The sequence below is a fragment of the Brevibacillus sp. LEMMJ03 genome, assembly GCF_007197875.1.
Classification (GTDB): domain Bacteria; phylum Bacillota; class Bacilli; order Brevibacillales; family Brevibacillaceae; genus Brevibacillus; species Brevibacillus thermoruber.
Window position 1 is genome coordinate 57,672 of record NZ_VKJN01000008.1, and the last position, 55,325, is coordinate 112,996.

Annotated in this window: 61 protein-coding genes; 17 read left to right on the plus strand and 44 right to left on the minus strand. The window is 58.9% G+C overall.

The window, feature by feature from the left end; genetic code table 11:
• The first annotated feature begins 297 nt into the window (after nt 1-297).
• The 3 genes from thiC to FOI68_RS11815 all read left to right on the plus strand — a co-directional run bounded on the left by thiC (nt 298) and on the right by FOI68_RS11815 (nt 3,430).
• Complete coding sequence (gene thiC, locus FOI68_RS11810) at nt 298-2,079, plus strand: phosphomethylpyrimidine synthase ThiC (protein ID WP_143863298.1); 1,782 nt, start codon at nt 298-300, stop codon at nt 2,077-2,079.
• Nucleotides 2,080-2,130: 51 nt separating this feature from the next.
• On the plus strand, nt 2,131-2,301 hold the full coding sequence (locus FOI68_RS23450) for a hypothetical protein (protein WP_162836737.1): 171 nt from the start codon (nt 2,131-2,133) through the stop codon (nt 2,299-2,301).
• A 178-nt stretch (nt 2,302-2,479) separates the two neighbouring features.
• Nucleotides 2,480-3,430 carry an ATP-dependent DNA ligase gene (locus tag FOI68_RS11815; protein WP_143863299.1) on the plus strand — a complete coding sequence of 317 codons (951 nt, stop codon included), beginning with the start codon at nt 2,480-2,482 and terminating at the stop codon, nt 3,428-3,430.
• Nucleotides 3,431-3,437: 7 nt separating this feature from the next.
• On the opposite strand, the gene FOI68_RS11820 is transcribed toward FOI68_RS11815, so the two are convergent.
• From FOI68_RS11820 to FOI68_RS11835, 4 genes are read right to left on the minus strand one after another with little or no spacing between them, the layout of a single operon-like run.
• Nucleotides 3,438-4,796, minus strand: coding sequence for a GerAB/ArcD/ProY family transporter (locus FOI68_RS11820; protein ID WP_143863300.1), 1,359 nt, complete (start codon nt 4,794-4,796; stop codon nt 3,438-3,440).
• Between the two features lie 12 nt (nt 4,797-4,808).
• Entirely contained in the window at nt 4,809-5,045 is a 237-nt protein-coding gene (locus FOI68_RS11825) for a hypothetical protein (RefSeq protein WP_143863301.1), read from the minus strand.
• Nucleotides 5,038-6,201 (minus strand): Ger(x)C family spore germination protein, encoded by a 1,164-nt coding sequence (locus FOI68_RS11830; protein ID WP_143863302.1) that lies wholly within the window; start codon nt 6,199-6,201, stop codon nt 5,038-5,040. The genes FOI68_RS11825 and FOI68_RS11830 overlap by 8 nt, the downstream gene beginning before the upstream one ends.
• Before the next feature lie 4 nt (nt 6,202-6,205).
• Nucleotides 6,206-7,825, minus strand: a complete 1,620-nt coding sequence (locus FOI68_RS11835; protein WP_143863303.1) for a spore germination protein — start codon at nt 7,823-7,825, stop codon at nt 6,206-6,208.
• A gap of 159 nt (nt 7,826-7,984) precedes the next feature.
• On the opposite strand from FOI68_RS11835, the gene ligD reads away from it, so the two are divergent.
• Both ligD and lgt read left to right on the plus strand, forming a co-directional pair.
• A complete protein-coding gene (gene ligD, locus FOI68_RS11840) occupies nt 7,985-8,890 on the plus strand; it encodes a non-homologous end-joining DNA ligase (protein ID WP_044899072.1) in 906 nt (301 codons plus the stop codon).
• 134 nt (nt 8,891-9,024) lie between these two features.
• Nucleotides 9,025-9,825 carry a prolipoprotein diacylglyceryl transferase gene (gene lgt / locus FOI68_RS11845; protein ID WP_044899071.1) on the plus strand — a complete coding sequence of 267 codons (801 nt, stop codon included), beginning with the start codon at nt 9,025-9,027 and terminating at the stop codon, nt 9,823-9,825.
• A 268-nt stretch (nt 9,826-10,093) separates the two neighbouring features.
• Here lgt and FOI68_RS11850 read toward each other — a convergent pair whose 3' ends face one another.
• From FOI68_RS11850 to FOI68_RS11905, 12 genes are all read right to left on the minus strand, one after another.
• The gene (locus tag FOI68_RS11850) at nt 10,094-10,879 is read right to left on the minus strand and encodes a 2-keto-4-pentenoate hydratase (protein ID WP_044899070.1); all 786 of its coding nucleotides are present in this window, start codon (nt 10,877-10,879) and stop codon (nt 10,094-10,096) included.
• A gap of 13 nt (nt 10,880-10,892) precedes the next feature.
• Nucleotides 10,893-11,921 carry a 4-hydroxy-2-oxovalerate aldolase gene (dmpG, locus tag FOI68_RS11855; protein WP_143863304.1) on the minus strand — a complete coding sequence of 343 codons (1,029 nt, stop codon included), beginning with the start codon at nt 11,919-11,921 and terminating at the stop codon, nt 10,893-10,895.
• A 22-nt stretch (nt 11,922-11,943) separates the two neighbouring features.
• Nucleotides 11,944-12,831 (minus strand): acetaldehyde dehydrogenase (acetylating), encoded by an 888-nt coding sequence (locus FOI68_RS11860; RefSeq protein WP_029100137.1) that lies wholly within the window; start codon nt 12,829-12,831, stop codon nt 11,944-11,946.
• The gene (locus FOI68_RS11865; protein ID WP_143863305.1) at nt 12,824-13,609 is read right to left on the minus strand and encodes a 2-keto-4-pentenoate hydratase; all 786 of its coding nucleotides are present in this window, start codon (nt 13,607-13,609) and stop codon (nt 12,824-12,826) included. Before FOI68_RS11865 ends, FOI68_RS11860 begins: the two co-directional genes overlap by 8 nt.
• 27 nt (nt 13,610-13,636) lie before the next feature.
• On the minus strand, nt 13,637-15,106 hold the full coding sequence (locus FOI68_RS11870; protein ID WP_143863306.1) for an aldehyde dehydrogenase: 1,470 nt from the start codon (nt 15,104-15,106) through the stop codon (nt 13,637-13,639).
• A gap of 11 nt (nt 15,107-15,117) precedes the next feature.
• Nucleotides 15,118-15,579, minus strand: a complete 462-nt coding sequence (locus FOI68_RS11875; protein ID WP_044899066.1) for a RidA family protein — start codon at nt 15,577-15,579, stop codon at nt 15,118-15,120.
• A 2-nt stretch (nt 15,580-15,581) separates the two neighbouring features.
• Nucleotides 15,582-16,592, minus strand: coding sequence for an amidohydrolase family protein (locus tag FOI68_RS11880; RefSeq protein ID WP_143863307.1), 1,011 nt, complete (start codon nt 16,590-16,592; stop codon nt 15,582-15,584).
• Nucleotides 16,577-17,122 carry a 3-hydroxyanthranilate 3,4-dioxygenase gene (locus FOI68_RS11885; RefSeq protein ID WP_143863308.1) on the minus strand — a complete coding sequence of 182 codons (546 nt, stop codon included), beginning with the start codon at nt 17,120-17,122 and terminating at the stop codon, nt 16,577-16,579. Before FOI68_RS11885 ends, FOI68_RS11880 begins: the two co-directional genes overlap by 16 nt.
• Entirely contained in the window at nt 17,119-17,328 is a 210-nt protein-coding gene (locus FOI68_RS11890; protein ID WP_044899063.1) for a tautomerase family protein, read from the minus strand. Before FOI68_RS11890 ends, FOI68_RS11885 begins: the two co-directional genes overlap by 4 nt.
• Nucleotides 17,315-17,872, minus strand: coding sequence for an NADPH-dependent FMN reductase (locus FOI68_RS11895; RefSeq protein ID WP_143863309.1), 558 nt, complete (start codon nt 17,870-17,872; stop codon nt 17,315-17,317). The genes FOI68_RS11890 and FOI68_RS11895 overlap by 14 nt, the downstream gene beginning before the upstream one ends.
• Before the next feature lie 37 nt (nt 17,873-17,909).
• Nucleotides 17,910-19,388, minus strand: coding sequence for a 4-hydroxyphenylacetate 3-hydroxylase family protein (locus tag FOI68_RS11900; protein ID WP_143863310.1), 1,479 nt, complete (start codon nt 19,386-19,388; stop codon nt 17,910-17,912).
• 167 nt (nt 19,389-19,555) lie between these two features.
• Nucleotides 19,556-20,878, minus strand: coding sequence for an MFS transporter (locus tag FOI68_RS11905; protein WP_143863383.1), 1,323 nt, complete (start codon nt 20,876-20,878; stop codon nt 19,556-19,558).
• A gap of 287 nt (nt 20,879-21,165) precedes the next feature.
• Between FOI68_RS11905 and FOI68_RS11910 the strand changes: the two genes are divergently transcribed.
• From FOI68_RS11910 to FOI68_RS11925, 4 genes are all read left to right on the plus strand, one after another.
• The gene (locus tag FOI68_RS11910) at nt 21,166-21,996 is read left to right on the plus strand and encodes a methyl-accepting chemotaxis protein (protein WP_255433448.1); all 831 of its coding nucleotides are present in this window, start codon (nt 21,166-21,168) and stop codon (nt 21,994-21,996) included.
• 45 nt (nt 21,997-22,041) lie between these two features.
• Entirely contained in the window at nt 22,042-22,689 is a 648-nt protein-coding gene (locus FOI68_RS11915) for a Crp/Fnr family transcriptional regulator (RefSeq protein WP_065066734.1), read from the plus strand.
• A 65-nt stretch (nt 22,690-22,754) separates the two neighbouring features.
• Nucleotides 22,755-23,408: a Crp/Fnr family transcriptional regulator gene (locus FOI68_RS11920; protein WP_143863312.1), complete on the plus strand. Its 654-nt coding sequence runs from the start codon at nt 22,755-22,757 to the stop codon at nt 23,406-23,408.
• 151 nt (nt 23,409-23,559) lie between these two features.
• Nucleotides 23,560-23,799, plus strand: a complete 240-nt coding sequence (locus FOI68_RS11925) for a hypothetical protein (RefSeq protein ID WP_035294884.1) — start codon at nt 23,560-23,562, stop codon at nt 23,797-23,799.
• A gap of 69 nt (nt 23,800-23,868) precedes the next feature.
• On the opposite strand, the gene FOI68_RS11930 is transcribed toward FOI68_RS11925, so the two are convergent.
• The 6 genes from FOI68_RS11930 to FOI68_RS11950 all read right to left on the minus strand — a co-directional run bounded on the left by FOI68_RS11930 (nt 23,869) and on the right by FOI68_RS11950 (nt 27,297).
• Entirely contained in the window at nt 23,869-24,888 is a 1,020-nt protein-coding gene (locus FOI68_RS11930) for an inorganic phosphate transporter (protein ID WP_143863313.1), read from the minus strand.
• Nucleotides 24,881-25,498 (minus strand): DUF47 domain-containing protein, encoded by a 618-nt coding sequence (locus tag FOI68_RS11935; RefSeq protein WP_044899057.1) that lies wholly within the window; start codon nt 25,496-25,498, stop codon nt 24,881-24,883. Before FOI68_RS11935 ends, FOI68_RS11930 begins: the two co-directional genes overlap by 8 nt.
• 202 nt (nt 25,499-25,700) lie before the next feature.
• Entirely contained in the window at nt 25,701-26,345 is a 645-nt protein-coding gene (locus FOI68_RS11940; protein ID WP_044899056.1) for a GGDEF domain-containing protein, read from the minus strand.
• Nucleotides 26,346-26,491: 146 nt separating this feature from the next.
• Nucleotides 26,492-26,677, minus strand: a complete 186-nt coding sequence (locus FOI68_RS23455) for a hypothetical protein (RefSeq protein WP_185973933.1) — start codon at nt 26,675-26,677, stop codon at nt 26,492-26,494.
• Nucleotides 26,671-26,793, minus strand: coding sequence for a hypothetical protein (locus FOI68_RS23960; protein ID WP_255433449.1), 123 nt, complete (start codon nt 26,791-26,793; stop codon nt 26,671-26,673). Before FOI68_RS23960 ends, FOI68_RS23455 begins: the two co-directional genes overlap by 7 nt.
• Before the next feature lie 72 nt (nt 26,794-26,865).
• Entirely contained in the window at nt 26,866-27,297 is a 432-nt protein-coding gene (locus FOI68_RS11950; RefSeq protein WP_143863316.1) for a MarR family winged helix-turn-helix transcriptional regulator, read from the minus strand.
• A gap of 178 nt (nt 27,298-27,475) precedes the next feature.
• On the opposite strand from FOI68_RS11950, the gene FOI68_RS11955 reads away from it, so the two are divergent.
• On the plus strand, nt 27,476-28,729 hold the full coding sequence (locus FOI68_RS11955; RefSeq protein WP_035294891.1) for an MDR family MFS transporter: 1,254 nt from the start codon (nt 27,476-27,478) through the stop codon (nt 28,727-28,729).
• 48 nt (nt 28,730-28,777) lie between these two features.
• Here the strand turns inward: FOI68_RS11955 and FOI68_RS11960 are convergent, their stop codons facing one another.
• Complete coding sequence (locus tag FOI68_RS11960; RefSeq protein ID WP_143863317.1) at nt 28,778-29,017, minus strand: hypothetical protein; 240 nt, start codon at nt 29,015-29,017, stop codon at nt 28,778-28,780.
• A 143-nt stretch (nt 29,018-29,160) separates the two neighbouring features.
• Between FOI68_RS11960 and FOI68_RS11965 the strand changes: the two genes are divergently transcribed.
• Complete coding sequence (locus FOI68_RS11965; protein WP_143863318.1) at nt 29,161-30,225, plus strand: type III polyketide synthase; 1,065 nt, start codon at nt 29,161-29,163, stop codon at nt 30,223-30,225.
• Between the two features lie 6 nt (nt 30,226-30,231).
• A complete protein-coding gene (locus tag FOI68_RS11970) occupies nt 30,232-30,741 on the plus strand; it encodes an isoprenylcysteine carboxyl methyltransferase family protein (protein WP_044899051.1) in 510 nt (169 codons plus the stop codon).
• A gap of 178 nt (nt 30,742-30,919) precedes the next feature.
• Here FOI68_RS11970 and FOI68_RS11975 read toward each other — a convergent pair whose 3' ends face one another.
• From FOI68_RS11975 to FOI68_RS11985, 3 genes are all read right to left on the minus strand, one after another.
• Entirely contained in the window at nt 30,920-31,093 is a 174-nt protein-coding gene (locus FOI68_RS11975) for a YozQ family protein (protein WP_081904112.1), read from the minus strand.
• Nucleotides 31,094-31,227: 134 nt separating this feature from the next.
• On the minus strand, nt 31,228-31,755 hold the full coding sequence (locus FOI68_RS11980) for a hypothetical protein (protein WP_143863319.1): 528 nt from the start codon (nt 31,753-31,755) through the stop codon (nt 31,228-31,230).
• A gap of 81 nt (nt 31,756-31,836) precedes the next feature.
• On the minus strand, nt 31,837-32,259 hold the full coding sequence (locus FOI68_RS11985; RefSeq protein WP_176703240.1) for a MarR family winged helix-turn-helix transcriptional regulator: 423 nt from the start codon (nt 32,257-32,259) through the stop codon (nt 31,837-31,839).
• Between the two features lie 389 nt (nt 32,260-32,648).
• Between FOI68_RS11985 and lepB the strand changes: the two genes are divergently transcribed.
• Together lepB and FOI68_RS11995 are read left to right on the plus strand one after the other, a co-directional pair.
• On the plus strand, nt 32,649-33,209 hold the full coding sequence (lepB, locus tag FOI68_RS11990; RefSeq protein ID WP_029100113.1) for a signal peptidase I: 561 nt from the start codon (nt 32,649-32,651) through the stop codon (nt 33,207-33,209).
• 145 nt (nt 33,210-33,354) lie between these two features.
• Entirely contained in the window at nt 33,355-33,690 is a 336-nt protein-coding gene (locus tag FOI68_RS11995) for a hypothetical protein (protein ID WP_035294898.1), read from the plus strand.
• Nucleotides 33,691-33,861: 171 nt separating this feature from the next.
• On the opposite strand, the gene FOI68_RS12000 is transcribed toward FOI68_RS11995, so the two are convergent.
• The 8 genes from FOI68_RS12000 to FOI68_RS12035 form a co-directional block, all read right to left on the minus strand.
• A complete protein-coding gene (locus FOI68_RS12000; RefSeq protein ID WP_143863320.1) occupies nt 33,862-34,854 on the minus strand; it encodes a hypothetical protein in 993 nt (330 codons plus the stop codon).
• Entirely contained in the window at nt 34,845-35,429 is a 585-nt protein-coding gene (locus FOI68_RS12005) for an RNA polymerase sigma factor (protein ID WP_255433450.1), read from the minus strand. The genes FOI68_RS12000 and FOI68_RS12005 overlap by 10 nt, the downstream gene beginning before the upstream one ends.
• A 167-nt stretch (nt 35,430-35,596) precedes the next feature.
• Complete coding sequence (locus FOI68_RS23965; protein ID WP_255433451.1) at nt 35,597-36,655, minus strand: M15 family metallopeptidase; 1,059 nt, start codon at nt 36,653-36,655, stop codon at nt 35,597-35,599.
• A 251-nt stretch (nt 36,656-36,906) separates the two neighbouring features.
• Entirely contained in the window at nt 36,907-37,089 is a 183-nt protein-coding gene (locus FOI68_RS12015) for a hypothetical protein (RefSeq protein ID WP_029100109.1), read from the minus strand.
• Between the two features lie 152 nt (nt 37,090-37,241).
• Entirely contained in the window at nt 37,242-39,272 is a 2,031-nt protein-coding gene (gene ggt, locus FOI68_RS12020; RefSeq protein ID WP_143863321.1) for a gamma-glutamyltransferase, read from the minus strand.
• Between the two features lie 205 nt (nt 39,273-39,477).
• Nucleotides 39,478-40,557: a phosphodiester glycosidase family protein gene (locus FOI68_RS12025; protein WP_035289948.1), complete on the minus strand. Its 1,080-nt coding sequence runs from the start codon at nt 40,555-40,557 to the stop codon at nt 39,478-39,480.
• Nucleotides 40,538-41,053 carry a coiled-coil domain-containing protein gene (locus tag FOI68_RS12030; RefSeq protein ID WP_035294907.1) on the minus strand — a complete coding sequence of 172 codons (516 nt, stop codon included), beginning with the start codon at nt 41,051-41,053 and terminating at the stop codon, nt 40,538-40,540. Before FOI68_RS12030 ends, FOI68_RS12025 begins: the two co-directional genes overlap by 20 nt.
• Before the next feature lie 105 nt (nt 41,054-41,158).
• A complete protein-coding gene (locus tag FOI68_RS12035) occupies nt 41,159-41,980 on the minus strand; it encodes an RDD family protein (RefSeq protein ID WP_035294909.1) in 822 nt (273 codons plus the stop codon).
• Nucleotides 41,981-42,060: 80 nt separating this feature from the next.
• Between FOI68_RS12035 and FOI68_RS12040 the strand changes: the two genes are divergently transcribed.
• The gene (locus FOI68_RS12040; RefSeq protein ID WP_143863322.1) at nt 42,061-43,041 is read left to right on the plus strand and encodes a stage II sporulation protein M; all 981 of its coding nucleotides are present in this window, start codon (nt 42,061-42,063) and stop codon (nt 43,039-43,041) included.
• Here FOI68_RS12040 and FOI68_RS12045 read toward each other — a convergent pair.
• The 5 genes from FOI68_RS12045 to FOI68_RS12065 are packed head-to-tail and all read right to left on the minus strand — an operon-like array spanning nt 43,008 to nt 47,997.
• Complete coding sequence (locus FOI68_RS12045) at nt 43,008-44,378, minus strand: DUF58 domain-containing protein (protein WP_044899046.1); 1,371 nt, start codon at nt 44,376-44,378, stop codon at nt 43,008-43,010. The genes FOI68_RS12040 and FOI68_RS12045 overlap by 34 nt on opposite strands.
• Nucleotides 44,329-45,249: an AAA family ATPase gene (locus tag FOI68_RS12050; RefSeq protein ID WP_065066750.1), complete on the minus strand. Its 921-nt coding sequence runs from the start codon at nt 45,247-45,249 to the stop codon at nt 44,329-44,331. The genes FOI68_RS12045 and FOI68_RS12050 overlap by 50 nt, the downstream gene beginning before the upstream one ends.
• A gap of 7 nt (nt 45,250-45,256) precedes the next feature.
• A complete protein-coding gene (locus tag FOI68_RS12055; protein ID WP_029100101.1) occupies nt 45,257-46,390 on the minus strand; it encodes a DUF4350 domain-containing protein in 1,134 nt (377 codons plus the stop codon).
• On the minus strand, nt 46,374-47,009 hold the full coding sequence (locus FOI68_RS12060) for a DUF4129 domain-containing protein (RefSeq protein WP_065066769.1): 636 nt from the start codon (nt 47,007-47,009) through the stop codon (nt 46,374-46,376). Before FOI68_RS12060 ends, FOI68_RS12055 begins: the two co-directional genes overlap by 17 nt.
• A complete protein-coding gene (locus FOI68_RS12065; RefSeq protein ID WP_035295581.1) occupies nt 47,002-47,997 on the minus strand; it encodes a DUF7847 domain-containing protein in 996 nt (331 codons plus the stop codon). The genes FOI68_RS12060 and FOI68_RS12065 overlap by 8 nt, the downstream gene beginning before the upstream one ends.
• Before the next feature lie 589 nt (nt 47,998-48,586).
• Between FOI68_RS12065 and FOI68_RS12070 the strand changes: the two genes are divergently transcribed.
• Nucleotides 48,587-48,982: a hypothetical protein gene (locus FOI68_RS12070; protein ID WP_143863323.1), complete on the plus strand. Its 396-nt coding sequence runs from the start codon at nt 48,587-48,589 to the stop codon at nt 48,980-48,982.
• A gap of 441 nt (nt 48,983-49,423) precedes the next feature.
• Here FOI68_RS12070 and FOI68_RS12075 read toward each other — a convergent pair whose 3' ends face one another.
• From FOI68_RS12075 to FOI68_RS23970, 5 genes are all read right to left on the minus strand, one after another.
• Entirely contained in the window at nt 49,424-50,563 is a 1,140-nt protein-coding gene (locus tag FOI68_RS12075) for a glycosyltransferase family 4 protein (protein WP_143863324.1), read from the minus strand.
• Between the two features lie 102 nt (nt 50,564-50,665).
• On the minus strand, nt 50,666-52,666 hold the full coding sequence (locus tag FOI68_RS12080; RefSeq protein WP_143863325.1) for a CotS family spore coat protein: 2,001 nt from the start codon (nt 52,664-52,666) through the stop codon (nt 50,666-50,668).
• A gap of 198 nt (nt 52,667-52,864) precedes the next feature.
• On the minus strand, nt 52,865-53,428 hold the full coding sequence (locus FOI68_RS23460) for a hypothetical protein (protein ID WP_185973934.1): 564 nt from the start codon (nt 53,426-53,428) through the stop codon (nt 52,865-52,867).
• Nucleotides 53,429-53,637: 209 nt separating this feature from the next.
• The gene (locus tag FOI68_RS12090) at nt 53,638-54,582 is read right to left on the minus strand and encodes an NAD-dependent epimerase/dehydratase family protein (RefSeq protein ID WP_143863326.1); all 945 of its coding nucleotides are present in this window, start codon (nt 54,580-54,582) and stop codon (nt 53,638-53,640) included.
• Nucleotides 54,583-54,748: 166 nt separating this feature from the next.
• A complete protein-coding gene (locus tag FOI68_RS23970; RefSeq protein WP_255433452.1) occupies nt 54,749-54,880 on the minus strand; it encodes a hypothetical protein in 132 nt (43 codons plus the stop codon).
• 108 nt (nt 54,881-54,988) lie between these two features.
• Here FOI68_RS23970 and FOI68_RS12095 point away from each other — a divergent pair, with 108 nt between their 5' ends.
• Nucleotides 54,989-55,186 (plus strand): hypothetical protein, encoded by a 198-nt coding sequence (locus tag FOI68_RS12095; protein WP_029100093.1) that lies wholly within the window; start codon nt 54,989-54,991, stop codon nt 55,184-55,186.
• The last annotated feature ends 139 nt before the right edge of the window (nt 55,187-55,325 follow it).

A 55,325-nucleotide genomic window follows, 5' to 3' on the forward strand; every position in this document is an offset into this window, starting at 1 on the left:
CGGAATATTATGAAAGTGGTAAGCTGGTTCCGTACAACATTACACACATGCACGGGAGCTTGGGGAACCAGGCTGAGAGGATGGCTGATCCGCCGTCGACCGTTGAACCTGAACTGGGTAATGCCAGCGGAGGAATGTTCTTGACACCGAGAAACGGGGTGCGCGTCTGTTCGCGCACGCTCTTTCTTCAACTGCGTCTGGCGTCGCATGGTTCCATGCGGCGTTTTTTCGTGACGCGGCTTCTCCGCCTCCCGCAGGGTTCACGCCACGTGCAACCGTGACAAGGAGGTTTTTTTCATGTCCACTTCATCTTTCCCCTTCATCTCCGCATCGGCCGTCCCGCCGTTTCCGGGCAGCCGCAAAACGTACGTCCAGGGCTCCAGACCGGACATCCGCGTGCCGATGCGGGAGATTTCCCTGCAGCCGACCATCACCCCCAACGGCGAAGTGCCCAACCCGCCGCTGCGCGTCTACGACACCAGCGGGGAGTATACGGCACCCGACTACATCGCCGATATCCGCAAGGGGCTGCCCGCCCTGCGCAGCAGTTGGATCGCGGAGAGGGGCGACACCGAGGAATACGACGGCCGCGAGCGCAGGCCGGAGGACGACGGCTACCGGCACAACCGGGAGGGGGCGTCCGTCCCCGTCTTTCCCGCCAACGGACGCAGGCCGCTGCGAGCCCGCCAGGGACAAAACGTCACCCAACTGCACTACGCCCGCCGCGGCATCATTACGCCGGAGATGGAGTTTGTGGCGATCCGCGAGGGCGTCTCGCCTGAGTTCGTGCGTCGGGAAGTGGCCAGCGGCCGGGCGATCATCCCCGCCAACATCAACCATCCGGAGAGCGAACCGATGATCATCGGCCGCCATTTTCACGTCAAGGTGAACGCCAACATCGGCACCTCCGCCGTCACCTCCTCCATCGGCGAGGAAGTGGAAAAAATGATCTGGGCCGTCCGCTGGGGGGCCGACACGATCATGGACCTGTCCACGGGCAAACACATCCACACCACCCGGGAATGGATCATCCGCAACAGCCCGGTTCCGGTCGGCACCGTCCCGATCTACCAGGCGCTGGAAAAGGTGAACGGCAAGGCGGAGGAGCTGACCTGGGAGGTGTACCGTGACACGCTGATCGAACAGGCGGAGCAGGGGGTGGACTACTTCACCATCCACGCCGGCGTACTGCTGCGCTACATTCCGCTGACGGCCAAACGGGTGACCGGCATCGTCTCCCGCGGCGGTTCCATCATGGCCGCCTGGTGCCTGGCGCATCACCGGGAAAACTTTTTGTATACCCACTTTGAGGAGATTTGCGAGATTCTGAAAACGTACGACATCGCCGTATCGCTGGGAGACGGCCTCCGTCCCGGCTCCATCGCCGACGCCAACGACGAGGCCCAGTTTGCCGAGTTGGAAACGCTGGGGGAGCTGACCCGGATCGCCTGGAAGCACGATGTCCAGGTGATGATCGAAGGCCCCGGCCACGTGCCGATGCACCTGATCCGCGAGAACATGGAACGGCAGCTCACGGTGTGCCAGGAAGCCCCCTTCTATACGCTGGGGCCGCTTACCACCGACATCGCCCCCGGCTACGATCACATCACCTCCGCCATCGGAGCGGCCATGATCGGCTGGTTCGGCACGGCCATGCTGTGCTACGTGACGCCCAAGGAACACCTCGGCCTGCCCAACAAGGAAGACGTCCGCAACGGGCTGATCGCCTACAAGATCGCCGCCCATGCCGCCGACCTGGCCAAGGGACACCCGCGCGCCCAAGAGCGGGACGACGCCCTGTCCAAAGCGCGGTTCGAATTCCGCTGGAACGACCAGTTCAACCTGTCGCTTGACCCGGAGCGGGCCCGCGAGTACCACGACGAGACGCTCCCGGCGGAAGGGGCGAAAACGGCCCACTTCTGCTCGATGTGCGGACCCAAATTTTGCAGCATGAACATCACGCAGGAAATCCGCAAGTACGCGCAGGAGAACAACCTGACCGTGGAGACGGCCGTGGAACAGGGGCTGAAAGAGCAGGCGGACGCCTTCCGGAAACGGGGGAACCGGCTCTACACGTAGGCGGCGCTTCCCGGCGCCGCACGCGCACCTGCAAGACGAGGAGGAGATCGTGTGAACCAGGCGGAACAGCTTCTCGCGGAAGCAAAACGGCTGGAGGCCGAATGGCTGAGGGTGAAGCAGCAGTTGGCGAAGCTCCAGTCCGAGTGCGAACACGACTTTGCCGACGGCCCGCTGTCGATGACCTGCCGCAAATGCCTGTACGCTGAAAGCACGTACTACTGAACCGCAGCCGAGGCGATGAGACAGATGCCGCTCATCGCCTCTTTCGCTTGTTTGCCGCTCATGCGGAATCGGCACAGACTTCTCCGGCCAATTGGGGAACAATCATGATGAGGCCGATCCGGACGGCTCCCTTCGTTCCGTCCGGCGGCAAATCCCGTTTACGTGGATGAGGTGGAACATGAAACCGATTATCCCGATGGAGCCAGTGGCGAGCGACACCATACCCCGGGACCCGGGCTGGATTGCCCAGGTGAAATGGGACGGCGTTCGCGTCCTGACCTATCACGACGGCAGGAACGTACGGCTGTTCAACCGAAAGGGAAACGAGCGCACCCTGCACTACCCCGAAATAACGGATCTCGGCACGTACTGCCGAGCCGACTCCGTGATCCTGGATGGCGAGGTGATCGCGCTGGGAAGCGACGGCAAGCCCTCCTTTCACGAAGTGATGCGCCGGGACGGGATTCGCCGCATGCAGAACGTGCCCCGCATGCAGCAGACCGTGCCGATCACCTACATGATTTTTGACTGTCTGTATCTGAACGGGGAATGGATCAACCAACATTCCTTGCAGGACAGGCTCAGGCTGCTGGCCGAAACGATCGAACCGAACAGCCACGTTCAAGTGGTGTCGTCCCATGATAACGGCACCGCCCTGTTTGAGGTGATCCGGCAGCACGGCATGGAAGGCATCGTCATGAAGCGGCTGGATGCCCCCTATCTCATCGGCGCGAAAAAAGAGGTGTGGCTGAAGATCAAACACTACCGGGATGTGATTGCCGCCATTGGCGGTTTCACCTTGAACGGCGGGGTCGTCAACGCGGTGCTTTTGGGCCTTTACGATGAGAACGGCCGTTTTTGGTACATCGGCCACGCGGGAACGGGCAAGCTGTCCCGCCAGGAGTGGCGGGAGCTGACCGACAGGCTGATGCCTACGGTTATCCGCGAAAGACCCTTTGTGAACAAGCCCGAGCGTCATGCCGACGCGTTCTGGGTGAATCCCACGCTCACGGCCAAAATCAAGTACGCGGAATGGGCGGAAGGTCGTTCTCTTCGCCAGCCATCGATCCAGGCGATTGTGGACGTGCCGCCGCACGCCTGCAGGCTGGACAGGGAGATGATGAGATGACCCATCCCTACCGGTCTGCGGAGGCCGTTCCTTTCCCCTGCGTCTGCTTGTGTTTCAGGTGATTGATCGCCTGCATCTCCAGATAGGAGCTCACCAGCGCCGCCAGATAGCAGAAAAAATACGTCACGCCGCTGACCAGGCCGGCAAATCTGATCCGCTCCTCCAACCAGGCCCCGCCGACAATCGACACCACACACCCCATGAGCGCCAGCTTGTTGATCCAGGACCACGTCCGGAAACGCTTGTACTCTCTCGTATGGACGGGAAGCTCGTCCCGTTCGCCCCCCCGTTGGCGCAAGCGGGCTGCCGCGAACAGGAACGCCAGCAGGGGAAGCTGAATGATGATGGTGATTGCCGGCATGCCGTAGCTGATGAAGCGCAGCACGTCATCCGTTTTGGGAAACGACAGGAGCGAGGAGACCACGACAAACAAGCCGCACGGCCCGTTGCAGGCGGTGTAATGATGCTGGCCGGCAAACGATCCGACGCCGACGAGAAAGGCGATGTAGGTGACGACTACCTTAATCGTGAAGGCGGGAAACCAGATGCTGAACAGGATCACTTCCACGCGGTCCAGGAAGTCGGTAATGTGAATCTGCTGCACAAGCGTGTGGAGGGGGAAGCTCAAGCGGCTGGTGATCAGATACCCCATCACGCCCAACTGAATCACCATCAAGAGCGTGAGCGAGAACCCGGCGATTATCGCCCCGTGCTTCATCGCGGAATACAGCAGCCGGGAGTGGGAGATGGCATGCAGAAACGCGCCGAACAAAAAGATGTCGCCAAACATCCCGGACGCAATCAGATTACTGAGGCCGACCGCCGCAATCTTGCTCTCCAGCACCGGCTCCAGCCGCTCAACCGCATATTCGTTGCTCAGTGTAAAGTACAACAAGGTGGCGATGAGAAAAAAAACGGGGAAGTACATTTCATTGACGCGGGCAGCCACTTCGATGCTTGTTCGGCCGTAGTACATCAGCACCAGGACGAACACCAGGAGAATGATTTCCAGCGGCGTCCGGGGCAGCAGCGTCAAATGCAGGTAGAAGCTGACCCCCTTGATATCCGCCACGATCAGCAGCCAGAGGTAGAACAGCACGATGGCGTTTACGATTCCGCCGATCCACCTGCCCCCTATCAGAAAGATGATTTCAAACAGATTTTTTCCGGGGTAGGCCCGCGTCAGCCTCGCGAAGACCAGTGCCACCAGCATCGCGTAAAACGCCGGGATGATGTAGGCAAACCACGAGTCATTCTTGGCAATTTTGGCCAGCGTTTGCGGCTGACTGATCAACGCCCCCGTGATCAGGACGCTGCCAATCAGCCAGGCAATCTGCCGGTGGTTGATCACCTGTTTCTGAATCATAATGGGTCCTCCTTACCGGATCTTCTCCAGCCACTGCTGGACGCGAACGGAAAAGACGTCGGCCAGGTAATTGGTCGGCATGATCACGTTGAGTTGAAACTGCAGCGCAACAAACAACCCGATCGTGATCAGATAAAAGAAGCCCACCACCCGCCTCTGCTTGTCCGGCATGTTTTTTCGCTTCACAAAAAACTGGAGCAGAGACGCAAGCAGCAGCAGGCAAAACAAAATCAGGAACACCCTATTCATTGTGATCTTCCTTTGTTATGTTCTCCGTTGTCTGTCCGATGTTGGTGATCTCAGCTTTGGTCTGGACGTGGAAGTCGGCCTGCGCAAGTCGCTCGTTCCAATGATCCCGCAAATCGCTTCTCCACTCCCGAGGGTACTTGCGGGCCAACACCAGGCCCAACCCGATTGTATCCGTCCGCTGCTGCCTCATTTGGGCCAGCGTCTTTTTTACCGATTCGGTGATGTGCATGGACAATTTTCGCTCCAGGGCAGCCATGTTGGCCGCCTTGCTCAGATCCGCGTTGGTCATGTTTTCAATCACGGTCGCCGAGGCGTACACATTGATCAAAAACTGGATCCGGCCCTGCCTGATCACCGGATTGATTTCCGCCTTCCCTTTGTCGAACTGGACGCTGACGTTCTCCTTGTCCGTCAGGGCAACCTGTGTGGCGAAGGGGGTAAACTGATGGCGAAACCATCGCAGCCCCCCTGCCGCTTCATCGTGGAACACACCAACCATCCTGTCGCCGCGGAATTGTGCCACCCCGAGGATTTGAATCTCCTTGGACTTGCCTTTGGGATGGGAATGGACGGACGTCACGTACGGCAAGTAGGCGTCCACGCCAGGTGTGCTCAGCATCTGTGCCATGTCTTTGACGGAGACGGGGATCGTTTCCTTTTTGATCAGTTCCCTCATCGCCTCACCCGAGAACCGTTCAAAACTGGGCTGTGCCTGCAGCATGGTAATGCCCTTCCCCTTGGCCAGCACCAGGTACGCGGTCAGACGGTTCTCCGGGAAACGGGCCACAATATCCAGCACCTTGCTCAGTCCGTCCCGGGCCAACTCTTCCCCGATGACAATGACGCGATGGTGGGCGTAGAACAACTGCCGGCTCATCCTGGCCTGAAGCAAGCTGTTTGCTTCCCGCAGCGTCTTGCCCGTGGCCGAGTCGACGTAATAGGTTTTATCCCCGCTGGTGCCTCCGCCGCCCCCGGTCGGTCCGCCCAGGTTGCTCACCAGCGGAACCTGAACGGACAAGCGGTACTCGCCATTGGCCTCCTTGTCGATGGAAAAGGCAATCACGATGGCGAGGTCGTTCACTTCCACCCGGTCCCAGCAGCCGGCCATCAGCAATCCGCAGAGCGCGGCAACGCATCCCTTCATCCATCGTCTCATTCCTTCATCCCTCTCCTCGCGTGCGGCCTCCGTCACCTGTCCCCGATCCGCCTTGGCGAACGGTGCCGGAGCTGCCGTCGCGCTGCTGTTGGCTGGTATGGCCGGCCCGCAGCCGACGAGCGTCCTGCACGCCGAGAAAGCTGGGCCGTTTGTTCATGTAGGACCAGGGAGCACGGATCAGCACGTCCTTCAGGTCACCAACCGACATTGGCGCAATCGGCGACAGATAGGGGACGCCAAGCGAACGCAGGTTGGCCAAGTGTCCCATGATCAGCAAAATGCCGACGAGAATCCCGTATATACCCAGAATCGAGGCCGCAATCATCAGCGGAAAACGCAGCATCCGGAGCGAGATGGAGGCGTTGAAATGGGGAACGGTAAACGAAGCGATCCCCGTAATGGACACGACGATCACCATCGGCGCTGACACAATTCCTGCCTGCACGGCCGCCTGGCCCACGACAAGCGCCCCCAGGATGCTGACCGCCTGACCGACCGTTTTGGGCAGGCGGACGCCGGCCTCCCGCAGCGCCTCAAAGGAGATTTCCATGATCAGCGCCTCCACAATCGCCGGAAACGGGATGGACTCCCGCGCCGCCGCGATGCTGAGCAGCAGGGTGGTGGGCAGCATCTGCTGATGGTACGTGGTGATGGCCACATAGGCGGCGGGCGTGAGCAGCGAAATGAGCAGGAACAGATAGCGCAGCCAGCGGATCAGGGTGGCCATCTGGAACCGTTCGTAGTAGTCTTCGTTCGCCTGCAGCATGATCCAGAACGTGGTGGGCACGATCAGCACCATGGGCGTTCCGTCGACAAAAATGGCGATCCGCCCCTCAAGCAGCGCTCCCGCCACCGTATCCGGCCGCTCGGTATACTGGACCTGCGGAAACGGGGAGTAGATGTTGTCCTGAATCAGTTCCTCGATGTACCCCGATTCCAGGATCCCGTCGCTCTCGATCACGCTGATTCGCCGCGTCACTTCTTCCACCAGTTCCCGGTCGGCGATCCCCTCCAGGTACGCGAGCACCAGGTTGGTATTGGTTTCCCTGCCGATCACCAGCGATTTCATCTTCAGCCGGGGGGTCTTCAGCTTGCGCCGCAGCAGGGAGGTGTTCGTCCGGATGTTTTCGATGAAGCCCTCCCGCGGGCCGCGCACCACCGCCTCCCCCTCCGGCTCGTCGACGGAGCGCTTTTCCGGGCCGCGCATGCCCAAGGTGAGCGCCTGCGTGTTTCCGTCCACCATAATGCCGGTGTCGCCCGAGAGCACGGCCTGCAAAAACTCTTTGTAATCCTTCGCCTTGGAGATTTGCGAGACCGGCAGAAGAGCCTCTTCGATCACTTCGACGTCGTCATCGCCGCTCTCCAGGATCATCAACGCCTCCAGCGCCTGGTTGACCGCTCTCGTATCGATCAGGCCGTCGACGAATACGGCCACGGCCGGGACGCCGTTTTTCATCTTGAACTCGCGGATGACAAAGTCGGAGCAGTCGGAAAACAGCCGTTTCAAAAAGAGCACATTCTCCTGCAGGGCGGCGAAGACAGGAACCCCCTCCAGATCGGTCAAACTGCAGGTATTGATCGTTTTGAGCCATTCTTCCTTGTTGGGTGTTCCGTTGTGAGCCATCGCATTCACCAACCGTTGGCAAGCTATCCGTATTATGGGTGCCGGACCGGCAAAATATGCAGACGGCGCCGCCGCATAACTGTCCCGCGCCGGGGCATAGTAGTGGCAAAACTTCGGATGCCATCCCGAACATTTCTCCGGAAAGAGGGTGTCAAAGCCATGCCGACCGCCGCGGCCGATCTCGTTTTGACCGTCGAAGGCAGGGAACTGACCGTCACCAACCCGCAAAAACCGCTTTGGCCGGAAGCAAACGTCACCAAATGGGACTATATCCGCTACCTGTTGGAGGTGGCGCCTCCCCTGCTGCGCTACGCCCAAAACCGCCTGTTGACCGTGATCCGCTATCCGCACGGCATTCACGACAAGCATTTTTACCAGAAAAACCTGCCCGAGTACGCGCCGGACTGGATTGCCACGAGCCGCTGGGAAAACACGCGGTATCCGCTGTGCAACGACACCGCCACGCTTGTCTGGATGGCCAATCAGGCTGCGCTGGAGTGGCACGTGTCGTTTCATCTCGCCCACGATGAAACGCCGACCGAGCTGGTGTTCGACCTGGATCCTTCCACGCCCGAGTTCGCCCCCGCAGCCGAGACGGCGCTGCTGTTAAAGGAAGTGCTGGACGGGTTGAATCTGCCCTCATTCGTCAAGACATCGGGGGCCAGCGGTCTGCAGGTCTACATCCCGATCGAGCGGCGCTACACATTTGACGAAACCCGTCAGGTCGGTCAATTCGTCGCCACTTATCTGGCGGAGAAACACCCGAGCCTGGTCACGATCGAACGCCTGGTAAAAAACCGGGGAACCAAGCTGTACGTCGACTATCTGCAGCACTGGCGGGGCAAAACGCTGCCCGCTCCCTACTCCACGCGCGCCCGCCCGCAGGCGACCGTCTCCACTCCGATCACGTGGGACGAGGTGCCCCGCATTCATCCGACCGACTTTACCGTCCATACCGTGCCCCCGCGGCTCAGGGCACGGGGAGATCTGTTCGCGCCGGTCCACGATCCGGATCTGCGGGCATCCCTGGACCCGATTCTCTCCTTTCTCGCCAAGCGGAGGTAATGGAAGGGGAACCCCCGGCGGACCTCGCCCCTCCTCCCGCTTTGCGTTTTCTTTCGCCTTCCCTCAATTGGAACTGGCTGTGCCGTTTGTGCTATACTGGGCATCAGATGGTTGAAGGCAAGGAGGAATTCATCATGATTGATCCGATTGCGTTGTCGCTCGGCCCCATCAAGATCCACTGGTACGGTGTGATTATGGGGCTGGCGTTTTTCCTGGGCACCTATTTGGCCCGCTACAACGCCAAACGGGCCGGGATCGATCCCGACCACGTGCTGAACATGGTCGTCCTGATCATCCCGGCCGCGATCATCTGTGCCCGCTTGTACTACGTCATTTTTGAGTGGGAGCAGTACAAAGACAACCTGTTTGACGTGATTGCCGTGTGGAAGGGCGGACTGGCCATCCACGGCGGGTTGATCGGCGGTTTTCTCGCCGGTGCCTGGTACGTCCGCAAGCACAATCTTCCGTTTCTCAAGCTGGGGGACGTGCTGATTCCCAGCGTCATTCTGGGACAGGCGATCGGCCGCTGGGGCAACTTTATCAACCAGGAAGCCCACGGAGGGCCGGCCACGGAGGAGTTCATGTCGCACTTTCCCGCGTTTATCCGCGAACAGATGTACATCGGCGGCCAGTACTACCACCCCACGTTCTTGTACGAATCGCTGTGGAACCTCGTGGTCTTTGCCCTCCTGATGGTCATGCTGTACCGGTTGAAACGCTTTGACGGGCAGGTGCTGTTCAGCTACATGATCCTCTACTCGCTCGGCCGCTTCTTTATTGAGGGCATGCGAACCGACAGCCTGATGCTCGGCCATACGCTGCGCGTCGCCCAGCTTGTCAGCCTCAGCCTGATCGCCGTCGGGGTCGTGCTGCTGCTGGTGTATGCCCGCAAAAGCAGGCAGCAGTCCGATCACTCCCAACAGTCGTCGGAATGACGAACACATACGCCCAAAAAACCGATCCGTGTAGTATGCCCCCCTTAAACGTAGACGTTGGAACCCCCAGGGTTGACCGATCAATACGTTAGGGGGTGCATTCTTTTCTTACAGTCAACGGCCAATCGTTCCCACCAGCTCTTGTCCCTGAGACGCCCGGAAAGCAGTTGAAATACATAAGGACGTGTCTGGACTGATCGGAACAGATACGGTTGAAACAAAATAAGCCGACCCCGGTCGCGTACCGGGGCCATCTAGCAGATTACGGTCATTCCTTGACGGTAAACTCAATGGAGCCCAGTCCGTCCCATTTGGCAGAAACGACATCGCCGACAGCAAGTGGCTGCGCTCCGGTAATGCCGCCGGTCAAGATCAGTTGGCCGGCGTGCAGCTTGCGCCCTCTGCGAGACAGCATGTTGGCCAACATGGCGACGGAATGGGCCGGATGTCCCAGCACTGCCGCCCCTGCGCCCAAATCTTTCAATTCCCCGTTGATGGAGAGGGTAACTCCGACCAGATCCAGTTCCAGCTCATCCGGTTTGCGCAGCCTCGATCCGATGAACACACGGGAAGCGGACGTGTTGTCCGCGATCACGTCGGGGAGGGTGAACTGAAAATTCAGGTAGCGGCTGTCGATAATCTCCAGGGCGGGAACGACGTATTCCGTGGCGGCCAACACGTGAGCGCCCGTCACTCCCGGTCCTTCGATATCCCTGCCGAGGATGAACGCGATTTCCGCTTCCACTTTCGGATGAATCAATTCACGGAAAGACAGGACGCCGCTGTCAACGGACATGTAATCAAACACATGGCCGTAGATCGGCTCGTTTACGTTCATCTGCTTCATTTTGGCCCGGCTGGTAAAGCCCATTTTCAGCGCGATCACCCGATGGCCCTGCTCGCGCTTGATGGCAACCAGCTCATCCTGGATCCGGTACGCATCCTCTACCGACAAGTCTGGATATTCAGCCGTAAGTTTCACCACTTCCTGCCGGTTGAACTCCGCATCGACCAGCTTTTGCGCCAATGATCTGTAGGAATGTTCCGCAAGCAAGCTGTCCACCTCCTTATCGCAGTCCCGCTGCACTGCGCTGCTTCGCGATTTCCGCAGCGACATCAATGATCATGTCTTCCTGACCGCCTACCGCTTTTCGCTTCCCGAGCTCAATCAGGATATCGCGGGAATCAATTCCGAACTTCTTCGCGGCACGCTCCGCATGTAGCCGGAAGCTGGAATACACGCCTGCGTATCCGAGGACCAGGCTGTCCCGGGTAATCTCCTGCGGAACCTGAAGGATGGGCGCAACGATCTCTTCCGCCAGATCCATCATTTTGTAAAGATCAATGCCGGTTTCGATGCCCATCCGTTCCAGCACGGCGACCAGTACTTCCGTTTGCGTATTGCCCGCGCCGGCCCCCAAACAGCGGACACTGCCGTCGATGCGCGTTGCCCCTTCCTGAATCGCCGCCAGCGTGTTGGCCATCGCCAGGGACAAATTATTGTGCGCGTGGAACCCGATCTCAACGCCGATGCTTTGCTTTAATGCCCTGATTCGTTCGGCCACTTCATGAGGCAGCAGGGCGCCGGCCGAATCAACCACATACACCGCATCGGCTCCGTAGCTCTCCATCAGTTTCGCCTGCTCGACCAGTTTTTCCGGAGGTGCCATGTGAGACATCATCAAAAAACCGACGGTGAAGAGGCCAAGTTCTTTGGAGCGGGCAATGTGTTGAGCGGAAATATCGGCTTCGGTAACGTGCGTCGCGATCCGCGCCATGCCGACACCCAGCTTCGCAGCGGCATTCAAATCCTTGATTGTGCCGATTCCCGGCAGGAGGAGCACACCTACCGTCGCCTGTTTGCAGACGGCAACTGCCGCCTCGATCAGTTCCATCTCATTCGTTCGGGACAGCCCGTACTGCAAGGAAGAACCGGCCAGACCGTCTCCATGGGAAACTTCGATGAAGGGAACATTCGCCTCGTCCAAAGCGCGGGCCACGCTCACCACCTGTTCCACGGTAAATTGATGGTTGATCGCATGGCTGCCGTCGCGAAGCGCCACTTCCGTGATGAGAATATCCCGTTTACCACTCATCTGTTTCGTCTCCTTTCCAGTTTCAGACGGATGCTGCGTTCACGTGGTGCGCGGCAAATTCCTCCGCCACTTTCACCGCCGTCGCTGTCATGATGTCCAAATTGCCGGAGTAGGTGGGCAGGTAATCGCCGGCCCCTTCCACTTCCAAAAAGACGGTGACTTTGTTGCCGTCGAAAATGGGCTCGGTACGGAGACGGTATCCGGGTACGTACGATTGAATATAGCCTGCGGTTTGCTCAATGGATGCAGCAATCGCCTGTTCATCCAGCGTTTCTTCGTCAACCAGCGCATACACCGTGTTCCTCATCAAAATCGGCGGCTCTGCGGGGTTCAGGATGATAATCGCCTTGCCTTTCTTCGCGCCGCCAATGGCTTCGATGCCGTGGGCGGTGGTTTCCGTAAATTCGTCGATGTTGGCGCGGGTGCCCGGACCGGCGCTTTTGCTGGAAATGGTGGCGACAATCTCAGCGTAGTTGACCGGGCTCACGCGGTTAATCGCGTGAACGATCGGAATCGTCGCCTGGCCTCCGCACGTAATCAGATTGATGTTTTTTTCGTGCAGGTGGGAACCGAGATTTACGGCCGGAACGACATATGGGCCGACTGCGGCCGGAGTCAGGTCGATGGCAAGCTTGCCCGCTTCCCGGAGGGCCTTGGCGTGACGAATATGCGCTTTCGCAGACGTGGCGTCAAAGACGATGTCGGCAAGTTCCGGACTGTTTTCCAAAAACTGCTTCAGTCCACCGTCGAACACTTCATAACCGCGCTGCTTCGCCATGCGCAGTCCCTCCGAGTCGGGATCGATGCCGATCATCGCGGTAAGCTCCAACTGGCTTGACCGGCCCAGCTTCATCATCAAATCGGTGCCGATGTTTCCGGAGCCGAGAATGGCAACCTTTACGTTAGACATGAAATCTCACTCCCACTTCCCCGAGATGGGCGATTCGCGCGCTGAAACAGTCTCCGGGGGCCGCATTGACCGCCGCAGACAGGGCACCAGACAGAATCACTTCCCCGGCTTTCAGCGTAATCCCAAACTCAAACAGCTTGTTGGCCAGCCATGCCACGCAGTTGGCAGGGTTGCCCAGCGCCGCTGCTCCCACACCGGTATTGACCAACTCGCCGTTTTTGTATAGGGCCATACCAGCCAGCGCGAGGTCGAGTTGATCCGGCTTCACGGGGCGTCCGCCCAGCACGTACAAACCGGAGGAGGCATTGTCTGCAATCGTATCCTGCAGCTTGATCTTCCAATCCGCGATCCGGCTGTCCACAATTTCCAGAGCAGGGAGGAGATAATCGGTCGCCTGCAGCACGTCTGACGCGGTAAGGCGAGGCCCTTGCAAGTCGCGCTTTAACACGAAGGCAATTTCCCCTTCCACCTTGGGCTGGATCACGCGCTGAAACGGAATCTCCCCTCCGTTTTCAACGGCCATGCCCGACAGCAGATGACCGTAATCAGGCTGGTCGACCCCGAGCAGTGTCTGCATGGCTAACGAGGTCAACCCGATTTTCTTTCCGACAACGACGTCGCCGGCTTTCACCTTTCGCTCGATCGTGTGCAGCTGCACACGGTACGCTTCTTCTGTCGTCAAATTGGGGTCCAGGGCCGTTAACGGCTCTACCCCGCGGCCGCTTCGTTCCGCCTCCGCCAAATGGTCGGCAAATCTCGTGATTTTTGCCTGGTCCAAACGCCGCAACCTCCCTGTGTGACGATTTCATAGTTTCATGGTAACGGTCTTTGCTTCCGTATAGAATTCGAAGCTGTGCCGCCCACCTTCACGGCCGATGCCGCTCGCTTTTGCCCCGCCGAACGGCGTGCGAAGGTCGCGCACATACCAGCAGTTGATCCACAGCAGGCCGGACTGCACCTGAGCTGCCACCCGGTGGGCACGTCTCAGGTCGTTCGTCCAGACCACGCCGGCCAATCCGTAGATCGAGTCATTGGCGATGCGAATCGCTTCTTCCTCCGTTTTGAACGGAATGACGACGACGACCGGGCCGAAAATTTCCTCTTGGGCCACCCGCATTTTATTGTCTACGTCATAAAAGACGGTCGGCTCGTAGAAGTTTCCGTCACCCAGGCTGGTGATTCGCTTGCCGCCGTAAGCAAGCTTGGCGCCTTCGGCCAGACCGATCTGCACGTAGTCATCGACCGTTTTCAGGTGGCTGCGCGATACGAGCGCCCCCATATCCGTCTCCGGATCCAGCGGATCGCCCACCTTGATTTGCTGCACCGCCTTCACGAATTTGTCGAGGAACCGGTCGTAAATGCTTTCCTGCACCAGCAGCCGCGACCCGGCCAGGCAGATTTCTCCCTGGTTGCGGAAAATCGCTTCGATGGACCCCTTCACCGCTTCATCGAGATCGGCGTCTTCAAACACGATGTTTGCCGACTTTCCGCCCAGTTCGAGAGAGACCGGGATCAGCCGGGAAGCGGCGTTTTTCATGACCGTCTTGCCTGTCGTCGTCTCGCCGACAAACGAAATCCGACGTACGTAGGGATGCGTGGTCATCGCCGTGCCGACGGTTCCTCCCGGGCCGGTCACGATGTTCAAAACGCCCGGGGGCAAGCCTGCCTCATTCGCGATTTCCCCCAGCATCACGGCGCTCAGGGGAGTATAAGAGGCCGGCTTCACCACCACGGTATTGCCGGCTGCCAGGGCCGCGGAAGCTTTCCAGGTCATCTGCATGAACGGCAGATTCCACGGAATAATCAGGCTGGTCACCCCTGCGGGAGCGTATTTCGTGTACGACATGAAATTGCGCATCTCGTAGTTTTCATGAATCAGGTATTTGGCCATCTCGGCAAAAAAGCGCAAGTTCCAGGCAGCTCTGGGAATGTCAAAGCCGTGGCTCTCCTTGATCGGCTTGCCGACATCGAGCGTTTCCACCCAGGCCAATTCGTCCACCCGTTCCATGACGAGGTCGGACATTTTGCAGAGAATCTTCGCCCGTTCTTCGACAGGCATACCGCTCCAGACGCCGCTTTCAAAGGTGCGCTGCGCCACTTCAATCGCCTTGTTCACATCTTCCTCGCCGGCATTGGCCACCGAGGCCAGCTTTACATTGATCGCCGGGTTGATCGTGTCGAACGTCTCGCCGGATATGGCGTCGATGTATTCGCCGTTGATGAACAGCTTGGCGTCTTTAATCTTTCTTTCTCTTTCCTGTGCAGTCTGGCTCATCTGAATCCTCCCTACTCCTCAATTTCCACGATCATCTCAACTTCGACCGCGTTGTTGTGCGGAAGCTGCGCCATGCCTACCGCAGAACGTGCGTGTTTGCCTTTCTCACCGAAAATCTGCACCAGTAAATCGGAGGCGCCGTTCATCACCTTGGGTTGATCCGTAAAATCAGGAGCGCTGTTGACAAAGCCCAGGAGTTTGACAAACCGTTTCACTTTGCTCAATTCGCCGATCTCCCGTTTGACGACCGCCAGGAGATTTAGCATGCACTGTCTTGCCGCCAGATAGCCTACTTCCACCGTAACGTCTTCTCCCAGTTTGCCGCGGTACTCATCCGTCCCTTGACCGGCAAGAAACAGGAGATTGCCGGTGCGAACGCAGCCCACGTAATTTCCCGCAGCCTGCCGCGGTGCAGGCAGCGTCAAGCCCAGTTCCTGCAATCGCTGTTCGGGTGTCGCATCATGTATCGTCATCGTTACCTCACCTCCACCTGGCTCATGTTCAGGAAGCGAAGCGCGTTTTCCCCCAGCATCGCCCGCTTCTGTTCTTCCGTGACCGTCAGCATCTGGTCAATGACCTCGCCCGGGGGAATTTCCCGAAGCAGGAACGGGTAATCGGAGCCCATCAGGATCCGCTCGTGGCCAAAGCGGTCAATCATGTACTGGATGTTCGCCGGATCATAGACCAACGAATCAAAATAGAAATTCTTGGCGTAATGGCTGGGCGGCTGTTCCAGCAGCCGGAGATGGGGCCATACCTTCCAGCCCTGGTCCAGCCGGGGAAGAATGTAAGGGAATGATCCCCCGCCGTGGGCCAAACAAATCCGCAGGCGGGGGAATTTCTCGATCACGCCCCCAAGGATCAAGCTTGCTGCAGCGAGGGCCGTTTCGCTCGGCATCCCCACGGTGTACATGAGATTGTGGCGAGGCATCCGCTCTCTGCCCAACGTCTCCCACGGGTGGACAAACAGCGGCACGTCCCACTTCTCGCACATCTCGAAAAATTCCAGGAAAGCAGGGTCATCCAGATTGTTTCCGTTCACATTGGTGCCGATTTCAATCCCTTTCAGGCCCAGTTCGTGAACGCAGCGATCCATTTCGCGGATGGCGACGGCCGTGTTCTGCAGAGGAACCGTTCCAAGACCCACAAACCGGTCGGGATGCTGTTTCACGGTTTCCGCAATGAAATCGTTTTGGATGCGGGCCATCACTTCCGCTTCTTCAGCGGGCGCCCAATAGGAGAACGTGACGGGAATCGGAGACAGCACCTGGATGTCCACCTTTTCCCGGTCCATATCCTGGATCCGCTTCGCAGGGTCCCACACCTGGTCGGTTACTTCGCGGAACACCTTTCCCCCGACCAGGATATGGGCGCCGCATGCGCACGTCCGGTGCAGGACAGGCCAGCGTTCCCCCTTGAATGTTTCGGCGAAGTTCGGCAGGTCTTCCGGGATGATATGGGTATGAAAATCTACTCGCATTTCCATTCGCTCGCTTCCGGCGGCATGACGTACCCGCAGTTTTTGCAAGTCCGCAGCTCCAGGCTGCCGTTGAATCCTTCGATCGCTTGTTTTACCTGCGTTTCGATATTGGTCAGCTGGACGGTAACGCGGTGCATTTCATGGTCGCATTGATCGCAGAACCAGACAAAGTCCTCCAGCTCTCCCTGGGCCCTGTTTCGCTCGATGACAATGCCGATGGTATCGGCCACCCTGTGCGGCGAGTGCGGAACATTGGCCGGGAGCAGGAACATTTCTCCTTCCCGCACGGTGATCACTTCGCGTTTGCCTTCCTGGTTGATGATCTCAACGTAACAATCCCCCTTCAGCTGAAAGAAAATTTCTTCCGAGGGATCGACGTGGAAGTCTCGCCGTTTGTTCGGTCCGCCCAGCACCATCACCATCAGCTCCGCGTCTTTCCAGATCACTTTGTTGTTGACCGGAGGTTTCAGCTGATCCTTGTTCTCCTCGATAAATTTCCACAAATTGATCGGTGCGAACATGCTCGTCGTGCTCATGTCAATCGCTCCTTTTCCGCTTGGATTTCTTTCACCGTCTTTCCGCCAATCGCCCAATGGCTCAGCGGAATCTCGTAAAGGATGATCCTGATCCGTTCGGGTGCGACCTGCAGGGTTTCGGAGACCGTTTGCGTCACGTTGGCAATCAAACGCTCCTTCACCTCTTCATCTCGTCCCTCCAGCAGCTTGATCTCAAGAATAGGCATGAATGTCACCGGCTTTTAACGCTTTTTGCAGATGGACCACTTCTTCGGCCAGATTCCTGATCCGCTGCAGTACGTCTTCGTCCACCAGTTCATTCTGCCGGTTGAAGTGGTCGGCATGCGCGTACACATAGCCGGGTGCAACGTACGCCCGGAAGTATCCGGCGATGGGCTTCAGCTGATTTTCAATCACCAGATAATGCTGATACGTGCCCCCGTTGGCGACAAACCCCATCACTTTATGGCGAAGCGCCTGCGGATGAACCAGGTCGAACAGGTTCTTCAGCACCCCGGTGATCGAACCCTGAAAGATCGGCGTGCCGATGATGTAGAAATCAGCGGAAGAGACAATGTCGATCACCGTTTTCGTGTCACCGGTGTAGGTGGACGGATCGCGCCCGTCACAGAACTGGACATCGTACTGCTTCATATCCAGCAGTTCCACTTCCAGCTCAGGTTCCAGCTTCTTCACTTCCTCGAGAACCTTTTCCACGAGTATGCGCGTTTTTGCCCCCACAATCGTTCCTGAAATGCCTAACAGCTTCATCCCGTTTCCTCCTTTGTCCGAAGCGGCCGTCCGTTCCTCACGCTTTCGCGACCGGTTCATGGAGATTAAGCACGCTCAACGCGTCATCGACCAGGTCAAACGAGCGCACCCGTTTGTAATTGTTGAAAAAGATCGCCCGCTTGCGGATCGGATCGCCGGTATAGTAGCGTTCGTATTGCAGGAGCCGCTGTCCGAACGCTTCTCCGCACAGATCCCAGGCCAGCTTGAACAAACGGACGCGTTCCTTCCCTGAGACACCCGCGCGACCGGCGTAATACTTCTCCATATCTTCCGCCAATTCCGGATTGGCAAAATCGGCCCCTGTCGGAGACATCAGCAAACCGCCTGCACCGATGATTTGCAGCACTTCCACGGCGCGCGGGTACATCTTCGGCAGCAGTCCGCGTATCGTTTCCAGCGGCACCCAACCCGGCATGATTTCGCCCGACGGCAATACGTCGCACTCCTGTTCGGCGATCCGCAGCAGCGCCCTGATCGATTCCACCGACTGGATCAGCTCGCCCAAGTCGTTCTGGACATTCAGGTAGACATCCACCCCGATGGAGTCGGCCAAGCGGACCGCTACTTCCGTGGCAAACTGCAGTTTGATCAGCCCGCGTACACCGGTCTGATGAGCCGGCTGCTGCGCGATGCCCGTTTTCGGATACAGCAGGTTGGCCGCTTCCACGTTGTTGTACAGGAACACCCGGTCCCACGGCACCAATACATCGTGGAAGACCAGTACCGCATCCATTTCTTCAAAGCGGGACGCCAGCGGATGGTCAAACAGCGAGCGGGTTCCGTCCTGCATCGGTTCGCGGCAGAGAATCCGCAGTCCCGGCGTGTCAATCGGAATGGCAAAGGCAAGCGCGTAGCGTTCATCGCCGGGCTTGAATCCCGGGAACGAGTAGATGATCACTTCATCCGTGATCGGTGCCAGGGTGGCCAGCATTTTCGCGCCTCGGACGATCAGTCCTTGCGGCGTCTCCCTGACCGCGCCCAGATGGGTAAAGAGATCCTGCTGTTCGTGCGATGACTTGCTGCGGTCGTTTTGCGGATTGATAATCGCGTGCGTCAAGAACAAATCGTTGTCGCGGATGTACCGGTAGTACGCGCGGATATTTTCCGCCCACTGCGGGTTGTATGTTTCCAAAAAGGAAGCGTTGCTGAACAGCGACGTAAGCACAACATTGAGAAAATCCGGGGTTCTGCCCATCAAGCCGAACGTGGCTTTGGCATACGCTTCAAACAGCGCCCGGCGAGCCTGCAAATCCTCGTGGGTTTTCGGGACCAGAAACGCATTGTTCACCCGTTCCCCGGTTTCGGCACAGATGTGCGTAATCCTGTCCTGGTACTCCGGATCATGCTGCATGTCGTACAGTTTTGCGATTTCACGTATCGGCTGCTGGAACACAACCTCGTCGCATACATGGGTCACTCTCCGCCCGGACAGCCAAATCTCCGGCTGCCGGGATTTCAGCCCGTTGATGTACTGGGCACCTGTTCGGATTCCCATGGAAATTCCTCCCTACTTTCTTGGTTAGGATGAGTTCCTGTCTTGTGATTGCATTATAATATTGAACAATTTTGAAAATTGTAGTGCGGTTAACGTTTTCAGCCGATTTTTGAAGTGCCGTCAGAAAAAAAGGCTGCCGATCGTATCGACAGCCTCCCACGCGTTGGTTAGATGTTCCCGTCGCGGTGCTTCGGGATAAACAACACCATGACCGAAGCGATGATTCCCGCGATGGCAAAGGTATAGAAGTTCCAGGCGAGCCCCATGTTCCAGGACATGAACAATCCGATCAGCACCGGGCCGGAAATCGCCCCGATCCGACCGAACCCGATCGCCCAGCCCAGCGCGGTCGCCCGGTTATCCGCGGAGAAATACTTGGAAATGTAGGCGTTCATGATCAACGTGGTACCGATCGTCCCGAAACCGGCGAGGCCGACCAGGGCGTACACCACCGGCATCGACGATTTTACACTCAAGAGGGCCATCGAGACCCCGGCGAGGAGGTAAGAGATGCTGATGATCTTCTGCGACCCCCACCGGTCTGCCGCCCTGCCCGCCAACAGCGCGCCTACCGCTGCCGACAGGTTCAGCATAAACAGGAAACCCAGACTGGATCCGAGCGGATACCCCGCCTCCTTCATCATTTTCGGCAGCCATGTGCTCAACCCGTAAATCATCAGCAGGCCCATGAAAAAGGCGATCCAGAAGCAGACGGTCGCGCGGATGTTTTGTTTGGCGAACAGCGCGGCGACCGAGGCGAATTGACCCTGTCCCTCGTTCGCTTGATCCGGCTTGTATGCTCCGATGGTATCAAGCGGAATGTTGTACCGGCTGGCAATTTGCTCCGCCTCTTCGCGTCTGTTCTTCGCCAGCAGGAAGCTGATCGATTCGGGCAAATACTTGAGAATGAACGGCACGAGGAGAATCGGGACGGCGCCGAGCCAGAACAAGAACCGCCAGCCGAAATCCTGCAGGAAATACATCGACAGCAGCGCACCGAGCAGACCGCCGACCGGGTACCCTGTGTACATCACGGCGTACATCAACGACCGCCGTTCCACCGGCGAATACTCGATGGTGAGGGCGGACGCCGTGGGAATCACGCCGCCCAGCGCGATACCTCCAAGAAAACGAAACAAACCGAACATGTCAGGCGAGGGTGCCATCGCGGCAAACCCCATCATGATGGAAAACAACGATACGCAAAAAGCCAATGTCTTTTTGCGCCCGATCATGTCCGTGACAGTTCCGACACAGATGGCTCCCACCAACATGCCGACCAGCGCATAGCTTCCAATGGCCCCCGCTTTCGCCGGAGACAGCGCCCAATCCTTGTACTCCATCAACGAAGGCAGCACAGCGCCGTAGATGCCGAGATCATACCCGTCTGCCAGCATGCTGAACCAACAGATGACAACAACGAGCAGCGTGATGGCTGGCATTGTCCTGGCTGCCGGTTTCGACGACGGATCGAGAACGGGCGCATCCATTTGCAGATTCCCTTTCATCATATCCTCCCCCTGATAATTGTTTAAATATTTAAAAAATGCCGTGAACTGATTGTACTAAAAGGGAGGACCTCCCTGTGTAAATTGCTTAACGTTCCAATCCCTTTTTTCGAACCCTTCCGTCACGCCGGTTGTAAACCAGTTAACATTTTTTCAGACTTTTTTTCGCGACGAGAATGTTTACGTTGTACATATGCTCTTCGCCCATTTATAATTGTGCTGGTGGTTTCTAAAAATTTTGATTTATGAAACATGGGAGCTTGAAGGGTATGAGCCTGCTGGACAGTGTCGTACACGTATCTTCCATCATGCACAGGATGGTTTTGTGCTTTGAAGATGATTTTACGCTCGGGATCACGGATAGGGAGAAATTTTTAACCTACCTGCCCGGAAAGACCTTGCAATTCGGATTATCGCCGCATGATCCAATCAAGGAAGGCAGTCTGGCCAATACGATTATCAAGCAGGGAAGACCAATGACGAAGCTGATGGATTCCTCGGTGTACGGAATCGCCTACATTGCCGGCGGACTGCCGATTGAGGAAGACGGCAGGATTTCCGGTGCGCTCGTCTTCGGAGTCAGTCTGGATCGCCAAAATAAGCTGGCACAGATTGCCGAACACCTGTCGGCCATTGTGGAAGAGGTTTCCGCCCAGTCCGTGGTGATGCAGTCAAGCGCTGAGACGTTGTCGTCACACAGCGAGAAGCTTCATCAGGTCATGACCGGAATGCTGCAGCAAGTAGAAACAACCTTTTCCGTATTGAAATCAATCTCGGACATCGCCAAGCAGTCGGGCATACTCGGGTTGAACGCCTCGATTGAAGCCGCCCGTGCAGGGGAGCAGGGCAGAGGCTTTGCGATCGTTGCGGGAGAAATGCGTCGTTTGGCTTCGACGTCCGGCGATTTGGCAAAGGAAATCTCCAAGAGCCTTTCTTCGCTGCAGGAGGAGATCACCTCTCTTTCACAAATGGTGCTTGCATCAAAAAATCTCGCAAAGGCACAGACAGAAGGGATTATGGAACTGGCTTCCGCCATTCAAGACGTTACCAAGGAGGCATGCCTGCTGCAGCAGATGTCGCAGATCCAAGCCGGCAGCTAACCACAGCCGTTATCGTTTACAACCATATTGAAAGGAGTGTTCGATATGGTATCCCCGTTTGAAACCGACCTGAAGTGGGAGACGTTTCTGAAGTACGGGAAGAGGCAATTCGTGAAAGGAAAATCCGTCATTTACTACCAGGGCAGTCTGGGAGACGGGTTTTATTACCTTCACAAGGGCTTGGTGAAAATCGTCACCTCCACGGTAAAAGGAAACGACCGGTTGTTGAACATCGTGGTGCCCGGCCAACTGCTCGGGATTCAAACCATGGACCGGCAAACGCACTTTACCACCGCGATCGCCGTTAAGGACTCGGTGGTCTATCATTTTTCCTGCGAACAGTTTGCGAAACTGATGAAGGAGCAGCCGGAATTACTGCCCCTGTTTGCTCAAACCGTCAATCAAAAAATGCGGATTCTTCTTTATGCGATTAATATGAAAGCGCTTTCTTCTGAAGAGCAGATCGCCGCGCTGCTCCTCAACATCTGCGATGAGTTTAAAAACTATGAAGTCCCCCTCACCCAACAGGACCTGGCGCACTGCACCGGATTAACCCGAATCACCGTATACAAAATCCTGAAACAGTGGAAAGAAGACGGACTGATCGACATCGAGCAGCGCAAATTTGTGATCAAGCGTCCGGATGTGTTGCGGAAGTTGAATCTGTCTGCACCGACAGCGAAAACGGTTTAGTCTGGAGCGCTCATTCCCTGTCCAATGTTGCGCAGAGAATGATGTTGGGAAGGAAAGGTGATCGTATGGTAAACCTTCGCTACAAGTGGACTCCGTTCTTACCATATGGACAAAAACTGGAACTGAAAAAGAATACGTTCGTGTATCGCCAGGGAGAAAACGGCAGAGGCTTTTATTACCTGGAGCAGGGCGGGGTGAAAATCAGCCTGCTATCCGATAACGGCCACGAGCGTGTCATTGACTACGTCCCGATCGGGACCCTGCTAGGGGAACACGGGGCTCACAGAGGAACCTATTTGACAACCGCGGTTACCACTACACCTTCGATTCTCTATCATTTCTCCGATGAAGCCTTGTCAAGAGTGTGCAAGGATCATCCCCATGCGGCGATGATCTTCACCAACTCCCATATCTATAAAGTACGACTCCTCGCCGAAATCATTTCCTATCTGGACAGCCCGGTCGAACAGCAAATGGCTCACTTTTTGTTGAAATTGATTCAAATTCATGAGAATGAAAACATCCCCATCGACCAGACGTCGTTCGCCCGGTACATCGGCACGTCCCGGATCACGGTCAACAAGATCATCCAGAAATGGCGCCAGCAAGGCTTTATCCAATTCTCCAACGGCGTGATTCAGGTGATTCAGATCGAGCGGATTCGAGAGATACTGACCCAAATGGAAAGTGAGCAGTTTGAGCAAAGTACGTCCTTGTAACCCCCTCCGCAGTGGGAGGGGGTCTCCCTTTATTGAAGAATCGAGACTGCTCAACGGGGTCTTGACCGGTGGGCCGGGTGATTTTTTGCTGGTCTGAATTGTCGCAAAGGTGGGCATAACTGAAAGAAAACGACGAAAGGAGAAGGATCGCATGGATGACGACATGTTGGAGGCGTATCTGGACCGGAGCGTGCGCGTTCACTTCGCCCCGGGCATGATCGGTCCCGGCCTGTCTTCCTTCGAGGAAGGAAAGCTGCACGACTACAGCGCGGCGGGGCTGCTGCTGGAGGCCGCGGACGGTTCACTCGCCTACATCCCGTTCACTTCGGTCCGGATGGTGCAGATCAAACCGCGACCCGGCTTTTGGGAGCGCTTGACCGGCACCTCCTGATCCGTTTTCCCTGCAAACAACAAAGCTCCTCTCCCCCGTCAGGAGAGAGGAGCAGGAGCCTTGATTCCGTTACAAAAAGACGTCGAAGACCACGTAACAGGCGGCCGCGAGCAGTCCCGTCGCCGGCAGCGTGAAGACCCACGTCACCAGGATCCGGCCGGCCAAGCCCCACTTCACCGCGGAGAACTTTTGCGACGCGCCCACGCCCAGGATGGACGAGGTGATCACGTGCGTCGTGCTGACGGGCAGCTTCAGCGTGGTAAAGATGGTAATGATCAGGGCAGACGACAAGTCGGCGGAGAACCCGCTGATCGGCTTGATCTTCATGATCTTGCCGCCCATCGTCTTAATGATCCGCCAGCCGCCAAACGAAGTGCCGAGCGCCATCGCGATCGCCGCCGAGATTTTCACCCAGAGCGGGATGGTAATCTCTCCCGTCTCCGAGGTCATAAAGCCGCCGGAGATCAGCGCGAAGGTGATAATCCCCATTGTCTTCTGGGCGTCGTTGGCCCCGTGGCTGAACGACTGCCAGGACGCCGCCAGCACCTGCAGCGAGCGAAAGCCCCTGTTCGTGCGGTGGTACGGCATGTTGGCCACCAGTGCGGAGACCAGTTTGATAATGACAAACCCGACCACAAACGCGACGATCGGCGAGACGATCAGCGCCTGGACAATGCTGATGAAGCCCGCCAGGTTGATCGCGCCGAAACCGGCTGCGCCGACAACCGCGCCGGCCACCCCGCCGATCAGGGCGTGTGACGACGAACTGGGAATCCCGAACCACCAGGTAATCAGGTTCCACAGGATGGCGGACGTGAGCGCGGCCAAGACGATGACCAGACCGTTCTCCAGCTTGAACGGGTCGGCGATGCTGCCCCCGATCGTTTTGGCCACCCCGGTGTAGGTGAGGGCACCGATCAGGTTCAGAACGGACGCGATGAGAATTGCCGTGCGCGGACTCAGCGCCCGGGTGGACACGGACGTGGCGATCGCATTGGCCGTGTCGTGAAAGCCGTTGATAAAGTCAAAGCTGAGCGCCATGATGACGACAAGGATGAGAATGATCACGTCAGGCGAAAGACTAAGCATTCTTCAGCACGATCCCTTCTACCAGGTTGGAAACATCCTCGGCGAAGTCCGCACAGTCTTCCAGCTTGTCGTAAATCTCCTTCAGCTTGATGGCCTCGATCGGATTGGCGTCGGGCGCGTTGAGCAGGTCGGACACCATTTTCCGGTAGTTGGAGTCAGACTCATGCTCCAATTCCTTGATCTCGGCAGCGTATTGGGCCACCACCTGGTGATCCAGTTTGCGCAGGGTACGGATCAGCTCGATCAGTTTGGCCGAGCATTTCACCAGGATGTTGGCCTGAGCCAGAACGCGAGGGTCGGGCTGGCGCACCTGATAGAGGTACATCCGATCCGCTACCCCGTCGATGTAGTCGATCATTTCGTCCATCGTATGCGCGAGCTGGTGAATGTCCTCCCGTTCCAGCGGGGTGATGAACGTGGAGTTCAGCTCGTTCATGATGCGCCGAACGATTTCATCCCCTTCTTTTTCAACCGCCTTGATCGCTTTCACTTTGGCTTCCACATCCTGATAGTTGCCAATCATTTCGTAAAACAGGTGGGTCCCCTTGTGAACATTGGCGATTTGCTGTTCAAACAGGTCAAAGAAGATGTGCTTTTTGGATTTCAACATACGTTCCGTCGTCACTCCTTTGGAAAGATAACGCCTCACCGATTATAACCGAACAGCTTTCTAAAGGTAAATTTAAAAACAAGGACAAACGCGTGTTTTTTTCATTAAGATATTGTAAAGGTTTTGTAAAGGCGCATGACAAGCGAAAAACACCCGCTCTTTTCCGGATGCGAGTGTTCGTAACTGCCACCTGTTTCCTGGATTACTGTTCCGCCACCAGTATGCAGTCTTTCTTCTTTTTCGCTTCGTACATCAGGGTGTCCGCTTTCGCCGCCAGTTCCGTCGCCGTGGACGCGTGCGCGGGAAACGAAGCAATTCCGATGCTGACCGTCACGCCCCCCAGGTCTTCCCGCACATTGCGCTGGATTCTCTCCCCGACAGTCACGCCGTGCTGCGTGTCCGCATGGGGCAGCAGGATGACGAACTCCTCGCCTCCCCATCGGCCGACCGCATCCTGCGCGCGGATGCTGCGCTTCAGGATGTCGGCAAAGCGGCACAGCAGATGGTCTCCCGCCAGGTGACCATGGCTGTCGTTGAAGATCTTGAAATTGTCCAGGTCGATAAACAGCAGGGTAACCGGATAGTCGTGGCGGCGGGCCCGTTCCACCTCCCTCTCCAGCAGTTCAAAGAAGCGGCGGTTGACAAGCGCACCTGTCAGCGAGTCCAGATAGGCCGCCTCTCTCAGTCTGTCGGCGTACAGCCCCATCCGGTAGCCCACCGCTGCCTGCAGCACCGCGGCCGCTGCCGCCAGTACGGCCGTTTGCTGATTGGCGGGCAGCCCGTAGACGGCCGTCCACAGCAAGGTGAACAGGCAGGAAATCCCCAACCCTATCCAACGTAAGTCCAACGATATCCCCCTCCGACTTATTTCACACACAAAACGAGTTGAATATGATTCAAAAGACCTATTAAAACAGAAGTGAGATAGGACTTTTATCGTATTCATAGGAATATTTTACCTGCCTGTTCCAGCGAGTTCAAGGAAAAAAATCGCTAGCGCAGTGTCACGCAATAGCGTTTGAACTGGCTAGCGTATCCTTCAATCAGTTCGATATCCCTCTCATAGACGCCGTACAGCCGTTTGAGCGCGGCGCGGATCTCGGCATGCGTCCTGCCGTCGGAAATCGCCCCTTGGACTTCCATGATCCGCATGCCCTTGTGCGTTTCATCTGTCAGCATCGTCCGTTTTTTCCCCGGCTTGACCCACACCCGTACCTCGATCTCGTTCCGTTTTCCACCGTCTCGGCGATCATCAGCCAGCCCGGTCCGTCCGCTTTGCGCACCGTCAGTTTCATCTCGCTTCCACCTCTGTATAGTTGCATATACAACTATATGGCAGCAAAAAATTGATTGCATATGCAATCAATTTAATCGCCCAAGTGGGTGCGAAGCTTCAGCAGGAGTCCCAACAGCACTTCCTGCTCGCCGTCTGTCATGGCGGTAAACACATGCTGAGCAAAGTGATCCCGTACCGCTTCCATCGACTTGCGGACGAGCGGCTTCTGCTTCTGTGTCACGCGTACCAGATAGCTGCGAGCGTCCTTTGGATTGGGCTCCGTCATCAGCCACCCCTTTTTCACCAGTCCGGGCAAAATGCGCGAGACTGTCGTCTTGTCGCGCAATGTACGTTCGCCCAGCTCCGAAGGCGTCATGCCGTCATGCTGCGCCAGCACCACCAGCAGCTGCCATTGCTCCGGCGTGAGCCGAAACGGCTGCAGGGCTTTCGCCGTCTCTTCCCGGACGAGCTGCCCGATCCTGTACAGGTTGTGTCCCAAACTGTCTCGAAACACGTCCGTCATGCTACTTCCCCTTCCCGTGTCGTTTTCTTCATCTAACTACATCTTTGCATCGATCTCCAGCGGGCCGGGAGAAACGAAAAAACTGACTATTCCGATGGGTGGCAACCATCTTTCTTTTCACGCAAAAATCTCGTATACTTACAAAATATTCTTTTACCGGAAGAGAGGAATTTGCCAAATGGTTTGGCTTCAATCCGTCATCGCTCGTTATGACACGACCATCTGGATCCGCGTGATCGGGACGATCCTGACCACGTTTGCCGGATTCATGCTCCGTCCCTTCCTGGCCTTCTATCTGTATGAAAGGATGGACGGCAATCTGCTGGTGGCGGCCATGGTCACCAGCCTGCAGCCGCTGACCAGCATGATCGCCGGACTCTATTCCGGGGGAATGGCTGACCGCTACGGGCGAAAGCCGATGATGGTGGCCGCCCTGGCGATTGAAGCGATCTCCATGGCCGGCTACATCTGGGCGGAGTCCCTCTATGCCTTCGCCGCCTTGACCATTCTGAACGGGATCGGCGCCTCCCTGTTCTGGCCGGCAGCCAGCGCGCAGGTAACGGACGTGGTGCCGGAGGAGAAGCGCAGCGAGGTGTTTGCCCTGCTGCATACCGCCCTCAACCTGGGCGCGGCGGCGGGACCGCTGATCGGGGTTACCCTGTACAAGATCAACCCGGCGATCGTTTTCGGCATCTGTTCGGCCGCCCTCTTCACCTACGGGCTGCTGATCGTCTGGAAAGTGCCGGAGACGCTCCCCCGGGAGCTGCGGGAGCGCGGCGGCCAAGCGCAAGCAGACAAGCCGAAAGCACCCAAGCTGCGGCTGCGCGAGCACACCACGCTGCTGTGGATGACGCTGGCCGCCGTTCCGGTCTCGCTCCTCTACTCCCAGGTGGAGATCATCCTGCCGCAGCACCTGCGGACGCGCTTTGACGATTTCCTGACCGTGTTTGCCACCTTGATCACGATCAACGGCCTGCTCGTCGTATGCTGCCAGATCGTGATCGCCAAGTTTGCCGAACGATTTCCGGCCCACCGCGTCATTCTGCTGGCCTACCTGCTCCTCGCCTGTGTCGGCATCGGCTACGGCTGGGCCCCCACCTTTTTCCTGCTCGTGGTGGCGGAGGCCATCTTTACGCTGGGCGAGATGCTGTACGGCCCGCAGATTCAAAAGGCGATTTCCGTCATGGCGCCGGAAGCGTACCGCGGCCGTTACTTTTCCATCTTCGGGGCCAACTGGGGCATCACCGGCACGATCGGCCCATCGCTTGGCGCCGTGTCGTTCCGCAGTATCGGCGGCGCCTACTGGTTTTCCCTGCTCGCCGTACTCCTGCTCGTCGCCGGCCTGTTCCAGTACCGGCTGGTGAAGCGGGCCATGAGCCAGCCGCAGCCGGCTCCTTTGGACGGTGCCAAGCCTCCGATTGCCGCCTCATAAAGAGCGCCTGCCGCCCGCCCGACGCCGCCTGTCGCGTTCCGGGCGGGTTCAGCTTTGCGCGGCGTAGCGCAGCAGCCGTTTGTCCCGCGTCGGCAGGAGGCGGACCGGCTCCCGGTCAAACACGTACGCCCGCTTCTCCCCGCTGTCCACGAATACGACCAACGATCCCCCACAGTCCGCGTACGCTTCCCCCACGGTCACAAACGAGAAGCAGGAATATTCGGAACAAACCTGCCGCTCTCCTTCGGCGGAGGTGAGTTTTCGCTCCGCACCCGGCAGATGCCGCACTGTCGCATCCCCATCCCCCGGATACTCCAGGCCGTTATTGCCCGGCGTTGAAAAAATCAGCAGGTGACGCAGTGTACCACGAATCGAACATCCACGGCTAGGGAAAACTGGAACTACTTACCTGACGGAAGGAAGGGATTGCGATGCCCCGCATCGAAGCCGCGGCGACAGCCGTTCCCGAACACGAAATCACTCAGGACGGCTCCATGGCGGTCGCCCGCGCGTTTTTCCAACAGGCCTTCCCCGACATCGACCGCCTGCTCGCCGTCTTTGCCAACAGCCAGATCCGCAAGCGCCACTTCTGCATGCCGCTCGACTGGTTTCAAGAAGAACACGGGTTTGCCGAAAAAAACCGGCTGTACGTGGAGCATGCCGTCTCCCTTGGCGCCGAAGCCGCCCGGCGCTGTCTGGACAAGGCGGGAACGGCGGCGGCGGAGATCGACTGCCTGATCTTCGTCTCCAGCACGGGCATCGCCACCCCCAGCGTCGACGCCCGACTGATCAACCGTCTGGGGCTTCGACCGGACATCACCCGCGTGCCGCTGTGGGGGCTGGGATGCGTCGGCGGGGCGATGGGCCTTTCGCGGGCATGCGAATACGCCCGGGCCTACCCCGCAAGCCGCGTCCTGGTGGTGGCGGTGGAGCTGTGCGGATTGACGTTTATCCGGCAGGATCTGTCCAAAAGCAATCTGATCGCCACCTGCCTGTTTGCCGACGGGGCCGCCGCCGTGCTGGTGGAAGGAGACGAGGTGAAGCGGCCGTCTACTCCGCCCCGCCTCCGTTTCATGGGCGCACGCACGACGACGTGGCCGGATACGCTGGACATCATGGGCTGGGAGCTGACCGAACCGGGCTTGAAAGTGATCTTTTCCCGCGACATTCCCAGCCTGGTCCGGCAGTCGATGCGGGACAACGTCGACGGGTTTCTCGGACCGCTTGGCGTATCCGTCCCAGACGTGCAGCGTTTTATCTTCCATCCCGGCGGGGCGAAGGTGCTGGCTGCCTACCGGCAGGCGTTGGGGATTCCCGCCGAAGCCACGCGGTTGGCCGAGGACGTCCTGCGCGACTTTGGCAACATGTCGTCGCCCACCGTTTTGTTCGTGCTGGAAAAGTGCATGGAAGAGGGCTGGAAGCCGGGAGAAAAGGGACTGCTGGCCGCCCTCGGACCCGGGTTCAGCTCGGAGTTGATCCTGTTGGAAGCGAGGTGAGCAAGCGTGGGCTTTTTTTTGGCCGTCTATGCCGCCGTCGTCGCCCAGCGCTTGCTGGAACTGGCCCTGGCGCGGCGCAACGCCCGCCACATCCGTTCCGCGGGCGGCCGGGAAGTGGGGGCCGGCCACTACAAGTACATCGTCGCCCTGCATGTGCTGTTTCTCGTCAGCCTGCTCGCGGAGGGACTCCTCCATGAAGGCAGGACCGCCCCGTGGTGGGCGTGGACCTTTTCCGTATTCGCGCTGGCTCAGGGACTTCGGTACTGGTGCATCGTCAGCCTGGGGAAACGCTGGAACACGCGCATCTACATCCTTCCCGGCGCCGAGCCCGTGCGGCGCGGCCCGTACCGCTTCCTGCGGCATCCCAACTACCTGGTGGTGGCGACCGAACTGTTCGTCCTGCCGCTCACCTTTTCCGCCGTCGCCACCGCTGTCATCTTTTCCCTGGCCAACTTCTGGCTGCTGTGGCGCGTCCGGATTCCGGCGGAGGAGCGGGCCGTCTACGACCGGCCGTGAGCGGTACGCCGCGTCCCGATCGGGGAGGTTTCGGACCGGCTGCCGCTTTGACATGACAACAAACCCGGACGGGTACGCGGTCCGGGTTTTTGCCGTTTGCTGATCCTGCTGGCCGTCTCATCCGCATGGCCTTTTGCCGTCTTCGGCCCGGCAAGCGGGGACGATCGGGAGCAGGACGTCAGTTCAGCCCTTGGGCATCGTCAATCGTCCCCATTTTGTACATGTCGCTCACCTGCTCCTGGGTGGCAGCCAACCCCTGGGACAGCTCCTCATCTGTCTCGGATGCCGCCGCAGATGGCCTGACGGCCGTGTCGGACGGGCGGTCGAAACCGTATCGGCGCTCATCTGCCATGCCTGTTCCTCCTTCCTGTCTTGGGTCAACTCGTAGTGTGTGCCGCTTCCCTGCCGTTTAGCCAAAGAGACCGTCCAGGCACGTCAAAAAACCCCTTCCGAGTTCAGAAGGGGTTGTCAGGGTCAAGAAGATGTTTACTTGTCGCCGTTCGAATCCGGCACCGACCAGTTCCAGCCACGGGGCTGCTTGGCATCGTCGGCGCTGGCAGCCGGCTTCACTACAATCACGCTGTCCTCTACCGGAGCGGCCACCCAACCGTGAGCCACGGCGGTTTGCCCGCTTTTGGGCGACAGGACAATCGTTTGGTCTTCCACAGGCATTGCAACCCAGCCGTTTTGCGTGGTCACGTTCGCAGTGCTTCCCGGCTGGACTACCCATTGATCCTCTACCGGCATGTTGATCCAGCCGTTTTGGGCGGCAACGTTCGCAGTGCTTCCCTGCTGAACGACCCACTGATCCTCTACCGGCATGTTGATCCAGCCGCTTTGGCCGGTGACAGCCGCGTTGCTTCCCGGCAGAACCACCCATTGATCCTCTGCCGGCATGTTAATCCAGCCGTGAGCCTGTGCCGGTTGAGCGGCTTCGTTTGCAAAAGCAGCGTTCGCGAACAGAGTGGCGCTGAGAACCATGGTTCCCGTCAACAGTGTTGTCGCTTTTTTCATCGTCGTACACTCCCATCTTCTGTTTGTTCACGCTGTCCTGTGAAATATCCCCCGCCCGCTGCTCCGATGGCTGTATGTAGGTTACTGCAAGCCTTGCTTCACTTTTCGGAGATAGAGTGTAAACTGTTCCAGCTCGCTGTCGGTCAGGTTTTCCATCAGTTTGGCGATGAGTTCCCTCCGTCTGGACAACAACCGCTCCATCAGCGGAACCGCCTTGTCCGAGAGCGTCACCCAGACGACCCGCCGGTCCTGTTCATCACGGACCCGATTGACATAGCCCGCCTTGACCAGCCGATTCAGTGCGATGGTGGTGGCGCTGTTCGACTGCTTCAAGAGAGCAGCCAAATCGGACACCGTGCTGCGCTCTCTGTCGTAGAGCACCCGCAGCAAGATGAACTGCTTGGGACTGACTACCTCTTCTTCCAACAGCCAATGGCTGATAAAGAAGCGAGCCAATTCAACAAACACCTGATCCAGTTCCTCGATTTTACCGGCGCGGGACATTTCGCTCACATCATCACCCTTTTTCAAAGATACATACTTTTACTATAAAACTATATCGGCTGTCAACAGGCTGCGCAAGCATTTCTCGAGCCGGCCTTTGAAAAAGGGGATGTGAGTAGGACAATACGTTTACTATTTAATATTTTTACTGTAAAACTTTTTGCATCGTCATCTTACCGCAAAATGGGAAACATTGCAAGGGGCCAGTTTCGTGACAAATTCGTGACGGACGAATGGCCGTACGCCGCCTGTTTTCCACCCATTTCCATGAAATTGCTTCCGTATCTGTCCGTATCGTATGTATAATAAAAGATACGGCGGCGCGCCCCTGTTCTCGTTTTTGAATCGGCGGCCGCCCCGACAAACCTTGATACATAGGAGATTGGCATATGGAACATACGCAGAGCACGGCAAAATGGAAAACGGAATTGGCAGACTGGTTGAAATCGTTCGTCTTGATTGGCGGCTTGACCGCCTTTATCTATGTGTTCGTCATGGCCCCTTACGTCGTTCAGGGGCGCTCCATGGAGAGCACCCTGCACGACCGCGAACGGGTGATTGTCAACAAGGCGATCTATTACCTGCAGCAGCCCAAAAGAGGGGAAATCGTGATCATCCATCCCGACGCGAGCGGGGAAAACTGGATCAAGCGGGTCGTCGCCGTCGCGGGCGATACCGTAGAGGCGAAAGGCGATCAGTTGTACGTCAACGGCCAGCCCGTCAACGAGGAATACCTCACCGCCAACAAATTGAAAGCGGCCGCGAACGGCGTCACACTGACCGAAGACTTTGGCCCGATCACCGTACCGCCTGGCCACGTCTTCGTCATGGGCGACAACCGGAACAACAGCATGGACAGCCGGGTCATCGGCCCCGTCAGCCTGGATCACGTGGTCGGCCGGGCGGAACTGGTCTACTGGCCGTTGGGCAGCATCCGCCTGCCCAAGTGATCGCTGCCGGGACGCTTGGTTTCTGCACAGGAAAGACAAGCGTGACGGTTCCGGTGCACCTGACGATTTGACTGATAACCGCTCGAATTTTGCGCATGATAAGAGGGTAATCGCATGCAATCCCACAATCAGGAGGTTTTTTTTCGTGCATACGATCACCCATGCCCAACAAGAGCTGGCTCAGTGCAGGCAGTCCATTCAGCAGTTGATCCAACAGACGATGCAGGCGAGCGCCACCTACCGGCAGCTTCTGCAGCAGGAACAGCAAAACGCCGCCACGCTGCAGCAGTTGGCCGCGCGCGAGCAGCAGGCAGTCCAGATGATTCAGCAGGCGCTGAACGGTCACGACACGGCGATTCGCCAGATGCAGCACGTGATCACGCTGTGCGATCAGATGGAGCGGGAGCTGCAGCAGTCTGCCGCGCAGCAGGTTCCCTTGCAGCAGCCATCCCCCCTGCCGACCTATCAGACCCGTCACTGATCCGGCCGCATTCACGGTGCGGCGGACACCGGTCGTCGGGAACAGCACACAGCTCTCCGCGTTTCCTGTCCGGATCACGCGGAGAGCTGTTTCCCGTTTTGGAGCAGGTGCCGTGCGCCGTACGTATACCCGATTACCGCCGGACAGCGGCGGCGAGGGAACGGGGAATCGTCAGTCATTGGCGTTCCGAATGATTTTCCCCTGCTTGCTGTCGTGTGCCGTGAGCACCCACTCGCCCCGCTCTTCCTCCCACGCGTAACGGTACAGGTGATTGACCGCATCGGACGACTTGTAGACGATCAGCGCTTCCTGGCCATCGTGTTTCAGAAACAGGCCAGGGATGATGTCGCCGACCTTTCCGGTTACGGCTACCCGTATCCAAGCTGCCCGCAACCCTTTCCGCGCTTTTTCCGGCAGGTCAAGTGCGTGCCGCCCCTGTTTGACCCCTCGGTCGAATTCATACTGCCCCGGATCGATGCTAAAACTTTCAAACACATCCTGGTACACGTCGTGGAGGAAAAACATGTTTTTGAACGAAGCCAGGAATCCGCTCTTGTTCGTCAGCAGCAACAGCTTATCGTGCGCGTACACATAGGTGGGGCCCGATGCTTTCATCGGAGTAAAGCCCGGCTTCAGTTCGGCGCCGGTGAAGGTAAAGGTAATGCGGCCCGGCACGGAAAAATCCTCGTCGATCTCCACCTTCTCCGCTTGCCCCGGATTGGGGAAAAACACGACATCCAGCTTCCCTTGGTCGGTGGTCAGCCGGACGGCTTGGTCCGTAGCCGCAAAAACGTCAGCAAATGGCGACGGCTCGATTTGTCTGATCTCCAGGTCGGTATACGCCTGCAGGAGATGGATGAATTCCGCCGCAAACGGGAACCGCTGTTCATCCGGAACGGGCGGTTCTGCCGGTTCCGCGACGGGAACGCGGCCGCCTCCCGCATCGCGCTGCCAGTCCGTGACAACAGGCGTCAGGAGGAACACGCCCGCCGCGCAGGCCGTCACCACGGCCGCGATGGGGACTGCGGCACGCCGGAACCTCCCCTGTTTTTGTCCGATCCTTTCGCGGATGTTCCGTTCCATCCGCTCCATGTCCGCCCTGGCCGGTTGAAATGCCATCCGCTTCGCCGCTGCCAGCTCGCGCAGCCTTTTGTCTAGATCCATCGCTCCTCCTCCTTGCGCATCAATGCTTTCACCTTTTCCCGCGCCCTGTGCAGGCGGGTGTAGACTGCTCCGGGTGTAATACCCAGGATTTCGGCGATCGTTTCCGCTCGCAGTTCTTCGTAGTAGTGGAGAATGAGCACTTGTTTGTGCCGAAACGGCAGCCTGTCGATCAGCCGTGACAACGCGGCCCGTTCGTCCTTCTGCACGACCTCCGACTCGATGTCGGCGCATGCTTCACGGTTTGCCTGGGTGACGGAAAACCGTTTGCGAAACAACCCGGAGCGCAGGTACCGTTTGGACTCATTGACCGCAATCCGATAGAGCCAGGTCTCGATCCGGCTGTCCCCCCGAAACGCAGACAGATGCTTGTACGCCTTGAGGAAAACCTCCTGGGTGATGTCCTCCGCAGCCGTCCGGTCCTTGACCAACCAGCAGCACAGCCGGTACACCCGGGCCATCTGCGTCTGCATCAGTTGTTCAAACGCGGCATCCCTGGTCTGGTTCAGCACGGCACCGCCCGTCCACAGATGGTTCTGCTCCAGCGTTCTCCCCCCTTTCTCTCTATTTAGATACAAGCGGCCGTTTTTTCTTACAGAATGAAAAAAACCGCCGGGACTCCTCGTTCCTGGCGGTTTCACTCCGGCGGCCGCACGGGCCGACGGCGAAAGAAGCGGCTGTCCGCCGTCCCCGGTCGTGTCCCCGGCGCGGAAAGCCGCTTCGTTATCTGTCGGTATGCGGAAGGCTATTGTGCCTGCACCGGACCGGCGTCCTTGAAGTACTCCTCCAGCGTCATGCCTTTGGACATGATCTCCTGGGCGACCGCTTTTCCGACGTAGCGGAGATGCCACGGTTCGTAGGCGTAGCCGGTGATCTCTTCTTTCCCTTTCAGGTAGCGGATGATGAACCCGAATTCGGCGCAGTGTTCCGCCAGCCATTTGCCCTCCCGCGTGTTGGCAAACGGCTCTTCCAGCAAGGTGCTGCGATCGGAGCCGGCTACGTCGATAGCGAGGCCGGTCTGGTGTTCGCTTTTCCCCGGCAGGGCGCTGTAGCGGGCCGCGTGCTCCGCTCCCTGGGTTTTCACGTAGCCTTCGTACAGGACCTTTTGCGTGTGGTACGAGCGGTAACCGGAGACGCCGTACAACTGGATGCCTTCCTGGTTCGCCTTGGCGAACAGCTCCTCCAGGGCACGTGCCGCTTCTTCCCGCAGCAGGCGCTTCTCCGCCTTGCCGGAAAACGTGAACGGCACGTTGGGTTCGACCAGACGGGGCGGCACGTAATCGGCCGGCAGGGCCCGTTCCTTGTTGACCACCACGACCAGATCGTCCGGATTGGTAACGGTCGGGACGCCGTTCACCATGGTCACGGTCGAAGCGAGCGACGGTTTGACGGTGATCGTCGCGGTTTTGCGTTCGCCCTGATACTCCACGGTAACGGTCGCTGTGGAACCGGTCGCCGCCCGGGAAGATACGGCGAGCTCCCCGTTGGGTCCGACTGTCACGACATCGGGCGCGGAAGAGCGGTACGTGACGCCATCCCCGTACGGCAGCGTCTGTTTGGCCCCCGGTGCCAGCACCAGGCTGGCCGGAACGGCGGCCAGGCTGATCGACGAGGATGACGGAGCGGCGGTCCCATCCGTCGATGGTTCCTCCGTCTTCGGCTGCACGTCTGCCGGAGCGGCCGGCTGCGGCTGGGCGCTTGCCCCCGGAAGCCATTGGCCGAGCTGCGGCGCTTCACATCCTCCCAAAAGCGCGGCGGAGAGTACGGCTGCAACTGCTAGACCGGCTGGTTGTCGTTTTCTCATGAGATGTACCTCCTGGTTCCTTGCACACACATGCGTCTTGTTCTACCTTACCATGTCGCATGACGTAATCATAGCTTCAAATGTCACGCTTTTTGCCGGGTTCGCTCCCTCGTCCGGACAAAAACAGGAAGCAGCCTTCCGACGATTCGATCGATTCCCCCCTATTATACACCCCTGCCTGACAAACACAACGAACCGTTTCCTTTCTGGAAACGATTCGCCGGTTTCGCTGCCGACCGGCGTCTTGTGCTCTAGGGCGCGTTCGGGAAATCTTTTCGTTCCTGCTCCATCAACGTTTCCCCGTAGCTCTGCTGCAGGGAAGAAGCGGCCGGGTCGGCACGCCCTGATCGCCGCTTGGAAACAAACCGGTCACACAGCCATCCGACCGCCAACAGTCCTCCGCAGACAAGAAGCACAAACCCCCAGAGCGGCATCTTACTCTCCTCCTTTGCCCGAAACTTCGCCCATATGGATGAATGGTCGTATTCCTGTTTACGCGCGAAACGTCGTACCGTTTCTTCCCAAACGTGCATATCCGCCAAAAGGCCCTGCCGTTTTCAGCAGGGCCCCGAGGTGAACTGTCCGATCATGGTTTCTTGAGGAGGACGGCTGCTTCTTTCGCGTCCCAGCTTACCGTGTAGCCAAGCGCTTCCGCCACCGGTTTCACGGGCAAAAACGCTTTGCCTCCCAGCGTGACGACGTCCTGCTGGAACCGGGAGGGATTGCCGCCCAGTCCGAGCAGGAGTTTTTTCGCCTCGACGTACGCGGTACCGTTGACCAACGCTTTCTGCTCCGCCGTGTACGGGTAGACGTGGCCGTTCACTTTCAGCACGAACGGTCCTGGCTTCGCCGGGGGGAGCGGCTCCGGTTCCGCCGACGTATACGCCACCGCGTCCACGCCAAGCACGGTTCCTTCCCGCGTGTTGTCGGCTCCCCCGTACATTTTGCCGGTCTCAAAGTCGTAGATGATCGCCTGCACGTTTCCGATGTGTTCCGGCTGTTCGTTGAACACGTGCCCCTTGGCCATCAGTTGGAGGATGACGTCCTGATCGATGCCCGCCTCCCAGGTGACGTTGGGATAGCCGCTGGTAAAGATGCGCGGCGCCAGGATGGCGTCCTGGATCTCCATGCCGTGCTCGATCACGTTCAAAATGGTCTGCGACACGGAGGCGATAATCGTGGAGCCGCCGGGCGATCCCACTGCCATGAACGGCTTGCCGTCCTTCAACACGATGGTCGGGCTCATGCTGGAGCGCGGACGCTTGCCCGGCTCCACCTGGTTGGCTCCGCCCGGCACGGCGTCAAAGTCGGTCAGCTCATTGTTCAGCATGAAGCCGTATCCCGGGACCATGATGCCGCTGCCGAAGACATCTTCGATCGTCGTCGTGTAGGAGACGAGATTGCCCCATTTGTCCATCACGGCAAAGTGGGTCGTCTGCTTGACGGGATGGGTGTCGGTCAGGTTCAGGGCCGGCACCGGCTTCTTGTCTGTTTCGTACTTCCAGGGATCGCCGGCTGCAATCTCAGGGTTGGCCGCGTCCGGTCGGATCAATTTGCGCCGCTCCTGTATGTAGTCGTCGTGGATCAGGCCCTGTTTCGGCACGGGGTAAAAGTCTTCGTCCGCCATGTACGCGGCCCGGTCCGCGTAAGCCAGACGGTTGGCTTCGATCAGATTGTGCAGGTATTCCACCGAGCCGAACCCCGCCTTTTTGTTGTCAAAGCCCTCCATCAGCTTGAGGATCTGGATCACCGTCAGTCCGCCGGAACTGGGAGGGGACATGGAGACCACCTCGTAGCCGCGGAACATGGCCCGCACCGGCTCGCGTTCCTTGACCTCGTACCGCTGCAAATCGTCCATGGTCATGGAACCGCCGGTCCGCTGTACTTCGCGCACGAGTGCCTGGCCGATTTCTCCCTTGTAAAAGGCGTCCGTCCCCTTTTCCTTGATCAGCCGGAAGGTCTTCGCCAAGTCGGGCTGGATGAGCAGGTCGCCTTTTTTCAGGGGCGTACCGCCTGGCACAAACACCTCTCCGGCCGTCTTGTGCTTCTGCAGTTTGTCCGCTGCGTCGGCGATGGTTTGGGCGGTCACCCAGTTTACCTCCACGCCCTTCTCGGCCAGTTCGATCGCCGGCTCGATCACCTCGGCGAGCGACATCGTGCCGTATGATTTCAGCGCGGTGTCAACGCCGAGCAGCGTGCCGGGCACCCCGACCGCCTTGCCGTTGGTGTGCCGCTCGGCAAACGGGATCGGCTCGCCGCGTTCATCCAGAAACATCCTGGCGTCCACTCCCTGGGGAGCCGCTTCCCGGCTGTCAATGACCGTGATTTTGTTCTGATCCTTGAGGTAAATCATCATGAATCCGCCGCCGCCGATTCCCGACATGTACGGCTCCGCCACGTTGAGGGCAAATTGAATCGCCGCCGCGGCGTCCACCGCATTGCCGCCTTTTTGCAGAATGTCCCGGCCCACCTGTGCCGCCGCCGGATGGGCGACAGCCACGATGCCCTGCGTCGCGCCGTCCGCACCCTCGGGAACTCCCGGCACGGCCGCCTGCACCGGCGCGGCCAGCGACACCAGCGCCGCCATGGACGCGATCAGCACTTTTGCCTTCTTCATCCAATCCCTCCTCGACCTTCCATCATCTATAAAATTTATTATATTTCTAAATATTTAACTCAGTCAACGTGAGAAAGGTGCGAGCGCGTCTGGGAAAAAAGAACCGTACCCAACGAAAAAAGCCACCCGCATGACGAGTGACTTTTCTTCGAAGCGATGATCGATCCGGCCGGCCGTTCCCGGCAGCCGCTGCCGCGCCGTTTTGCTACGGCATGATCACCAGATTGCTGACCACCGGACGCTCTCTGCCGTCGGAGGGCCGGTTCAGAATCCTGCCTTTGTAGTAGAAGGCGCTGGAACCGCCGCCGTCCAGATTGTAGGCGTCCACCACGTGAAACTCCTGCAGTTTGCGCTGCGCTTCTTCCAGCGTGACGCCGCTGCTCCACCCCTTGCGCCGCCCGTCGATGACGATCAGCAAGAGGTCGCCGTTGTCAAAGTGGCCGATCAGCGTCCGCGGCTGACGGGCATTGGCCCATTCGCGCGGGATCGGCATGCGCTTGCCGTCCTTGAGGAGCGTCGGCAGGAAGCTGGCCCCCTGCAGAATGCCCTGCTGGGCGATCTGCTGCTGCGAGGTGATTTTGCCGCCGACCAGCCGCCCTTTGTTGTTGAATCCGACGAAGCTCAGATTGGTATTCGTCGAAAAGGTGCGAATCTTGCCGTCAACGACGGTAATGCCGAGCGGGGTCAGATAGCCGTTTTTGTCCTTCATGAAGCCGCCGGCGTTGATCGCCAGCACTGCTCCCGTGCGTTTGCCGGCGCTGCTGGTCGTCTCGCCCTTGCTCCTGACCGCGTCATGCGCCAGCACCATCCGCAGCGCGTTGGGATTTTTCAGCCGCACCTTGGCCATGTAGCCGCGGTATCCCGCTTCTTCCAGGGAGTACACTTTGACGATGGCGTTGGGCCCAAAGCTCTGCCCGACCGGATTGCCCAGCATGCTGGACAAGATCGTGTCCAGCACGTCGGCCGATTTTTGCGTCTGCGATTTGCTGGCCTCCAGCAGGTTGTTGATCGATTTGTGCTGCTCCTCGTACTCCTGTTTCTCCTTGTCCGCCCGGCTGCGAATCTCCCCGATGATGGATGACGTCTGGCGCAGTTGGACGTTGGCGTCATCGAGCTGCTTCATCAGCGCCGCCACCTGTTTGCCGGTAGCCTCTGCCGGCGGCGTCAACTGCTCCACCGGCAGCTTGTCCACCGGGTTGGCCTGGGAAAACGCCAGCAGAAACCCCACCGCCGGCGCCAGGAGAAACGCGAAGAAGCGATGAATCTTACCAGGCACGGGCCGCATCCTCCAGTTTTTTCAGCGACGCCTTCAACTCGACCAACTGCTTGTTGAGCTGATCGATCCGATCCTGCAGGGCCTGTTTGGTCTTGTTGGTGCCGCCGATGGTTTCGCCTGTCAATTGCAGATCTTCCTGGAGATTCGCCAGTCCGTTCTGCACCTGTTTCATTTCGTCCTGGACGAGCGCCAGTTGTTCTTCCAACTGCCTCATCTGCTGCTCGTTCTGGGCCTGCACCTCCTGAATGCGCTGGTTCACGAACTGCTGCTGCTTGTCCAGCGTGTGAACGGCAAACGCGTATCCGGCGCAGGCCAGTCCCACCCACAGCAGCACGGCCATGACGGCGGGCACAAGCGAGCGTTTTTCGTCCGTCCGGGGAGCGATCGCCCGCACCAGACTGGCGAACAGGCCGTTCCGTCTGCGCTTTCCCCCCTGCCTCCCCTGTTCCGGGAGGCGCAGCGTGGTCGATGGAGTCGATGACGCGGAAACGTACTTGTCGCTCACCGGCTCTCCCTCCTCTCGTGCGACATGAGTTGACATTTTATTATAGCATAATTACAGCATGCGACACCTCTTTGCAGAAAGATCGGAACGCTCCGATCCTTCCGATTACGGTCCGATCTTCCACTCATGCTGAAGCTGATCGTGCAGCTTCAACAAAAATCCGACCGGATGAGCCTCCGCCGTCTGCCGGTCGGGCCAATCCAGCCTGTCGCACAGCCGTCGCGTGATCTCCAGGGCCAGCTCAATCCGCCTGTCGTCCGCCAGAGTCATCAGGCGGCCGACAAACGCGGAGAGAAGCTGCCAGTCTTCCCGGGTGATCGCCTGTTTGTGCCGCTCGCTCAACACAAAGGACGGCGCATCCGCCATCCAGCGCGCAAGTTTCCGCCCCTTTCGTCCGCGGAGAAGCCGCATCCCCTCGTTTTCCAACACGACAATCGTCCCCGCCACCATGTCGCCGATCCGTTTGTCCCGGGGATGAAAAAACACGACCAACCCGCCGAGAAAGTAGCCGGTCGGCAGACTGTCAATGACGCGGAACAGGTTGCGGATCACGGCGGACAAAAACGTCAGCGACTGGCCGTTTTCCTGGATGACGCGGATGCCCATCCACCGCTTTCCCAGTGTCTGCCCGCCGCGAAAGTACTCCATCAGCAAAAAATAGCCGAAATTCAGCAAAAACAGACCGATCAGCAGGATGGCCAAGGCGTAGCTTTTCTCATCCTGGAAAAATCCATCTCCGCTGCCAAATGCGACTATGCCAAACAGCACAAATACAGTAAGATTAACCAAGAGAAGGAGCGCCATGTCAATCAACTGGGCCGCCGCCCTGCTGCCCAGCCCGGCCGTTTGAAAGCGGAGCTGGACGTGCTCGGGCGTGACGATGGCGGCTTCCCTGTATGGGCGGTCGATGCTTCTCTGTTCGCTCATGGGTGAAACGTTCTCCCTTCCCCGAAAAGTGACTACCTTTTTTATCCTGAAAACAGACCATGCGAAACGGAGGGTTCCTCGTGAATGTGACGTCGTTTTGGCACACCCACAAATCCACCTGGGCCGAGCTGGACCGGCTGCTGGATCGCTTTCACAAGCGGCCGCGGGAGATCGGAGCGGCCGACATCGACCGGCTGACACTCCTGTACAAAAAAACCTCCGCCCATCTGGCCTACATCCGCACCTATCACCCGCACGACGAAGTGACCCGCTATTTGAACCGACTGGTGGCCCGCGCCCACAACGTCGCGTACAAGCAGCAGTCGACCAGCGGCGGACAGCTCTCCCGCTTTTTCTGGGCCCACCTGCTGGAGCTGATCCGCAAACGCCTCCCGTTCATCGGCTGGGCGGCTGTCCTGTTTCTGATCGGCGGCGTTTCCGGGTTCGCCGCCGTCATGGCCGATCCGCTGAATCTCTACTTTGTCCTGCCGGAAGGGATGGCCGAACAGATCGATCCCGGCCGGCTCGGCCAGGGACACGAATCGATCGACAGTCCGATGATCTCCACGCTGATCATGATCAACAACATCAAGGTAGCGATCCTCGCCTTCATCAGCGGCGTGACGCTCGGCCTGGTGCCGCTCTATCTGCTGCTGTTCAACGGGCTGTTGATCGGAGCGCTGGCCGCCGTCTACTGGCAGGCGAACGCCAGCTACGCGTTCTGGGCCTACATCCTGCCGCACGGCGTGATCGAGCTGACGGCCATCTTCATCGCCGGCGGGGCCGGTCTGCACATGGGCTACCGCCTGCTCGTACCCGGACCGTACCACCGCAAATACCAGTTCCTGCAGGCGGCCAAGGAATCGGCCCAACTGCTGCTCGGGACGCTGCCGCTGTTTGTCGTCGCCGGAATCATCGAAGGGTACATCACGCCCTCCGCGCTCTCCCTCGAGGCGAAATACGCGGTGGCGATCCTCACCCTCATCGCCATTGCCGGCTGGTACGCGTACGGGCTAAAGCGGCAGCGTCACAGCGCTTCTCTCGCCTTGATCTCCAAGTAGCGGTTCACTACCGCCAGCGTTAGCTGATCGGCCGGGACGTCCAGCACCTGGATGCCCGCGCCGATCATGTTTTGTTGGAACGCTTTTCGGTCGAGCTGGAAGCGCTGGGCCAGCGCCTTGATATAGGCCAGGCGGCTGCTGGTCGTCTCCGCCCGGTTCCAGGCGTGCAGGAGCGGGTCGGCGAGGGAGAGCAAAAGCAGCAGGTGACTGCGCCGAATCCGCCAGAGGTACGCGGCCAACTGGTCTTCCAGCAGGTAGTTTTCCATGTCGGAAAACAGCACCATCAGGCTGCGCCGCTTCTGCTGCCGGTGCAGGTACTCCAGCGCCTGCAGCGGATTGGATTCGACGAAGTCGCTCTGCAGGTCAAAGACCGCTTCCAGCAGGGTGTGCAGGTGGGCAAGCCCTCTGCCCGGCGGGACGTACACCTTGATTTCATGTGAAAAGGCGAGCAGCGCCACCTGGTCCCCCTGTCTCAGGGCGACGGCGGCCAGCGTCAGCGCCGCTTCCAACGACAAGTCCAGCTTCGTCCGGCCGTCCAGTTCCACGCCCATCATCCGGCCGCAGTCCAGGAGAATCGTCACCACTTTCCCCTGTTCGGGGCGGTACTGGTTGGTCATCAGGCGGCGCGTCCGCGCGGAGGCCGACCAGTTGATGTGGCGGGGATCGTCATCGGGCACGTAGTCGCGGATCGCGTGAAATTCCGAACCCGACCGCGCCCGCCGCATCACTTTCCTGCCGTCGACGATCAGGCTCTCCTGGAGCGAGTTGAGGTACCCGCGCACGGCGGACAGATCGGGATACACCTTGACAGACTGCTCGCAGGACAGTTTGGCCTGCTTTTGCCACAATCCGATGTTCCCCCTGTAGCGCAGATACAGATGGGACCACGTGTACGTCCCCCGCTCCCTGGCGCGGGTCTCGTAGCGGACCGTGATGGTGCCCGGCGGCAGTTCTCCCGCAAGCGGCTCCAGCCGCTCAAACGAAAGCGGCAGGTCGTCGAGCAGTTCGTACCAGACGATTTGGCCGCTCCTGTTCTCCAGGCGGACGCAGACGGACAGCGCCCGGCCGAGATCGATCTGCTCCGGCAGTTCACGCGACGCGGTCAGCTCCCTGCGCCTGGGAAGCGTCGCCAGGTCGATTACGCTCGCGATGACGAGCAGCCCGTTCACTACCCAGAACGCGGCATACCCCCAGCCGAGCAGGTACCCCGCCGCGGCCAGCGGGCAGCCGGCCAGCGCCAGGAGAATCAGCCGCCTGGTGGGCAGCACGAAGTCGTCGAGGAAAAACCTAGCGAGGAACCGGAATCGCGGCCAGCGTCTCATCGATGATGTGGTCACTGGTTCCCCCCTCCAATTCCACCTGCGGCGCGAGAATCAGCCTGTGGCGCAGCGCCGGTCGGGCGACCGCCTTGACGTCGTCCGGCGTGACGTACATCCGCTGATCCAAAACGGCCCAGGCCTTGCTCGCCATCAGGACGGCGATGCCGGCCCGCGAACTGGCCCCCAGCAGCAGCCGCTTGGTCTCCCGGGTCTTGCGAATCAGCGTGGCGATGTACTCGAGGATCGAATCTTCCACCACCACGTCGGCCAGCTTCCGCCGCTCGCGAGCGATCTCCTCGACGCTGATGACCGGCTCGCTCGCTGCTGCCGGTTCGGCAAAGAACGGCACGTGCTGCCTGAGAATCTGCGTTTCCTGTTCATGCGACGGGTAGCCGACCTGCAGTTTGAACAGAAACCGGTCCAACTGCGCTTCCGGCAGGACGTACGTACCTTCGTATTCCACCGGGTTTTGCGTGGCGATGACAAAAAACGGATCAGGCAGCGGATAGGTGACCCCGTGAATCGTCACCTGCCGCTCTTCCATCGCTTCCAGCAGCGCCGCCTGCGTCTTGGGAGGCGTGCGGTTGATCTCGTCAGCCAGAAGCAGGTTGGCAAAGACCGGTCCCTTCACCGTTTCAAACCGGTTTTGCTGCATGTTGAACACGACGTGGCCGATGATGTCGCTCGGCATCATGTCGGGGGTAAACTGAATCCGCTTGTATTCTCCGCCGATCAAGCCGGCCAGGGTGCGGACCATTTTCGTCTTGCCGATCCCGGGCACCCCTTCGAGCAGCACGTGACCGCCGGCGAGCAGCGCCGCGAGCAGCAGCCGGATGTTGTGCCGCTGCCCCAACACGCGTTTCTCCATTTCTTGCAGCAATTGTTCCACGTCACATTCACTCCTTTTCCAAGCGCTCTGTCATGTCGTCCAGCATGCGGCTGTCGGCCACCAACTGCTTGAGCGAGCAGCGCCCCGCCGCTTTTGCCGCCTCGATCCGCTCCAGCAGTCCGATGAGCGCGGCCGCCTCCGCTTCGCTCCATCTCGCCCTGGCGGCCGCCGCGATTTCATGGGACGAAGCCCGGGTGTGAAGCCCCCAGCGCTCCTGCATCATCTGCCGCAGGTACGCCTCCCGGATCTTCAAGGCATCCAGGGCCAAGCGGCGCCGTTCGTACCAGCTCGCCACGGCCAGCAGCGTTTCGTCCCCGCGCCGGACCGTCCATTCCCGCAGGGTGTAGACGGGGCCGAAGCGTTTTCCCTTCCGCCACAGCCAAAGCAGGAGCACCACGCCCAGTTGGGCCAGGGCCGCCACCAGCCACCCCGGGTAGACGGCGAGAATGCCCGGCTGCTGCCGATAGCCGTGATGGTATTCATCCAGCCAGGTGACGCTCCAGTCCCCCTGCAGGTGGGGCCAGATCAGTTCGAAGTGGGAGTGGTTCATCACCTGCTCGTTCGTCAGCCACTCGGGCACGAGAAACAGCGTGACCGTACCCGCCCCCACCTTCGTCCGTCCGGCGATGATGCCCAGATCGTCGGAAAGGAGCGGCTCCAGGTCCGGCGTGTTGTCCAGCCGCATGTACGCATGCACCAGACCGGTCCGGCCCTGACCGGCGGAAGGGCCGTGGATGGGCCTCTCTTTCGCCTCATCTCCTGCCTCGCCCGCTGCGGAGGCCGACAGGTGGGCCTCCTCCCATCCAGACGGATTGCGTTCAAACACGATCAGGTCGTTGCCGCTCTCCACCCAGCGGAGGATATCCTCCCGTTCGCTGTCCGTCACCTGGCGCGGTTCGACCACAATCAGCGCCTGGCCGCTGCCCGGCGGCAGAAAGCGCCACGGTTGGCGCCACTCCTTGACGCCGTTCCGCTTTTCCCCCAGCAGCGTCGCGATTGCCTTGAGACCAGCCGGCTGAGGCGAAAACGAGACGTACGGCGGATACGACGGGGCGGCCGGTTTGATCAGCAGCCAGCCCAGCGCGAGAAACAGCAGTACGGCGGCGGCGAGAGCCGCACGGTATCTAGTGACGGTCCCCATGTTGTCCCTCCCCGCTCCACTGCCGTTCCAGTTCGCTCACATGCCGCCAAAAGACCGCCTCGTCCACGCTCTTCCTGCCGTACCACACCTGTTCAAAGGCGTGCGCATGACGGCGAAAGAGCGGTTCCAGGTCCGGCTGTCGGTCGCGCAGCTCATCCATATACTCCCAGTTGGTCTTCCACGTTTCCACCCGAATCCACGACCGCTCCTGCAGGTACAAGAGCAGGGACAGAAACATGAGGCGCATGCCTTCCCGCCACTCGCCCCGCTGTCCCAGCTCCTTGGCTTCCCGCAGGCAATCCGCGTGCGTGCGGATGTGTTCCCCCCTCGCCAGCAGCGCGGCTTTTCGCTGTTCCGCCCGCACCATTCGGCGGACCAGCCAGCAGATCAGCACAACCAGGCCGATCAGGGCGGCGGCGATGATTGCGCCGGACAGCGTGCTGGCCGCTCCGGGCGGCACGTCGGCGTGCCGCAGCAGGCGGGCGATGGTCTCCACGATGTGCTCCAGCAGCGGATCCAGCCAGCTTTCCCCCTCCCCGGACCGGACGGCATACTCGTCGGCGGACAAAATCTCCGCCAGCCGTTCCTTGTCGCGGGAGAGTTGATTCGCATCAATCATGGCTGCCATCCAACTCCGCCGCAGCCGAAGTCTCCGCCTGCCTCCTCAGCATCGCTTCCACGTCAGTCCCTTCATAGCGGACCTTCAAATCCAGATAGGCAAGGGCGTAGACGATCATCATCCACGGGATGAGCAGACACGAGACCAGCACCTGGATCAACTGGCTCAGGATGGATACGCCAAAAGCGGCGATCGACAAGGCGGAGATGCCGCCGGAGAAGATGGTATAGATCACCGTCAGCACCAGATACAGCGCCATTAGACGCCAGAAGCTGCCTTTCGTCAATTTCCAGCTCCGGCCGATGCCGATCCCCTCATGATCCAGAAGCACCACCGGCAGGTAAAACCCCCAGCGAAGCAGAAAAAAACCGGGAACAAGCACGATTCCGGCGAGAAACAGCAGGTACCCGCCAATCATCAAAACGATGACGGCGACCGGCGAAAGATCGCTGTCTTCCGCCGCCAGGCCGGCAATGCCGAATCCGAGCACGGATAAGAGAACGATGGCCAGAACAAAGGCCAGCATGATGCCTGCCATGATCAGTCCGAACACAAACGTGCTGCCGGCCAGCGGCCACACCCGGCTCAGCGCCTGCTTTAGCGCCGCTTTCACGTTGACCGGCTCCCCTGTCACCGCCGCCCTGGTCATCAGCAGCGCCGCCGAGAGCATAAGCGGATAGACAAACAGCATCGTCACCGGCACCCAGACGAGCAGGTACAACAGCAGGTGCCCCAGGTTGTCCGTCAGGGTGGCGTCGGACGCCCCCAGGCGGTTTTGCCAGAATTCCCAAAAGGTCGACGATTCGTCATCGCTCGTCACCAGGGGCATGCTGCCGAGATCGGTCATCAATACCTCCTGAATCAGGAGAAACGGTCCAAACAGCAGCATCGTCAAGAGAAAAAACGGGACAAAATGATGCCGGTAGACGGAGAAGCTCCGATCCAGCAGGCTTCCCACTCCCATGGGTTCAAGCTGCAAGTGATTCATGCACGAGACCTCCACCATACGTTTTAGGGATTTCTCGATCATTATACACGATTTTCCTTCCTTTTTAAAAAATTCCTCTGCATTTGGAAAAATGCGTCGAATGCTCTTCTTCCGCAGTTCATCCCGCCCCAAGCGGGCAATGCGCCGCTTCTGATGACCGGACTCGGCTTAATCTGCACGGTCCAGACCTTTCTGCTTTTCGCCGCCGCGGCAGTCTTCGCCGGTCTGTTCGGCCATCAGCCGGACGTCCCGCCGTGGGCAGGTACGTCCCTTACGCAAAGCTGCGCTATTTGCCTTCCTCGGCATCCGGCTGGCGATTTCGCACAAGTGGCGGACGGATCGGCCGACATTCGCGAACGCGCATATCCGGTACGGGCCCCGGCCCGTTCGGCAAGGACTGGCTCATTTTTTCGCCTGCTGGATATTTGTCCATTTCCGGCACTTCCGCCGTGCATATACTACACCATGCACAGATGGAGGTGTCAGCATGAAATCGGCCAAAGCAGCGAAAAAGAGGAGTGCCCGTACCGCGTCCCGCTCCCGTTCTCGCGCCGCCGGAACAACGCGGCGCAGGAAGAGAAGCGGCAAGATGTTGCGCGTACATGTCCGATCGCCGCGGGTAAACGTCACCACGCCTGTCCCTCAGGTGAACGTCGCGGCGCCCGAGGTTCGTGTGGACACACCGCCGCCCGCCATCATCCCGCCTCCTGTCGTCAAGGTGAATGTCGACTCTCCGGAGACGGCGGATTGCGTCAGCATGAACAGCCTGCGAAAGGAACTGGAACGATACATGAAGCACAAGCAAACGGTCGAAGTCATCCTGTCCGTCGATTGGGGAGCGCAAAGCCGCCGTTACCGGTTCGGGAACCTGGTTCGCGTGGAAGACGGCATCATCGAGCTGAATCCCGCTCCCAGCGACGAGACTGCCCCCGGCAGTGTCATCATTCCGCTGAATCGGATAGTGGCCGTCATCCCGACCTCCTGAACGCATGTGGAACCAGACGTGTCTGCCTGCCGGCTCGGGCGAATCCCGGATCGATTCGCTGTCGCACGTACGGTCCGCGCCTGAGCCGAGCTGCGTTTTTCCCCCGATCGTGCCCCATGGCGTGTACGCTTTCCACAGGCGGACAAGCCTGTTCCGCAGGTGCTCCCGGCGCCGCCTGGACGTGGGCCGTGCCTTTTCGCCGTTCCGGCTGACGCGCTGCCCCTCTGCGTTCCTCAAACGGCCCCGTCAGATGCTGATCGCGGGCCCGCTGAAAAAAGAGAACAGGGAGGCGTATCCCGGCACGGGCCAGCCGCGCGAATCGGTTTTGCACCGATAAACGATCCCGCAGCAAACGTGTGCCGGTCATACCCTCCCTGTCTACTTTCCAAACGGACGCGCTTTTTGATTTGCCATCCACAAGGCGGACGATTCAACGGGCCGCTATCCGTTCCAGACTTGCAGCACTTCACTTGCCACCCGGTTCCACGTGAATCGTTCCTCGGCCAAACGCCGGCCGGCATTGCCCATTCTCCGCTGCAGATCGCGGTTGGAGAGCAGCGTGTGCAGCTTCTCGGCAAACGCCTGCGGATTTTCCGGCTGTTCGACCAAAAGGCCGTTGCCGTTGACGATCACCTCTGGATTCCCGCCTCGCTGCGTCGTGACAAACGGCAGTCCGGCGGCCATCGCTTCATAGTGGACGCGGGCGAGCGGTTCCTCCCACTGCGAGGGGCAGACAAAAATATCGCCGGCCCAAAACCAGTGGTGAATCTGTTCGGCCGGCACGTATCCCGTCGTGATGACCGGAACGGGGGAACGCGCCGCCAGAGCGCGGACGTAGGCCACGTAATCGCTCACTTTGTCCACGCTGTACCAGGAACCCCCGACCAGGACGAGCGCAATGTCGGAATGGAGGCGTGACAGTTCGTTCATCGCCCGGACCAGGATGTCGGCACCTTTCTTCGGAGTGAGCCGTCCGACAAACAAGATGACCTGCTTTCCGTTCAGTTTGTACTGCGAGCGGAGCTGGTTGCGAATTTGCTTGGCCGCCTGCGACCGCTCCCACGGAACGAACAGGTCCAGATTTACACCCGAATAGATGGTGCGTACCTTGGGCGCCGCCTGCGGATACAACCCGCAAATCACCTTGCCCACGTAATTGCTGATGGTGATGATCCGCTCCGTTTCTTCGATCGCCCTGACCGCTACGTCGGGATCAATTTTGGCAGGATCGAACATGTCGTTATGCATGCTTAAAATGATCCGCGCGCGGGGACACGCTTCCCGGATCAACGGCACCAGGCGCGGCCGGTTGAAGACGTGAATGATGTCGTACGAATTGCTGCGGAGAAATTGGATCACTTCTTTCGCGTACAGTTCATAGGCGCCCTGTCCGTTGACGCGCACGTACCGAACATTCCCTTTTGTTTCCTCCTGCGGAAGCGACGGATCCGACGTCCCCAACACCGTCACGTTGTGATGCTTGCCGAGAACATTGACGATACCGGCGATATAGGTTTGAATGGCACCGCCCCGGATTGGCGGTACGGGCAATTTTTCCGTACAGATCAGTAACCCCTTCATCCGAATTCTCCTTTCCCATCACGCCGCTTGGTTCAAGCCGGCGGTCAGTCTGGCTCACTTGTCGCCGTACGGCTTTCGGACGGCAGCTTTGGCCGCCTTGGTTCAAGTCGCCGCTGTTTGGCCGAAGAGGCGTTTTCTGTTTTTGACTGCCTGCTTTTTGTCTTTGTCCGCTCTCCTTGTCAATGCGGATGGTTTCTGTACCTTTCGTTTGCGCTGCACCGTTGAGGCCGCTCGTTTGATCAACTGTTTCAGCTTGATGACGTCGGTTTTGCTTTTCTGCTTCGGTCTGCGCTTCGCCGCCGACGGAGCAGGCTGTGTCGGTTTGCGCTTCGTCGTCGGCCGGGACGTCTGGACCGGTTTGCGCTTCGTCGTCGACCGGGACGTCTGTACCGGTTTTCGCTTCGTCGTTGACCGGGACGTCTCCGGTTTGCGCCGGCTCACGCTTGTCGCCGTTTTCACCGACGGCCGTTTTTTCTGCAGGCGGCTCTCTTCTCGTTTCACCTTGCGGACACGCTTGCGGTAAACGTCCTTCGCGCCTGCGGCTTTGAGTTTTACCCGCGCTTTATCCCGCACGACAGGTGCCTTCGATACGGCGGCGGGGTCTTTCACCTCGGTTTCGGACAGCGAAGCGCCGACCCGTTCCTTTTTCTTCGTCACGGCAGCAGGCTCTTCTGCCGTACGCCGTTTTTCTTGCACCGCCGATTCACGCTGTGCATCCTCACGCCGTTTTTCCTGCACCGCCGGTTCACGCTGTACGACCACACGCCGTTTTTCCTGCGCCGCCGGTTCACGCTGCTCGGCCGCACGCCGTTTTTCTTGCGCCGCCGGTTCACGCTGCTCGGCCGTACGCCGTTTCCCTTTCTTCGCCGATTCAGGCTGCGCGTCTGCTTGTGCCGGCTGCTGCAGGACCCATTTGTCCGCATCCGGCACGCTTTCCCTGACCGGCCGGCGCGGTTGGCGCAACGCCGCCAACTGCTCGTAATGTTCCGCTTTGTATTTGGATTTGTCCTTGGCCAGCTCCGCCAGCGCCTGCCACTTGGATTGGTCCGCGGCGACAATCCGCTGCTGGATGGCTTCCACTCCTCCCGTGCTCAAAAACGTCACCGGATCGAAAAACACCTCTTTGAGATGCTTGTAAAACTCGTTGGGGAGAGCCATGTCGATCAGCAGCACGTCGAAGCTTTCCGCACTGAGCGGATTCGCCTCGTGGTAAGCCTCGATCATCCCGCGCATCCAGGTGGTATCCCAGACGCCCATGTCATCCATCGTGCTCGTAATCAGCTTGCGCAGGTCGCGAAAGGGGAGGTCGTACGCGACCCCGTCCAGGTCTATCACCCACAGACCGCCCGGCCCCATCTGCCCGTTGGACCATCCGTAATCCTGGTGAACCAGTCCCCAATACGGTTCGCCCATCGCCACCATGTGCCGGTAGGGAGACTCGTTCAGCTTTTGCAGCGCGTCCCAGGCCTGCCGCTCAAACAGGTCGACAACGGAGAGAATGGACTTGCTGGCAGGAATGTCGTTGTACACTTTGGCGACTTCGCGCAGCCAACCGATCTTTTTGGCCACCTTCTTGTAGTAGTTGGGCCATTTGTGCAGCCGTGACGCGTTCTTTGCCCCTTGCGGAGGGACGTACCCCTTGGAGTAGCGATGAAACTCACCCAGCCCGTAGCACAACTGCTGGGCCCCTGCGAGGTCGATTTTGGTCGCCGGCGTGAGGGGTTCCACCCAGTCGGTGACGATCCAGAGCTTCCCGCCGCTCTCGACAAACAGTTTGCCGTCTTTTGCCGGGATGAGCGCGGGAACTCTGCCCCCCTGTTGGTGAATGTACGCTTGCGCCCCGACACTAAACATGCTCCTCGCCGGAGCGCGGTGCAGCAGCTTCAGGCTGCGCGGCCCCTTGTTGGTCTGGATCCGCCAAATGGCACCGCCCTTGTCAGGTTTCGAGGTGATCAACCTGCGATCGCTGACAGACATGTCGTAGTGAGTCATCACTTTCACCGCCAGCTCGTCGATCTCCGGCGGCACGTGCAAATCCCAATCTACAGGCTTCGGTCCTGTTGCCTCTGGGTTATCCCACGGCTTGATAACATATTGATCCATTGTCTCCCTCCGAAGTACGTTTTGTAAATCGGTGTAAATCTTTTATAAGGTATTCGTAGCGAAGGGATCACGTAACGGACAAATATCTATCCGCTCTTGAGAAATCCTGCCAACCGCCCTCTCGTCCGCACCGGAAAAAGAAAAATCGATGCGCCTGCTCGGCGCATCGTCTCGACGCGTTGTGTGCTGATGCTGTTCTCAGTCGTCGTCCTCTTCTTCGTCCTCATCTTCGTCTTCTTCTTCGTCCTCATCTTCGTCTTCTTCGTCCGTTTCTTCGTCTTCACCGGACCCGTCTGCGTCTTCTTCCTCGTCTTCCTCTTCGTTCTCTTCCTCGTCGTCGCCTTCGTCCCCATCCTCGTCTTCTTCTTCGTCCTCGTCTTCCTCGTCCGTTTCTTCGTCTTCATCGGACCCGTCTGCGTCTTCTTCCTCGTCTTCTTCGTCCCCATCTTCGTCCGTCTCGTCTTCGTCGTCTTCTTCCTCGCCGTCTTCTTCCTCGCCGTCGTCCTCGTCTTCTTCTTCGGATTCTGCCTCGTCTTCGTCGTCTTCGTCCTCTTCATCTGCGGCCGCTTGCGAGACGACGATTTCCGTTTCTTCGTCGTCTTCCTCGTTCAGGTCCTCTTCCAGGACCGGGTCATGGCCGGACGAATAGATCAGTTTCTTCTTGTTGCCGTCCGCGTATTCGATCCCAACCTCCAATTCCTCGATCCCGTTTTCGCCCTTCAGCGTTTCGCTCAGATGCTCCAACCAGGTTTCTTGTGCCATCTGCCTATGACCTCCCACCATCAAGTGTCATGCTTGCATGTTGTCATCGGATTCCCCTTTGACTTGTAACACTATATGAACCTGTCTGCTTGTCGGTCTGAGCAGATGTCCACTCTCCATAGCGGAATTTTGGTTCCTGTCCAAAGGGGGGATCGAGGCGAACGACCGATTCGCTGTGCACCGCCGCCGGTGCTGTTCGCTGCAATCGTTCAGGGAAGCACGGAACGGATGTCGGCGATCTGCCGGGCCAGGCCGTCTGCCAGGGAAACAACGGGCCGGTACCCCAGCAGACGCTCCGCTTTTGAGATGTCAGCCCACGTGTGTCTCGGTTCCCCGTGGAGATTTCCCGTGAAACGGAGCGTGGCCTTCTCTCCCGTCAACCGCTCCAGCATGGCGATGACGTCCAGCACGGAGGCCCGTTCCAAACCGCCGATGTTGATCGTCTCGCCGATCACCCCGTTTGCCGTCAGCGCCGCAGCCGTGGCCTCCACACAGTCGGCAACGTACGTAAAATCGCGGGTTTGCCGGCCGTCTCCAAAAACCGTAATCGGTTCGTGGTTCAGCAGGCTGTGGATAAACAAATGGAACGCCATGTCGGACCGCTGGCGCGGGCCGTACACGGTAAAATACCTCAATATCACAATCGGCACCCCGTAACAGAGCCGATACACATTGCACAAATGCTCTCCGGCCAACTTGCTGACACCGTATGGGGAAAGCGGCACGGGCGGAGCGTCTTCCGGGACCTGTCCGGTCTTTTCACCGTAGACGGACGAGGTGGAAACGTAGATGAACCGATCCAACTTGCTCATGCGGGCCGCCTCCAGCAACCGCTGGGTAGCCAGGATATTGTGCGTGACATACAACTGAAAATCGCTGCCCCAACTGGAACGAACACCAGGCATGCCAGCCAGATGATACACCACATCGACTCCTTGCAGCAGGGCGGGGAGATCGGCCTGGAGCAGATCTTCCTGGATAAACCGAAAGCGCGGATGGTTGACGAGCGCGGCGATATTTCTCTGTTTGACAGGAGCGAGCGACGGATTGACAAACACATCGAGGCCCACCACTTCCGTTCCCTCCATCTGCAGCAGCCGTTCGCACAGATGGGAACCGACAAAGCCGGCGGCGCCTGTCACCAGTATGTTCATGGTCGCGATACCCCCTTTCTCGGAATGCACAATCGCTTCATAGCCGAAGCCTCCGCTCGTTTTGGCCGACAAGCAGCACGCTGCTGCAAAACGCTTGCTAAATAGTATGCAGACAAAAGACGAACACTTGGACGCATACCGCTTTCCGCGCAAATTTGGCTCTTGTCTACCCGGCCCCGGACAAGCGGATCGGGCGCGGCACGGTCACCGTCGTGGCGCCGGCAATCGCCTGACGTCCGCCTACACGCAAAAAGGAGCCGGCGGTTTTTCCGTCGGCTCTCTCGCTTTGTACCGGCAAGTCGATTGGTCAGCTTGCCGGTCTTCAAATGGCACCGGCTTTTTCCCGAAACCATGGCCCGCCTCATTCGTAAGCGTATATAACCAGCAGTCTGAAGGAGTGGTCATGTTGTTCAAAAAACTGATAAACAGCCTGCTCGGCAGCCGTCCCGCTTCCCGTACATACCGGCGGTACAGCAGCAGCGATTACAAGCACGGCGGCTATCACAAGCAGCATGATGGCCGCGGTCATGGACACGGACACGCGTACTACGGAAGCGCCCATTACAAGAAAAAGCATTCCAGCAGCGGCTTTTTCAGCAGTTGACTCATCCGCTCGGCAGCGTTTCCCGTATGGCCCCGCCGCGTTACGCGGGGCTCTTTGTGTTCCCGACCACTCCAAATTGTGGTATCATTGGAAATATTCTTTCGTTGGGTGGGAAATGGATGATCGAATACGTGAAAGA

Excerpts from the sequence above, each read along its gene's own strand:
- FOI68_RS11950 (WP_143863316.1), bottom strand. The coding sequence starts at position 27,297 with ATGACGGACGTGTTTCGAGACAGTTTGGGACACAACCTGTACAGGATC.
- FOI68_RS11895 (WP_143863309.1), bottom strand. The coding sequence starts at position 17,872 with ATGAAGCTGTTAGGCATTTCAGGAACGATTGTGGGGGCAAAAACGCGC.
- FOI68_RS11890 (WP_044899063.1), bottom strand. The coding sequence starts at position 17,328 with ATGCCTATTCTTGAGATCAAGCTGCTGGAGGGACGAGATGAAGAGGTG.
- FOI68_RS11920 (WP_143863312.1), top strand. The coding sequence starts at position 22,755 with ATGGTAAACCTTCGCTACAAGTGGACTCCGTTCTTACCATATGGACAA.
- FOI68_RS11860 (WP_029100137.1), bottom strand. The coding sequence starts at position 12,831 with ATGTCTAACGTAAAGGTTGCCATTCTCGGCTCCGGAAACATCGGCACC.
- FOI68_RS12025 (WP_035289948.1), bottom strand. The coding sequence starts at position 40,557 with ATGCGGCCCGTGCCTGGTAAGATTCATCGCTTCTTCGCGTTTCTCCTG.
- FOI68_RS11910 (WP_255433448.1), top strand. The coding sequence starts at position 21,166 with ATGAGCCTGCTGGACAGTGTCGTACACGTATCTTCCATCATGCACAGG.
- FOI68_RS11815 (WP_143863299.1), top strand. The coding sequence starts at position 2,480 with ATGAAACCGATTATCCCGATGGAGCCAGTGGCGAGCGACACCATACCC.
- FOI68_RS11905 (WP_143863383.1), bottom strand. The coding sequence starts at position 20,878 with ATGGATGCGCCCGTTCTCGATCCGTCGTCGAAACCGGCAGCCAGGACA.
- lgt (WP_044899071.1), top strand. The coding sequence starts at position 9,025 with ATGATTGATCCGATTGCGTTGTCGCTCGGCCCCATCAAGATCCACTGG.
- FOI68_RS12065 (WP_035295581.1), bottom strand. The coding sequence starts at position 47,997 with ATGAATCACTTGCAGCTTGAACCCATGGGAGTGGGAAGCCTGCTGGAT.
- FOI68_RS23460 (WP_185973934.1), bottom strand. The coding sequence starts at position 53,428 with ATGGCACAAGAAACCTGGTTGGAGCATCTGAGCGAAACGCTGAAGGGC.
- FOI68_RS11965 (WP_143863318.1), top strand. The coding sequence starts at position 29,161 with ATGCCCCGCATCGAAGCCGCGGCGACAGCCGTTCCCGAACACGAAATC.
- FOI68_RS11820 (WP_143863300.1), bottom strand. The coding sequence starts at position 4,796 with ATGATTCAGAAACAGGTGATCAACCACCGGCAGATTGCCTGGCTGATT.
- FOI68_RS12035 (WP_035294909.1), bottom strand. The coding sequence starts at position 41,980 with ATGAGCGAACAGAGAAGCATCGACCGCCCATACAGGGAAGCCGCCATC.
- FOI68_RS11980 (WP_143863319.1), bottom strand. The coding sequence starts at position 31,755 with ATGAAAAAAGCGACAACACTGTTGACGGGAACCATGGTTCTCAGCGCC.
- FOI68_RS11875 (WP_044899066.1), bottom strand. The coding sequence starts at position 15,579 with ATGACGATACATGATGCGACACCCGAACAGCGATTGCAGGAACTGGGC.
- FOI68_RS11935 (WP_044899057.1), bottom strand. The coding sequence starts at position 25,498 with ATGTTGAAATCCAAAAAGCACATCTTCTTTGACCTGTTTGAACAGCAA.
- FOI68_RS11925 (WP_035294884.1), top strand. The coding sequence starts at position 23,560 with ATGGATGACGACATGTTGGAGGCGTATCTGGACCGGAGCGTGCGCGTT.
- FOI68_RS12055 (WP_029100101.1), bottom strand. The coding sequence starts at position 46,390 with ATGGGGACCGTCACTAGATACCGTGCGGCTCTCGCCGCCGCCGTACTG.
- ligD (WP_044899072.1), top strand. The coding sequence starts at position 7,985 with ATGCCGACCGCCGCGGCCGATCTCGTTTTGACCGTCGAAGGCAGGGAA.
- FOI68_RS12080 (WP_143863325.1), bottom strand. The coding sequence starts at position 52,666 with ATGGATCAATATGTTATCAAGCCGTGGGATAACCCAGAGGCAACAGGA.
- FOI68_RS11870 (WP_143863306.1), bottom strand. The coding sequence starts at position 15,106 with ATGAGCCAGACTGCACAGGAAAGAGAAAGAAAGATTAAAGACGCCAAG.
- FOI68_RS11955 (WP_035294891.1), top strand. The coding sequence starts at position 27,476 with ATGGTTTGGCTTCAATCCGTCATCGCTCGTTATGACACGACCATCTGG.
- FOI68_RS11825 (WP_143863301.1), bottom strand. The coding sequence starts at position 5,045 with ATGAATAGGGTGTTCCTGATTTTGTTTTGCCTGCTGCTGCTTGCGTCT.
- FOI68_RS11915 (WP_065066734.1), top strand. The coding sequence starts at position 22,042 with ATGGTATCCCCGTTTGAAACCGACCTGAAGTGGGAGACGTTTCTGAAG.
- FOI68_RS11835 (WP_143863303.1), bottom strand. The coding sequence starts at position 7,825 with ATGGCTCACAACGGAACACCCAACAAGGAAGAATGGCTCAAAACGATC.
- dmpG (WP_143863304.1), bottom strand. The coding sequence starts at position 11,921 with ATGAGTGGTAAACGGGATATTCTCATCACGGAAGTGGCGCTTCGCGAC.
- FOI68_RS11930 (WP_143863313.1), bottom strand. The coding sequence starts at position 24,888 with ATGCTTAGTCTTTCGCCTGACGTGATCATTCTCATCCTTGTCGTCATC.
- FOI68_RS11975 (WP_081904112.1), bottom strand. The coding sequence starts at position 31,093 with ATGGCAGATGAGCGCCGATACGGTTTCGACCGCCCGTCCGACACGGCC.
- FOI68_RS12075 (WP_143863324.1), bottom strand. The coding sequence starts at position 50,563 with ATGAAGGGGTTACTGATCTGTACGGAAAAATTGCCCGTACCGCCAATC.
- FOI68_RS12070 (WP_143863323.1), top strand. The coding sequence starts at position 48,587 with ATGTTGCGCGTACATGTCCGATCGCCGCGGGTAAACGTCACCACGCCT.
- FOI68_RS23960 (WP_255433449.1), bottom strand. The coding sequence starts at position 26,793 with ATGAAACTGACGGTGCGCAAAGCGGACGGACCGGGCTGGCTGATGATC.
- ggt (WP_143863321.1), bottom strand. The coding sequence starts at position 39,272 with ATGAAGAAGGCAAAAGTGCTGATCGCGTCCATGGCGGCGCTGGTGTCG.
- FOI68_RS12060 (WP_065066769.1), bottom strand. The coding sequence starts at position 47,009 with ATGATTGATGCGAATCAACTCTCCCGCGACAAGGAACGGCTGGCGGAG.
- FOI68_RS11885 (WP_143863308.1), bottom strand. The coding sequence starts at position 17,122 with ATGAGCACGACGAGCATGTTCGCACCGATCAATTTGTGGAAATTTATC.
- FOI68_RS12015 (WP_029100109.1), bottom strand. The coding sequence starts at position 37,089 with ATGCCGCTCTGGGGGTTTGTGCTTCTTGTCTGCGGAGGACTGTTGGCG.
- FOI68_RS23455 (WP_185973933.1), bottom strand. The coding sequence starts at position 26,677 with ATGCTGACAGATGAAACGCACAAGGGCATGCGGATCATGGAAGTCCAA.
- FOI68_RS23965 (WP_255433451.1), bottom strand. The coding sequence starts at position 36,655 with ATGAGAAAACGACAACCAGCCGGTCTAGCAGTTGCAGCCGTACTCTCC.
- FOI68_RS11900 (WP_143863310.1), bottom strand. The coding sequence starts at position 19,388 with ATGGGAATCCGAACAGGTGCCCAGTACATCAACGGGCTGAAATCCCGG.
- thiC (WP_143863298.1), top strand. The coding sequence starts at position 298 with ATGTCCACTTCATCTTTCCCCTTCATCTCCGCATCGGCCGTCCCGCCG.
- FOI68_RS11830 (WP_143863302.1), bottom strand. The coding sequence starts at position 6,201 with ATGAGACGATGGATGAAGGGATGCGTTGCCGCGCTCTGCGGATTGCTG.
- lepB (WP_029100113.1), top strand. The coding sequence starts at position 32,649 with ATGGAACATACGCAGAGCACGGCAAAATGGAAAACGGAATTGGCAGAC.
- FOI68_RS12000 (WP_143863320.1), bottom strand. The coding sequence starts at position 34,854 with ATGGATCTAGACAAAAGGCTGCGCGAGCTGGCAGCGGCGAAGCGGATG.
- FOI68_RS11985 (WP_176703240.1), bottom strand. The coding sequence starts at position 32,259 with ATGTCCCGCGCCGGTAAAATCGAGGAACTGGATCAGGTGTTTGTTGAA.
- FOI68_RS11880 (WP_143863307.1), bottom strand. The coding sequence starts at position 16,592 with ATGGAAATGCGAGTAGATTTTCATACCCATATCATCCCGGAAGACCTG.
- FOI68_RS12090 (WP_143863326.1), bottom strand. The coding sequence starts at position 54,582 with ATGAACATACTGGTGACAGGCGCCGCCGGCTTTGTCGGTTCCCATCTG.